At 73.6% G+C, this 57671-nt stretch carries 46 protein-coding genes, 1 tRNA gene and 3 pseudogenes (2 of these 50 running past the window's edge); 23 read left to right on the top strand and 27 right to left on the bottom strand.

The window, feature by feature from the left end; genetic code table 11:
- Nucleotides 1–3243 carry the 5' portion of a S41 family peptidase gene (locus tag DMB38_RS12200; protein ID WP_240662145.1) on the bottom strand. The gene continues 198 nt to the left of window position 1, outside the view, so only the first 3243 of its 3441 coding nucleotides appear in the window; it begins with the start codon at nt 3241–3243; its stop codon lies off the left edge, out of view.
- Nucleotides 3244–3408: 165 nt separating this feature from the next.
- Between DMB38_RS12200 and DMB38_RS12195 the strand changes: the two are divergent.
- The 4 genes and pseudogenes from DMB38_RS12195 to DMB38_RS12180 form a co-directional block, all read left to right on the top strand.
- Nucleotides 3409–4479 (top strand): annotated as a pseudogene (locus tag DMB38_RS12195) (energy-coupling factor ABC transporter permease); the annotation flags it as partial.
- A gap of 258 nt (nt 4480–4737) precedes the next feature.
- Nucleotides 4738–5502, top strand: coding sequence for a cobalt ECF transporter T component CbiQ (cbiQ, locus tag DMB38_RS12190; RefSeq protein ID WP_125935195.1), 765 nt, complete (start codon nt 4738–4740; stop codon nt 5500–5502).
- Nucleotides 5499–6242, top strand: a complete 744-nt coding sequence (locus DMB38_RS12185; protein WP_125935194.1) for an ABC transporter ATP-binding protein — start codon at nt 5499–5501, stop codon at nt 6240–6242. Before cbiQ ends, DMB38_RS12185 begins: the two co-directional genes overlap by 4 nt.
- 10 nt (nt 6243–6252) lie before the next feature.
- Nucleotides 6253–7005, top strand: coding sequence for an MOSC domain-containing protein (locus DMB38_RS12180; RefSeq protein ID WP_125935193.1), 753 nt, complete (start codon nt 6253–6255; stop codon nt 7003–7005).
- Nucleotides 7006–7034: 29 nt separating this feature from the next.
- Here the strand turns inward: DMB38_RS12180 and DMB38_RS12175 are convergent, their stop codons facing one another.
- The 5 genes from DMB38_RS12175 to DMB38_RS12155 all read right to left on the bottom strand — a co-directional run bounded on the left by DMB38_RS12175 (nt 7035) and on the right by DMB38_RS12155 (nt 13387).
- Nucleotides 7035–8252, bottom strand: a complete 1218-nt coding sequence (locus DMB38_RS12175) for a hypothetical protein (protein WP_240662143.1) — start codon at nt 8250–8252, stop codon at nt 7035–7037.
- A 115-nt stretch (nt 8253–8367) separates the two neighbouring features.
- Entirely contained in the window at nt 8368–9219 is an 852-nt protein-coding gene (locus tag DMB38_RS12170) for an EamA family transporter (RefSeq protein ID WP_125935191.1), read from the bottom strand.
- Nucleotides 9216–9710, bottom strand: a complete 495-nt coding sequence (locus DMB38_RS12165) for a YbaK/EbsC family protein (RefSeq protein WP_125935190.1) — start codon at nt 9708–9710, stop codon at nt 9216–9218. The genes DMB38_RS12170 and DMB38_RS12165 overlap by 4 nt, the downstream gene beginning before the upstream one ends.
- A gap of 94 nt (nt 9711–9804) precedes the next feature.
- Complete coding sequence (locus DMB38_RS12160) at nt 9805–11541, bottom strand: penicillin-binding transpeptidase domain-containing protein (protein ID WP_125935189.1); 1737 nt, start codon at nt 11539–11541, stop codon at nt 9805–9807.
- Nucleotides 11542–11638: 97 nt separating this feature from the next.
- Entirely contained in the window at nt 11639–13387 is a 1749-nt protein-coding gene (locus DMB38_RS12155) for a phospholipid carrier-dependent glycosyltransferase (RefSeq protein WP_125935188.1), read from the bottom strand.
- A 139-nt stretch (nt 13388–13526) separates the two neighbouring features.
- Here DMB38_RS12155 and rsmI point away from each other — a divergent pair, with 139 nt between their 5' ends.
- The 7 genes from rsmI to DMB38_RS12120 all read left to right on the top strand — a co-directional run bounded on the left by rsmI (nt 13527) and on the right by DMB38_RS12120 (nt 21482).
- Nucleotides 13527–14381, top strand: a complete 855-nt coding sequence (gene rsmI, locus DMB38_RS12150) for a 16S rRNA (cytidine(1402)-2'-O)-methyltransferase (protein WP_125935187.1) — start codon at nt 13527–13529, stop codon at nt 14379–14381.
- A gap of 121 nt (nt 14382–14502) precedes the next feature.
- Nucleotides 14503–14766, top strand: coding sequence for a hypothetical protein (locus tag DMB38_RS12145; protein WP_047016192.1), 264 nt, complete (start codon nt 14503–14505; stop codon nt 14764–14766).
- A gap of 78 nt (nt 14767–14844) precedes the next feature.
- Complete coding sequence (locus DMB38_RS12140; RefSeq protein ID WP_125935186.1) at nt 14845–15759, top strand: TatD family hydrolase; 915 nt, start codon at nt 14845–14847, stop codon at nt 15757–15759.
- Nucleotides 15756–16652, top strand: coding sequence for a 16S rRNA (adenine(1518)-N(6)/adenine(1519)-N(6))-dimethyltransferase RsmA (gene rsmA / locus DMB38_RS12135; RefSeq protein ID WP_125935185.1), 897 nt, complete (start codon nt 15756–15758; stop codon nt 16650–16652). The genes DMB38_RS12140 and rsmA overlap by 4 nt, the downstream gene beginning before the upstream one ends.
- Entirely contained in the window at nt 16649–17614 is a 966-nt protein-coding gene (locus tag DMB38_RS12130; RefSeq protein ID WP_125935184.1) for a 4-(cytidine 5'-diphospho)-2-C-methyl-D-erythritol kinase, read from the top strand. Before rsmA ends, DMB38_RS12130 begins: the two co-directional genes overlap by 4 nt.
- Nucleotides 17615–17745: 131 nt before the next feature.
- On the top strand, nt 17746–19605 hold the full coding sequence (locus DMB38_RS12125; RefSeq protein ID WP_125935183.1) for an ABC-F family ATP-binding cassette domain-containing protein: 1860 nt from the start codon (nt 17746–17748) through the stop codon (nt 19603–19605).
- Nucleotides 19606–19727: 122 nt separating this feature from the next.
- Nucleotides 19728–21482 carry a PQQ-binding-like beta-propeller repeat protein gene (locus tag DMB38_RS12120; RefSeq protein ID WP_125935182.1) on the top strand — a complete coding sequence of 585 codons (1755 nt, stop codon included), beginning with the start codon at nt 19728–19730 and terminating at the stop codon, nt 21480–21482.
- Between the two features lie 44 nt (nt 21483–21526).
- Here DMB38_RS12120 and galK read toward each other — a convergent pair whose 3' ends face one another.
- The 3 genes from galK to galT are packed head-to-tail and all read right to left on the bottom strand — an operon-like array spanning nt 21527 to nt 24944.
- Entirely contained in the window at nt 21527–22825 is a 1299-nt protein-coding gene (gene galK, locus DMB38_RS12115) for a galactokinase (RefSeq protein ID WP_240662141.1), read from the bottom strand.
- The gene (gene galE / locus DMB38_RS12110; protein WP_125938972.1) at nt 22822–23847 is read right to left on the bottom strand and encodes a UDP-glucose 4-epimerase GalE; all 1026 of its coding nucleotides are present in this window, start codon (nt 23845–23847) and stop codon (nt 22822–22824) included. The genes galK and galE overlap by 4 nt, the downstream gene beginning before the upstream one ends.
- Before the next feature lie 8 nt (nt 23848–23855).
- On the bottom strand, nt 23856–24944 hold the full coding sequence (galT, locus tag DMB38_RS12105; RefSeq protein WP_125935181.1) for a galactose-1-phosphate uridylyltransferase: 1089 nt from the start codon (nt 24942–24944) through the stop codon (nt 23856–23858).
- A gap of 262 nt (nt 24945–25206) precedes the next feature.
- Between galT and DMB38_RS12100 the strand changes: the two are divergent.
- Nucleotides 25207–26876: pseudogene (locus DMB38_RS12100) on the top strand (sodium:solute symporter family protein).
- A 9-nt stretch (nt 26877–26885) separates the two neighbouring features.
- Entirely contained in the window at nt 26886–27269 is a 384-nt protein-coding gene (locus tag DMB38_RS12095; protein WP_125935180.1) for a hypothetical protein, read from the top strand.
- A gap of 87 nt (nt 27270–27356) precedes the next feature.
- Here DMB38_RS12095 and DMB38_RS12090 read toward each other — a convergent pair whose 3' ends face one another.
- Nucleotides 27357–28052, bottom strand: coding sequence for a LuxR C-terminal-related transcriptional regulator (locus DMB38_RS12090; protein WP_101424136.1), 696 nt, complete (start codon nt 28050–28052; stop codon nt 27357–27359).
- A 358-nt stretch (nt 28053–28410) separates the two neighbouring features.
- Here DMB38_RS12090 and DMB38_RS12085 point away from each other — a divergent pair, with 358 nt between their 5' ends.
- Entirely contained in the window at nt 28411–29175 is a 765-nt protein-coding gene (locus tag DMB38_RS12085; RefSeq protein WP_234380420.1) for a response regulator transcription factor, read from the top strand.
- Nucleotides 29176–29236: 61 nt separating this feature from the next.
- Here the strand turns inward: DMB38_RS12085 and DMB38_RS12080 are convergent, their stop codons facing one another.
- The gene (locus DMB38_RS12080) at nt 29237–29731 is read right to left on the bottom strand and encodes a MarR family transcriptional regulator (RefSeq protein WP_047016180.1); all 495 of its coding nucleotides are present in this window, start codon (nt 29729–29731) and stop codon (nt 29237–29239) included.
- 71 nt (nt 29732–29802) lie between these two features.
- Here DMB38_RS12080 and DMB38_RS12075 point away from each other — a divergent pair, with 71 nt between their 5' ends.
- Both DMB38_RS12075 and DMB38_RS12070 read left to right on the top strand, forming a co-directional pair.
- On the top strand, nt 29803–30600 hold the full coding sequence (locus DMB38_RS12075) for a trans-aconitate 2-methyltransferase (RefSeq protein ID WP_125935179.1): 798 nt from the start codon (nt 29803–29805) through the stop codon (nt 30598–30600).
- Nucleotides 30597–30956, top strand: a complete 360-nt coding sequence (locus DMB38_RS12070) for a VOC family protein (protein ID WP_125935178.1) — start codon at nt 30597–30599, stop codon at nt 30954–30956. Before DMB38_RS12075 ends, DMB38_RS12070 begins: the two co-directional genes overlap by 4 nt.
- Before the next feature lie 155 nt (nt 30957–31111).
- Here the strand turns inward: DMB38_RS12070 and DMB38_RS12065 are convergent, their stop codons facing one another.
- On the bottom strand, nt 31112–31714 hold the full coding sequence (locus DMB38_RS12065; protein ID WP_240662692.1) for a TetR/AcrR family transcriptional regulator: 603 nt from the start codon (nt 31712–31714) through the stop codon (nt 31112–31114).
- 88 nt (nt 31715–31802) lie between these two features.
- Nucleotides 31803–32846 carry a fatty acid desaturase gene (locus DMB38_RS12060; protein WP_125935176.1) on the bottom strand — a complete coding sequence of 348 codons (1044 nt, stop codon included), beginning with the start codon at nt 32844–32846 and terminating at the stop codon, nt 31803–31805.
- A gap of 326 nt (nt 32847–33172) precedes the next feature.
- On the opposite strand from DMB38_RS12060, the gene ppc reads away from it, so the two are divergent.
- Nucleotides 33173–35965 carry a phosphoenolpyruvate carboxylase gene (gene ppc, locus DMB38_RS12055; protein WP_125935175.1) on the top strand — a complete coding sequence of 931 codons (2793 nt, stop codon included), beginning with the start codon at nt 33173–33175 and terminating at the stop codon, nt 35963–35965.
- 120 nt (nt 35966–36085) lie between these two features.
- On the opposite strand, the gene DMB38_RS12050 is transcribed toward ppc, so the two are convergent.
- The 7 genes from DMB38_RS12050 to DMB38_RS12020 form a co-directional block, all read right to left on the bottom strand.
- The gene (locus DMB38_RS12050) at nt 36086–36781 is read right to left on the bottom strand and encodes a hypothetical protein (protein WP_125935174.1); all 696 of its coding nucleotides are present in this window, start codon (nt 36779–36781) and stop codon (nt 36086–36088) included.
- A 165-nt stretch (nt 36782–36946) separates the two neighbouring features.
- Nucleotides 36947–37537 carry an aminoacyl-tRNA hydrolase gene (pth, locus tag DMB38_RS12045; protein ID WP_125935173.1) on the bottom strand — a complete coding sequence of 197 codons (591 nt, stop codon included), beginning with the start codon at nt 37535–37537 and terminating at the stop codon, nt 36947–36949.
- Nucleotides 37538–37619: 82 nt separating this feature from the next.
- On the bottom strand, nt 37620–38234 hold the full coding sequence (locus DMB38_RS12040) for a 50S ribosomal protein L25/general stress protein Ctc (RefSeq protein WP_125935172.1): 615 nt from the start codon (nt 38232–38234) through the stop codon (nt 37620–37622).
- 191 nt (nt 38235–38425) lie between these two features.
- A complete protein-coding gene (locus DMB38_RS12035) occupies nt 38426–39403 on the bottom strand; it encodes a ribose-phosphate diphosphokinase (protein ID WP_047016171.1) in 978 nt (325 codons plus the stop codon).
- A 96-nt stretch (nt 39404–39499) separates the two neighbouring features.
- A complete protein-coding gene (glmU, locus tag DMB38_RS12030) occupies nt 39500–40978 on the bottom strand; it encodes a bifunctional UDP-N-acetylglucosamine diphosphorylase/glucosamine-1-phosphate N-acetyltransferase GlmU (RefSeq protein WP_125935171.1) in 1479 nt (492 codons plus the stop codon).
- A 116-nt stretch (nt 40979–41094) separates the two neighbouring features.
- Nucleotides 41095–41165: transfer RNA gene (locus tag DMB38_RS12025), tRNA-Gln, on the bottom strand.
- Nucleotides 41166–41172: 7 nt separating this feature from the next.
- On the bottom strand, nt 41173–42081 hold the full coding sequence (locus tag DMB38_RS12020; RefSeq protein WP_206337683.1) for a hypothetical protein: 909 nt from the start codon (nt 42079–42081) through the stop codon (nt 41173–41175).
- 157 nt (nt 42082–42238) lie between these two features.
- Between DMB38_RS12020 and DMB38_RS12015 the strand changes: the two genes are divergently transcribed.
- Nucleotides 42239–43816, top strand: coding sequence for a sensor histidine kinase (locus DMB38_RS12015; RefSeq protein ID WP_125935170.1), 1578 nt, complete (start codon nt 42239–42241; stop codon nt 43814–43816).
- Nucleotides 43817–43862: 46 nt separating this feature from the next.
- Here the strand turns inward: DMB38_RS12015 and DMB38_RS12010 are convergent, their stop codons facing one another.
- Nucleotides 43863–44393 carry an SUKH-3 domain-containing protein gene (locus DMB38_RS12010; RefSeq protein WP_125935169.1) on the bottom strand — a complete coding sequence of 177 codons (531 nt, stop codon included), beginning with the start codon at nt 44391–44393 and terminating at the stop codon, nt 43863–43865.
- A gap of 3 nt (nt 44394–44396) precedes the next feature.
- Entirely contained in the window at nt 44397–44900 is a 504-nt protein-coding gene (locus DMB38_RS12005; RefSeq protein ID WP_125935168.1) for a YwqJ-related putative deaminase, read from the bottom strand.
- Between the two features lie 366 nt (nt 44901–45266).
- Here DMB38_RS12005 and DMB38_RS12000 point away from each other — a divergent pair, with 366 nt between their 5' ends.
- From DMB38_RS12000 to DMB38_RS11990, 3 genes and pseudogenes are all read left to right on the top strand, one after another.
- On the top strand, nt 45267–46250 hold the full coding sequence (locus DMB38_RS12000) for an SMI1/KNR4 family protein (RefSeq protein ID WP_107086110.1): 984 nt from the start codon (nt 45267–45269) through the stop codon (nt 46248–46250).
- A 7-nt stretch (nt 46251–46257) separates the two neighbouring features.
- Nucleotides 46258–49115, top strand: a pseudogene (locus DMB38_RS11995) (SUKH-4 family immunity protein).
- 172 nt (nt 49116–49287) lie between these two features.
- Complete coding sequence (locus tag DMB38_RS11990; RefSeq protein WP_240662140.1) at nt 49288–50226, top strand: hypothetical protein; 939 nt, start codon at nt 49288–49290, stop codon at nt 50224–50226.
- 36 nt (nt 50227–50262) lie between these two features.
- On the opposite strand, the gene DMB38_RS11985 is transcribed toward DMB38_RS11990, so the two are convergent.
- Complete coding sequence (locus DMB38_RS11985) at nt 50263–50865, bottom strand: class I SAM-dependent methyltransferase (RefSeq protein ID WP_125935167.1); 603 nt, start codon at nt 50863–50865, stop codon at nt 50263–50265.
- 98 nt (nt 50866–50963) lie between these two features.
- Here DMB38_RS11985 and DMB38_RS11980 point away from each other — a divergent pair, with 98 nt between their 5' ends.
- Nucleotides 50964–51602: an XRE family transcriptional regulator gene (locus tag DMB38_RS11980; RefSeq protein WP_125935166.1), complete on the top strand. Its 639-nt coding sequence runs from the start codon at nt 50964–50966 to the stop codon at nt 51600–51602.
- Between the two features lie 17 nt (nt 51603–51619).
- On the opposite strand, the gene DMB38_RS11975 is transcribed toward DMB38_RS11980, so the two are convergent.
- Nucleotides 51620–52465 (bottom strand): methyltransferase domain-containing protein, encoded by an 846-nt coding sequence (locus DMB38_RS11975; protein WP_125935165.1) that lies wholly within the window; start codon nt 52463–52465, stop codon nt 51620–51622.
- Nucleotides 52466–52684: 219 nt separating this feature from the next.
- Nucleotides 52685–53707 carry an AraC family transcriptional regulator gene (locus DMB38_RS11970; RefSeq protein ID WP_125935164.1) on the bottom strand — a complete coding sequence of 341 codons (1023 nt, stop codon included), beginning with the start codon at nt 53705–53707 and terminating at the stop codon, nt 52685–52687.
- Nucleotides 53708–54010: 303 nt separating this feature from the next.
- Between DMB38_RS11970 and DMB38_RS11965 the strand changes: the two genes are divergently transcribed.
- Nucleotides 54011–54640 carry a hypothetical protein gene (locus DMB38_RS11965; RefSeq protein ID WP_125935163.1) on the top strand — a complete coding sequence of 210 codons (630 nt, stop codon included), beginning with the start codon at nt 54011–54013 and terminating at the stop codon, nt 54638–54640.
- Between the two features lie 196 nt (nt 54641–54836).
- Here DMB38_RS11965 and DMB38_RS11960 read toward each other — a convergent pair whose 3' ends face one another.
- Nucleotides 54837–57422, bottom strand: a complete 2586-nt coding sequence (locus DMB38_RS11960; RefSeq protein ID WP_125935162.1) for an FtsX-like permease family protein — start codon at nt 57420–57422, stop codon at nt 54837–54839.
- Between the two features lies 1 nt (nt 57423).
- Nucleotides 57424–57671, bottom strand: partial view of an ABC transporter ATP-binding protein gene (locus tag DMB38_RS11955; RefSeq protein ID WP_125935161.1) — the end only. The gene runs 517 nt beyond the window's last position; 248 of the gene's 765 nt are visible here — the last part of the coding sequence; its start codon lies off the right edge, out of view; it ends in the stop codon at nt 57424–57426.

The following is a 57671-nucleotide window of genomic DNA, read 5'->3' as shown; positions in this document are numbered from 1 at the left end:
CTCCACGCCCCAGCCGTATTCGTCGAACCAGGCCGCGTTCATCGGAACCGTGATCACCGTGCCCTCGCCCAGCCGGTGCCGACCCGTCATCCCGACCACGCCGCCCCACGTCCGCAGCCCCACCACCGGGCCGAGGCCGAGCAGTTTGAACGCCGCCGTGATCATGTCGCCGTCCGACGACGTGGCCTCGTCGGCCAGCGCCACCATGGGCCCGCGGGGTGCGGTCGAGGTGTACGAGACGGGCTGCGCGTTGCGCGTGAGGTCCCAGCCCATGATCGTGCGGGTCAGCTTCTCCAGCACCAGCTCGCTGATGTGCCCGCCCGCGTTGCCCCGTACGTCCACGATCAGCGCCTCGCGGTTCATCTCCATCCGCACATCCCTGTTGAACTGCGCCCAGCCGCTGCCGATCATGTCCGGGATGTGCAGGTAGCCGCAGCGCCCGCCGCTCAGCTCGTGCACCACCGCGCGGCGCGCCGCCACCCAGTCCTGGTAGCGCAGCGGCCGGTCGTCGACCAGCGGCACCACCGCCACCCGGCGCAGCCTCCCGCCGCCGCCCTCGATCGCGAACGTCAGCTCCACCGACGTGCCCCCCGCCCCCTCCAGCAGCGGGTACGGGCCCGTGACCGGGTCGACCGCGCGGCCGTCGACGTGCGTGAGCACCGAGCCCTCCGGGATGCCGGTGCCGGCCAGCGGGGAGCGGGCGCGGGTGTCGGAGGAGTCGCCGGGCAGGATGCGGGCCAGCGCCCAGCCGCGGCCGTCGCGGGTGCGGACGAAGTTCACGCCGAGGAAGCCGATGGGCCGCTGGTAGTGCGGCGGGCCCTCGTTGCGGCGGGCGGGCGTGACGTACGCGTGCGACGTGCCCAGCTCGCCCAGCACCTCGCGCAGCAGGTCGGCGAACTCGTCGGGGGAGGCCACCCGGTCCAGCAGCGGCCGGTACTGCGCCAGCACCGCGTCCCAGTCGACGCCGCACATGCGCGGCTCCCAGAAGTACGCCCGGATGACCCGGCCGGCCTCGTCGTACGCCTGGTGCCACTCGGCCACCGGGTCCGCGGTGTGCAGCACGCGCCGCATGTCGATGTAGACCGTGGTGTCCGCGTCCGCCAGGCCGTTCGCCGGGATCGCGCGCAGCGAGCCGCCGTCGTTGACGACCAGCCGGCTGCCGTCGCCGCTCGCGGCGATCTCCGTCACCAGCGACGTCAGCTCGGTGAGCCGGGCGGTGGAGATGTCGAAGTGCTCCAGCGTCGGCCGGCCCGAGGTGTCCGCCGGGTTGGCGAACGTCTCGCCCAGCGCCCCGGAGATCGGCCAGCGCAGCCAGACCAGCCCGCCGCCCGCGACCGGCACGAGGGAGGAGTACTTCGACGCCGGCACCGGGATGGGCGTCACCCGGCTCTCCAGCCCCTCCGGTTCCACCAGCACCGCGGTGTTCGCGCCCGCCTCCGCCGCCGGCGGGCCGACCGGGTCCATCCCGCCGGCCGCGGGCCGGCCCTCGGCGGAGAGCGCGAACGGCGAGGGCGTCGCGGGATGCAGCGGTACGAGGTACGGGCGGGAGCCCAGCGGGAACGACAGGTCGCCGGTGTGCACGTCGTACACCGGGTCGAAGCCGCGCCAGGACAGGAACGCCAGGTAGCGCCCGTCGCGCGTGAACACCGGCTCCTCGTCCTCGAACCTGCCGTCCGTGACGTCGACGATCGTCCGGTCCGCGACCCGGGCGATCTTGATCTGCCGCAGCGAGCGGCCGATGCCCGGGTGCGCCCAGGCGATCCACTTGGAGTCCGGTGAGAACGCCAGGTCGCGTACCGGCCCGTTCACCGACCGGATGAGCTCGGTGAGCTGGCAGTCGCCCGCGGCCTCCGCCGGGGACAGCTCCTCCGCGGCCCGTACCGCCTCGGCGAACTCCTCCGCCACCTCCGCCGACATCCGCTCGTCCGCGTGCACCCGCTCCGGCACCCGGACCAGCAGCAGGCGGCCGTCGTGCGAGGCGATCGCGATGTGCCGCCCGTCCGGCGACGGCACCAGCGCCAGCACCCGGCCCAGCTTCCCGGCCGCCAGCCGCAGCGGCTCGCCCACGGCGCCGGTGCGGGGCAGGTCGGCGATCTCGATGGCGTCCTCGCCGGCGGCGTCCGTGACGTACGCGACGCGGTTGGTGTCGCCCAGCATCTCCGGCAGCCTGATGCGTACGCCGGGGGTCTCGGTGATCGTGCGCGCCGGGCCGTCGCGGTGGGTCAGCCAGTACAGCGCGCCGCGCACCGCGACGGCGCTGGCCCGGCCCGTGGTGTCGACGGTCAGCCCCTGGACGTTGTTCTGCGCGGCCACCTGGTACGGCCGCCGCCCGGCCCGCGGGCTGCCGAGCCGCACGTCGAGGCGGCGCGGCTGGCCGGCGGGGCCGAAGTCCTCGGCGAGCCACAGTTCGCCGGCGCACTGGTAGATCACCCGGTAGCCGTCGGTGGCGGCGTTCCTGGCGTAGAACTCGGCGTGGTCGCTGTGCCGGCGCAGGTCGGTGCCGTCGGGGAGGCAGGAGTAGAGATTGCCCACGCCCTCGTGGTCGGAGAGGAAGGCGACCCGCGCGGCCGGCGGCGGGCCGACGAACATCACGCACTCCACGTGCCCGCCGAGGTCGGCGAGCAGCCGCCGGCCGTGCAGGTAGATGCGGCCGGTGGCGCCGCCGCGGTAGCGCTTCCAGGCGGCGGGCTCGTGCGGCGGGCGGCCGGTGAGCAGCAGGGTCTTGCGGTGTCCCGCCTGCTCCGCGACGGCGATGTCGTCGACCGGGCCCCAGGGCAGCCGGCGCCCGGGGGAGCCGTCGGTCGGCACCAGATAGGACCAGGTCTGGTACGACAGCGGCTGGCCCTGCGAGGAGACCGCGAGGATCTGCGCCTCGCCGTCCTCGCCGCTGCCCGGCGGCGTCCAGCCGCACACCCGGGTGTCCGGGCTGCCCCAGTAGGTGAGCCGGCGGGCGACGCCGCCCTCCGCGGACACGACGTGGATCTCGGCGTCGAGACTGTGCCAACTGGTGAACGCGATGGACCGCCCGTCCGGCGAGAACCGCGGGTGCCCGACGCGGGTGCGGTCGACGGTCAGCCGCCAGCCCCGCTCGGGCTTGGCGCCGGGGGCGGGCAGCGGGGCGAGCCATAGGTCGTCCTCGGCGGCGAAGCAGAGGAGGTCGCCGTGGAGGTGGGGAAAGCGCAGGTAGGGCAGGCCGGGGCCGGGCGCGGCGGTGCTGTCGGAACCGGCTGTCACAAACTCCATGTTTCGGTGCGTACAGGGACACGGCAAGTCGGGCGGCCTACGGAGGGCGGGTCTCTCGCCAGTCGAACGCTGTTGCAATTTCTTTGCAATTGATTTGTGTGACCGCGTGCCGCTCTGCCGATACATATGGGCGAGCCGGATATCGGTCGACGGAGGGACGCCACCGTGCACGTGCCCGACGGATTCATCGACGCGCCCGTCTCGATCGCCGCCGGCGCGGTCGCCGCGGGTGCGGTGGCCGTCAGCCTGCGCGGCGCGCGGTCCGAACTGGCCGAGCGCACGGCGCCGCTGGCGGGGCTCGTCGCGGCGTTCGTCTTCGCCGTGCAGATGCTCAACTTCCCCGTCGCGGCGGGCACGAGCGGGCACCTGCTCGGCGGCGCTCTTGCGGCGGTGCTCGTGGGGCCCTGGACCGCGGTGCTCTGCATATCCGTGGTCCTGCTGATGCAGGGGCTGCTCTTCGCGGACGGTGGGCTGACGGCACTGGGCGTGAACATCACGTTGATGGGCGTGGTGACGGTGGCCGTGTCATACGCCGTCTTCCGGGCACTGCTCGGAGTGCTGCCGCGGGGGCGGAGCGGGCTCGGGGTGGCGACCTTCGTGGCGGCGGCGCTGTCGGTGCCGGCCTCCGCGCTGGCGTTCACGGGGCTGTACGCGCTGGGTGGCACCGCGGACGTATCGCTGGCGAAGGTCGCCACGGCGATGGTCGGCGTCCACCTCCTCATCGGCCTCGGCGAGGCGGCCATCACCACGGCGACGGTCGCCTCGGTGGCGGCGGTCCGTCCGGACCTGATCCACAGCGCGCAGGGGCTGCGGCGCCGGCTGGAGCTGCGCACGGCCGACGTGGCGAGGCCGGGTGACGGGGCAGCGGCCCCGCCCCCGAAGCACGCCGGCACCGTCCCGGAGTCCGCGGGCCCGGTTCGGGAGCCCGGTGCCGCGGAGCCGGTACACCGCAGCCCCCGGCGGGTCTGGGCCGCCGGCCTGGCCGCGTCTCTCGTCCTCGCCGGGATCGTCAGCTTCTACGCCTCCTCCGACCCCGACGGCCTGGAGAAGGTGGCGGGCGACAAGGGGATCGCCGAGGAGGAGAAGGAGCACGCGCTGTCCGGCTCCCCGCTCGCCGACTACGGCGTCGAGGACGTCCCCGGCACACGGCTTTCCGGCGGTCTGGCGGGCGTCATCGGCGTCACGCTGACCCTGGCGGTGGGCAGCGGGGTATTCGTCGTGGTACGCCGTCGCAGGGGCGGCTCCGCCGGGGGCACGGAGTCCGGCACCACCCGCGGCGAAACCGCGGGGGCGGAGGCCAGCGGGGGCGAGGGCCCCGCGGATACGGCGCCGGCGGCCGTGCCCGCCGGCGGTGCGGCCGCCGGGTCCCCCGCCGCCGGGACCACCGCCTCCGTACCTCCGGAGGCCGGTCCGTCCGGCCACCCGCATGCGGGCACCGCCCCGGACGGCGGCGGGGCGCCCGGCCGGCCCTTCGCCCGGCCGGAAGGCTGACCGGTGGGGGCGGGGCATGCGCACAAGCTGTACCGGCACGGGGACTCACCCGTGCACCGGCTGCCCGCGCACGTGAAGGTCGTCGCCGCCTTCTCCTTCGTCCTGATCACCGTCGCCACGCCCCGCGAAGCCGTCTGGGCATTCGGCGCGTACGCCCTGCTGCTCACCGGCGTCGCCGCCGCCGCGCACGTGCCCGCGGGCTTCGTGCTCAGGCGGCTCGTCGTCGAGGTGCCCTTCGTCGCCTTCGCCGTCCTCCTCCCCTTCGTCGCCGAAGGCCCGCACACGGAAGTCCTCGGACTCTCCCTCAGCGAGTCCGGCCTCTGGGGCGCCTGGAACGTCCTGGTCAAGGGGACCCTCGGCGTCGCCGCCTCCGTGCTGCTCGCGGCCACCACCGAACTGCGCGCACTGCTCCTCGGGCTGCAACGGCTGCGCATGCCGCCGCTGCTGGTGCAGATCGCGTCGTTCATGGTCCGCTACGGCGACCTGATCACCGACGACATGCGCAGGATGCGCATCGCCCGCGAGGCCCGTGGCTTCAGCGCCCGGGGTCCACGCCACTGGGGCGTGCTCGCCCGCACCGCCGGGGCCCTCTTCATCCGCTCCTACGAGCGCGGCGAGCGCGTCCACCTCGCCATGGTCAGCCGCGGCTACGCCGGCACCATGCCCGTCGTCGACGAGGTCCGTGCCACCCGGGGCCAGTGGTCGTATGCCGCCGCGCTGCCCCTCGCCGCCCTCGCCGTGTGCCTGCTGGGATGGACCCTCCTATGACACTGCCCCCTTCGCTGGAAGTCACCGGCCTCGCCTACGCGTACCCCGACGGCCACCAGGCCCTCTTCGGCGTGGACCTCACCGTCGAACGCGGTGAGCGCGTCGCCGTCCTCGGGCCGAACGGCGCCGGAAAGACCACCCTCGTCCTCCACCTCAACGGCATCCTCGGCGGCGGCGCCGGCACCGTCCGCGTCGCCGGACTGCCCGTGGAGAAACGCAACTTCACCGAGGTCCGGCGCCGCGTGGGCATCGTCTTCCAGGATCCCGACGACCAGTTGTTCATGCCCACCGTCCGCGATGACGTCGCCTTCGGGCCGGCGGCCGGAGGCATGCGCGGCCCGGAGCTGGAGGCGTGCGTACGGCGCGCGCTCGAACAGGTCGGCATGGCCGACCACGCGGACCGGCCGCCTCACCACCTCTCCTTCGGCCAGCGCCGACGGGTCGCCGTCGCGACCGTGCTGGCCATGGAGCCGGAGGTGCTCGTACTGGACGAGCCGTCCTCGAACCTCGACCCCGCCGCCCGCCGCGAACTGGCCGACATCGTCCGCTCCCTCGATGTCACCGTGCTCATGGTCACCCACGACCTCCCCTACGCCCTGGAGCTGTGCCCCCGCTCCGTCGTCCTCGGCGGTGGTCTGATCGTCGCGGACGGCGCGACGAAGGAACTCCTCCTCGACGACGAGCTGATGGCCGCGCACCGCCTGGAAATACCCTTCGGCTTCGACCCCGGCCGGGCATAGGGTCCGAAGCATGCCCGAACTCCCGCCCGCCATACCGGCTCCACCGCCCTCCCCGGGACCGTCCGACCCCACCGTCGCCATGCTCCGGCGCTTCCCGGTCAAGTCGATGCTCGGCGAACGGCTGCCGGAGCTCGTCATCGACGAGCGCGGCACGATCGGCGACCGCCTCTGGGCCGTCACCTACGGCGACGGCAAGCTCGGCAGCGGCAAGAACTCGCGCCGCTTCCGGCGCACCGAGGGCCTCCTTCACTTCTCCGCCTCCTACGCCGCCGCCCACGACGCCGCCACCGCCCGACCGCACGTCGTCACCCCCGGGGGGTCCGGCCTGCGCGACGACGCCCACCTCGCCGAACTCCTCGGCGCGGACGTCCGGCTGGCCCGCGAGGACGCCGTCTCGCACTACGACGACTGCGGCGTGACGCTCATCGGCACCGCCTCCCTGCACGCGCTCGGCCGGATCCTCGGGGACACCGAACCCGCCGACGCCCGCCGCTTCCGCAAGAACATCCTTCTGGACACCGGGGAACCCTGGATCGAGGAGGACTGGGTGGGCCGGGAGATCGCCGTGGGCGACGAGGTGCGGCTGCGGGTCGTCAAGCGCATGAAGCGCTGTGTGATGACCACGATGGCGCAGCGCGACCTGCCGGAGGACCGCCGCGTGCTCAAGACGCTGACCGCGGACCGCGGGATGTGCATCGGCATCGGCGCCGACGTCCTCACCCCCGGCACCGTACGCCTCGGCGACACCGTACGCCCGGTCTGACCCGCCCCCGCCCGGCCGGACCCGTCCCGTCAGCCCGCGGGCGGCGGAGCGGCAGGCGGCGGTGGCGCCTGCGGCGGCGCGGCCGGGGGCGGCGGTGCGGCTATCGTCGGCGCCTGCGGCATCGCGTCGTACGGCGACTGGGCCCGCGGCTGCGGCGGCGCCTGCGGCGCGGGCCGGCCCACCGGCTGCGGCGGAACGTAACCGCCCCCCACCGGAGGCGCGTCCGCCACGGCCGCCGCCTCCGGCGCGCGCAGCATCATCGCGATCACCACGACGGCTATCAGCGCGCCGCCGACGTAGGTGGCGATGTTGAGCCAGCCTTCCGTGTCCTCGGTGTATGCGTCCCAGCCGGGGAAGGGGATCCGGTTCCCGTCCGCCACGTCGTCCGGGTAGTCGGTGATCGTCATGCCGATCATCTGGCGCACGTACAGGTAGAGCAGCACGCCGAGAAGGGCGATCGACGCGCCCCGCACCACCGGCCGCCGTATCAGCGCCAGCACGCCCAGCACCAGCAGCGCCACCGGGAACACCGCCGCCCAGAAGTCCCCGGAGCCGGCGAGCACCGGGTAGGGATTCTCGCCGGCGTCCACCAGCCCCTTGAAGTACGAACCCTTGTCGACCCCTTCCCGGGTCAGCATGCGCACGATCCAGCCGACGAGCGCCAGACCGAGGACGACCATCAGGCCCCCGGCGATCACGTAGAGCTGGGACCCCTGCGCCGGCACCCCCGGCCGGCCCGCGGCCGGCCGGTCGGCCGCCCGGAGCATCAGCACGACGACGGTCACCGAGAAGAGCAGGACCATCGACCAGCTCGCGATGATCGCGACCTCCAGGTCGTTGCCCCCGATGTACCACTGGCGGAACTGGTCGCTCGACGCCAGACCGATCAACTCGCGCGTGGCGGTCGCGAACATCACGAACCCGCACAGCAGCGCGGCCCCCCGCCCCGCCCGCCGGTTCAGCGCCGCGACCAGCCCCGTCACCATCAACGCCACCGTGAACGCCCACACATGCGCGCCGAACAACTCGGGCTCCAGAATGATGCGCGGGTCGTACAGCGCCTTGAGGAAGTCTCCGACCTCGGTGTTCACATCGTCGAAGTCGTAGGAGATCCAGACGATGATCATGCGGCCCAGGGCCGTGAGGAGCACCGCCGCCGTCAGATACGCGCCCAGGTGGCGCCGCGGCGCATGCCGGTCCGACGGCTGCCCGGACTGCGGTTTGGTCCCTTCTTCGAGCACTGCCATGATCATCCCCCGTTGCCGGTGTTGCGGAGATTCCATCCTGAAGGCGAACGCCCGCGGAAAAAACCCCTGTGGATAACCCCTGTTGCGTACTCGTCACACCCTCGGGACACCCCGGCTACGCCGGGAGCAGCACCAGCGCGATCCCCGCCACCATCAGGCACGCCGCCACGATCCGCGGTCCGCCGAACCGCTCCTTGAGGAACACCGCCCCGATCGCCGCCCCCACCACGATGCTCGACTCCCGCAGCGCCGCTATCGGCGCCAGCGGGGCGCGCGTCTGCGCCCAGAGCACCAGCCCGTACGCCGTGATGGAGATCGCCCCGCCCAGCAGCCCGCGCGCCGCCACCGGCGCCAGCTCGCGCACCATCCCCGGTCCGCGCAGCACCAGCGCCGCCAGCGGGATCCACGGGCCCATCAGCAGGACCAGCCACGCCGTGTAGCCCATCGCGCTGCCGGAAGCCCGCACGCCGACGCCGTCGACGATCGTGTACGCCGCGATGGACAGGCCCGTCGCGAACGCCGCCGCCAGGGCCGGCCAGTGCGGGCGGGTGTCCTTGCCGCGCAGCCCCCACAGGGCGATGCCGCTCAGACCCGCGCACGCCACCGCGACGCCCGCCGTCTGCCACAGTCCCAGCCGCTCGCCGAGGAAGAGATGCGCCACCGCCGCGACGACCAGCGGGGCCGTGCCGCGCGCTATCGGGTAGACCTGCCCGAAGTCCCCCAGCCGGAACGACTGCATGAGCAGCGTCATGTACACGAGGTGGATCGCGACCGACGCCAGCAGCCACGGCCAGGCGCCCGCGTCCGGGACCGGGACGAAGAACACCGCGGTGCCCGCGATCAGCACGTCGCCCACGCCGATCAGCGCGAAGACGACCAACTGGTCCTTGAAGCCGTGGGCGATGGCGTTCCACGAGGCGTGCATCACGGCGGCCGCGAGGACCGCCGCGGCTATGAGGGGGGTCACACCCCCGGCTCGCGCACCTCGGACACGTCGGCGACCCGCGCGCCCGCGTGCGCGACGAGGTCCTTGGGAGCCATGGGGAAGACGGTGTGCGGGTCGCCCGCGGCGGCCCAGACCTCGCCGTGGTCGAGGAGCCCGCGGTCGGCGAGCACCGTCATCCGCGTCACGTGCCCGAAGGGCGGCACGCCGCCGATGGCGTACCCCGTGGCCTCGCGCACCACCGCCGCGTCCGCCCGGCGCACGCTCGCGGCGCCCAGCTCGGCCCGTACGCGCTCGGTGTCCACCCGTGAGGCGCCGTCCATCAGGACCAGCACCGGCACGCCGTCCGCCGCGAAGATCAGGGACTTGACGATCTGGCTCAGCTCGCAGCCGATGGCCTCCGCCGCCTGCGCCGCGGTGCGGGTGGCGTCCGGAAAGCGGCGTACCGGGACGCTCAGGCCGAGGTCGGCGAGGGCGGCGGCGAAGAGCGGGTGTGCGGTGTCGGCTGTCGTCATGGAGGTGACGTTAACGCCCGGTGCACGGGCCACGCGAACACATTCCGCACGCCGGGACCCGGCGCCCCGCGCCGGGTCCCGGTGAACCTACGCCTCAGCCGCCGTGCGCCGCCAGCACGTCCCGCACCAGCGGGCCCGCGAACTCACCGCCATGCCCGATGTTCGGCACCGTGGCCGCCGCCGCCAGGTCCCCGCGGTACGCGGTGAACCAGGCGTCCGTCTCCTCCTGGCCGCCCATCTCCGCGGAGCCGGTCTTCGCGCCCACCTGCCCGGTCAGCCCGCTCATGGCCCCCGCCGCGGTCCCGGTCCTCGCCGTCTCCTCCATCAGTTCCCGCAGCGACTGCGCCGTCGACGCCTTCATGCTCTTCGGCGCCGTCGCGAACTGCCGCCCGTCGAAGCCCTGCGGCACCAGGTGCGGCTGCTTGAAGACGCCGGTCTTCGCGGTCGCGGAGACCGACGCCATCGTCAGCGGGTTCATCCGGACGCCGCCCTGGCCGATCAGCGACAGCGCCATCTCCACGCCGGACTGCACCGGCACGGAGCCGTCGAACGTGGTCACGCCCGTCTGCCAGTTGAGCCCGATGCCGAAGACGTCCCTGGCCTGCTTCGTCAGGTCGTCGTTCTCCAGCTTCTCCGCCATCGAGATGAACGCGGTGTTGCAGGACGCGGTGAAGGACTGGGTGAACGTGCCGCCCTGGATGGTGAACGAGTTGTCGCCGACGTTCTCGAACTCCCAGCCCCCGTACGCCTTGTACCGCGGGCAGGGGTGCGGCTTGTCGGGCGCGGCCAGGCCCTTGTCCATGAGCATCGAGGCCGTGACGACCTTCATCGTCGAGCCGGGCGGCAGCGTGCCCTGGAGCGCCGTGTTGTGGCCGTCGGGGACCTGGTTGGCGACCGCGAGGATCTGGCCGGTGCTGGGCTGCAGCGCCACCAGCGCCGCGCCGCCCTGCTTGGCGACGGCCTCCTCCGCGGTCTCCTGCACGGCCGCGTCCAGCGTCGTCTGCAGCGTGCCGGGCTTGGCCTTGGAGAGCACCAGAAGGGTCTCGGGCGTGCCCGCCTTGTCGTCGTCCTTCTCGTCCTTCTTCTTGTCGCCCTTGGGCGCGTCGGCCGGCTCGGTCCAGACCTTGACGCCCGCCTTGCCGCCCGCCTTCGCGCCGTAACGTTCGCGCAGATCCGCGATGACGGGCGCGAGCGAGGGGTACTCCTCGGGATCGAGCCTGGCACCGGTGCGGTCCAGCGCCCGGATCGGCGGGGCCTCGGTCGAACCGGTGCGCAGCCGCTCGCCCTCGGTGAGTTTGGGATGTATGAGGGACGGGTCCCAGGCGACCTCGGGCTCGCCGGTCTTCTCGTCCCGTACGACCTCGAGTGCCGAGTTGTACGCCCAGGGCTTGACGTTCTCCCCGAAGGTCACCCGGGCGTCGACGCTGAACGGCACCTCCGTGCCCTGCGCCCGGCCGGGGGTGAGCTTCACCTTCTCGACGCCCGCGTCCTCGCGGTACGAGTCGAGTCCGCGAAGCGCCGCCTTCCTGTCGTCCGTCATCCCGGCCGCGGTCTTCGTGTCGCCGCCCGCCCAGGCGGCCAGGAACTCACCCGCCGCCCTGGCGGTTTCCCGGGGACCCGGCGGCCCGGTCTTCACCGGATCGGATGAGGCCGGCGCCGACAGCGCGTTGCCGCCGCTCTCGGCCTTGTCGTCCTCCAAGAGGCTGTACGCGCCGAACCCGGCCGCACCGACGACCGCGGCACCGACTCCGACGACTACTGCGATCCGGGTGCGCGTCGCTCGCGCCGACGCACCTGATCCGACGCGTCTGCGCCGGTGGCTGCCCGCCATCTGCCGTGCTCCCTCTGCGCGCCCCGAGACCATTTCGACCCTGCGTCAAGCACATTAAGCCACCTGCCGCAGGGACGCCCACCCGTCGCGCCCGCGCTCAGACCCAACTCCCCAGCCACATGCGCGCCTCCCAGGCGTCGCGCGTGAGCGTCTCGCCCGTGTAGATCGGCCAGAAGTAGATGAAGTTCCAGAGCACCAGGAGGACGAGCACCCCCGCCGCGACCACGCCCGCGGCTCTGCGCCATTCGGTGGGCTGGGCCGTGCCCGGGCCGGCCCCGGATGTGCCCGTGCCCGCGAGGGCGGCGGTGCCCGCGCGGGCCATCGCGCCGAGCATCATCGTCACCGCCAGGCAGAGGTACGGGAGGAAGACGACGGCGTAGAAGAGGAAGATCGTGCGCTCCTGGTAGAAGAGCCACGGCACCCAGCCGGCCGCCACCCCGCAGAGGATCGCGCCGGCGCGCCAGTCGCGGCGCAGGCCCCAGCGGTAGAGCGCGTAGACGACGGCGGCGACGCCCAGCCACCACAGCAGCGGGGTGCCCAGGGCCAGGACCTCGCGCGCGCAGTTCTCCGTCGCGTCGGCGGGGCAGCCGTCGTAGCCCGGGCGCGGGTCGTCCCAGAAGTACGACACGGGCCGGCCGACCACCGGCCAGCTCCACGGGTTGGAGTCGTAGGTGTGGCCGGAGTCGAGGTTGACGTGGAACCTGTAGACCACCGCGTGGTAGTGCCACAGGCTGCGCACGGCATCGGGGATGAAGGGGAACGCCGTGTCGCGGTCCTCGGCCCAGCCGCGGAAGTAGCCGTTGTCGGAGGCGAACCAGCCGGTCCAGGAGGCGACGTACACGGCCGCCGCCACCGGCACCGTGGAGACGAAGGCCGGCACCACGTCGAGGCGCAGCGCACGCGCGTACGGGCGGCGGGATCCGGCGGTACGGCGGGCGCCCGCGTCCCACAGCACCGTCAGCAGCCCGAACGCGGCGAGGATGAACAGTGCGTTCCACTTGGTGCCCAGCGCGAGCCCCATGCAGACCCCGGCGGCGAGCCGCCACGGCCGCGCCCCCAGCCGCAGCCCGGAGGCCACCGCGTCGTCCGGCCGCCCCCGGGGCAGCGCGGCCGCCAGCCGTTCCCGTGCGCGGTCCCGGTCGATGAGCAGGCAGCCGAATGCGGCCAGCACCCAGAACATCAGCACCAGGTCGAGCAGCGCGGTGCGGCTCATCACGAAGTGCAGGCCGTCGACCGCCATCAGCAGCCCCGCCAGGCAGCCGAGCAGCGTGGAACGGAACAGCCGGCGGCCGATGCGGCACAGCATGAGCACCGACAGCGTGCCCAGCAGGGCGGTGACGAAGCGCCAGCCGAAGGGATCCAGGCCGAACGCCCACTCGCCGAGCGCGATCATCCACTTCCCGACGGGCGGGTGGACGACGTAGCCGGGATCCTCACTGAGCGGGATGACCTGGGGGTCGTCGAGGAGCTTGTCGTTGGCGTCCTTGGGCCAGCTCCCCTCGTAGCCGAGCTGGAGCAGCGACCAGGCGTCCTTGGCGTAGTACGTCTCGTCGAATATCACCGCCCGCGGGCTGCTCAGGTTCACGAACCGCAGCACGCCGGCGACGAGCGCCACGAGCAGCGGCCCGCCCCACGCGCTCAGCCGCGCCACCCGCATCGCCGTCACCGCGGGCACGCCCATCACCTGGAGCAGCCGTGCCCCGGACCGCCGGTACGGCGGCACCAGCCGCTCCGTGACGCCGGACTCGCGCCGCGGCACGTACCCGAACGCGCGGAGCCGCCGCTGCCAGCCGGGGGCGGGCGCGGACCGGCTCTGTGCGGGCTGCGTCACGGTGTCACTGCTCACGGTGGCCCATCCTAGGCGCGCGGGTCCCGGGCACGGCCGGACTGATCCGAACCGGCCGGGAGCCGCCCGTACGGCCGCCGCGGACCTGCGGCGGGACCCGTCGTCGCGGCCTGCCGGCGCCATCCGACAGGATGGGGGCGTGAGTGGACTCCTCGTACTGGCGGGCACGCCCATCGGCGACCCCGCGGACGCCCCGCCGCGGCTGGCGACCGAGCTGGCCGCCGCGGACATCATCGCCGCGGAGGACACCCGGCGGCTGCGCCGCCTGACGCAGGCGCTCGGGGTGCAGCCGACGGCCCGCGTCGTGTCGTACTTCGAGGGCAACGAGAGCGCCCGTACGCCCGATCTCGTCGAGGAACTGGCCGGCGGCGCGCGCGTGCTGCTCGTCACCGACGCCGGCATGCCCTCCGTCTCCGACCCCGGCTACCGCCTCGTCGACGCCGCGGTGCGGCGCGGCATCACCGTCACCGCCGCGCCGGGTCCTTCCGCGGTGCTCGCGGCGCTGGCGGTCTCCGCGCTGCCGGTGGACCGGTTCTGCTTCGAGGGCTTCCTGCCGCGCAAGCCGGGGGAGCGGCTCTCGCGGCTGCGGGAGGCGGCGGCCGAGCGGCGCACCCTGGTGTACTTCGAGGCCCCGCACCGGCTCGGGGACAGCCTCGCCGCCATGGCGGGCGTCTTCGGCGAGGACCGCAGGGCCGCCGTCTGCCGGGAGCTGACCAAGACGTACGAGGAGGTCAGGCGCGGCCCGCTGCGGGAGCTGGCGGACTGGGCGGCCGAGGGCGTGCGCGGCGAGGTCACGGTGGTCGTGGAGGGGGCGCCCGTGGACCGCGAGCGGCCCGGCGCCACGGAGCTGGCCCGGCGGGTCACCGTCCGTGAGGAGGCCGGGGAGGGGCGCAAGGACGCCATCGCGGCGGTCGCCCGGGACGCCGGGGTACCCAAGCGCGACGTCTTCGATGCGGTGGTGGCCGCGAAAAACTCGGCAAACAACTCAGAGTAGCCGGATCAAAACTCCTTCAATTGATGGTATGGACGGCTGCGGGCCACGCCGAATGGGTGTCCACTGGAATAGGGGATGCGTTCAGGCGACTTGTCCCTCACATGGACAAGAGGAGCAGCCAATGTCCGAACCCGAGCCAGTGATCGAGTCATATGCCTTCGCCTGCATGATGTGCGGGCACGGGTGGGAGCAGAGCTACGAGATACACCACCACGTCGATTCGAAGGGCAGGCCCTTCGTCACGTACCACACCGACGGAGAGCGGGTGCCCTCGCCGCTGACCCGGCCCACGTGCCTGAACTGCGGCGAGCACGTCGTCCGCATCATGCGCGCCGGCCAGGTCCGGTCCGTCGAGTCGGTGCGGCAGCGCTCACGCCGCACCTGACCCCGCGGGGACTCCGCCGGGTCCCGGCGGTCACCGCCCCGCACGGCGTTGCCGTACCGGGCCAGTAGAGTCCCCGGCATGGCTCAGCACACCTCAGGCGGCGCGGACGCGAAGTCCGCGCCGCCGCCGCCCGAGCCGCTCGGCCACCCCGCGGCGGACTCGCACACGCATCTCGACATGCAGGACGGCACGGTCGCCGAGGCGGTGGCCGCGGCCGCCGCGGTCGGCGTCACCACGCTCATCCAGGTGGGCTGCGACGTGGAGCGGTCCCGCTGGTCCGCGGAGACCGCCGCCGCGCACGAGGCGGTGTGGGCGACCGTCGCCCTCCACCCCAACGAGGCCCCGCGGCTGGGCGCGGGACTGGAGGCGGCCCTCGGCGAGATCGACGCGCTCGCCGCGCTGCCGCAGGTCGTCGGCGTCGGCGAGACCGGCCTCGACTATTACAGGACAGGCCCCGAGGGCGTCGCCGCGCAGGAGTACTCGTTCCGCCGCCATATCGAGATGGCAAAACGCCGGCAAAAAGCCCTCGTCATTCACGACAGGGATGCGCACGACGACGTGCTGCGCATTCTCGGGGAAGAGGGGGCGCCGGAGCGGGTGGTATTCCACTGTTATTCCGGGGACGCGGCGATGGCCGAAACCTGCGCGGAAAACGGTTACTTCATGTCCTTCGCCGGAAACGTGACCTTCAAGAACGCGGGGCGGTTGCGCGAGGCGGTCGCCGTCGCGCCCGCGGAGCTGCTGCTCGTCGAGACGGATGCGCCGTTCCTGACGCCGATGCCGTACCGGGGCCGCCCCAACGCGCCGTATCTGATCCCCCTCACGCTGCGCGCCATGGCCGCGGAGCGCGGCGAGGACCCCGACGAGCTGGCGGCGGCGATCGCGGCGAACACCGCGCGCGCGTTCGGCTACGCCCCGGCCGGCGCCCCGCGGTCCGCCGCCGGCGCCTCGCCAGGAGCCCGCCAAGACGCAGGGAATAACCTGGAGCGGTGAGCGCCACCACCGGCGAGCCGGACCCGCTGCTCGGCCCCGCGGACGTCCGCGAGCTGGCGGCGGCCCTCGGCGTACGCCCCACCAAGCAGCGCGGCCAGAACTTCGTCATCGACCCCAACACCGTCCGCCGTATCGTGCGCGCCGCCGGCGTGCGACCGGACGACGTGGTGGTCGAGATCGGCCCCGGCCTCGGCTCGCTCACCCTCGCCCTGCTGCAGGCGGCGGCCCACGTCACGGCCGTCGAGATCGACGACGTGCTCGCCGCCGCCCTCCCCGCGACCGTACGGGCCCGGCTGCCGCGCCGCGCGGAGCACTTCGCGCTCCTGCACGCCGACGCGCTGCGGGTCACCGAGTTGCCCGGCCCGCCGCCGACGGCGCTGGTGGCGAACCTCCCGTACAACGTCGCGGTGCCCGTGCTGCTGCACATGCTGGCCACCTTCCCCACCATCGAGCGCACGCTGGTCATGGTGCAGGCCGAGGTCGCCGACCGGCTCGCCGCCGCCCCCGGCTCGAAGGTCTACGGCGTGCCGTCGCTCAAGGCCGCCTGGTACGCGGACGTCAAGCGGGCCGGCGCCATCGGCCGCACCGTGTTCTGGCCCGCGCCGAACGTCGACTCCGGGCTCGTCTCGCTGATCCGCCGCGAGCCGCCCGCGACCCACGCGACGCGGACCGAGGTCTTCGCGGCCGTCGACGCCGCGTTCGCCCAGCGCCGCAAGACGCTGCGCGCGGCGCTCACCGGCTGGGCAGGATCCGCGCCCGCCGCCGAGGCCGCGCTGCGCGCCGCGGGCGTCTCGCCGCAGGCCCGCGGGGAGTCGCTGACCATCGAGGACTTCGCGCGGATCGCGGAGTCCCGGCAGCACCGGACCGCCACCACGAGGAGCAGCACGCCGTGACATCCGGATCGACCACGCCCGCCCCCGGTCCCGCCCCCGCCGCCGCCGCGCGGAGCGTCACCGTCCGCGTACCCGCGAAGGTCAACGTGCAACTCGCCGTCGGCCCGCCGCGCGCCGACGGCTTCCACGACCTCGCGAACGTCTTCCTCGCCGTGGGCCTCTACGACGAGGTCACCGCCACCGAGGCCGACGCCCTGCGCGTCACGGTCGCGGGCCCCGACGCCGCCGCCGTGCCCACCGACACCTCGAACCTCGCGGCCCGCGCCGCGCAGTTGCTCGCCGCCCGGCACGGCCGGGAGCCGAACGTCCACCTGCACATCGCGAAGGACATCCCCGTCGCCGGCGGCATGGCCGGCGGCAGCGCGGACGGCGCGGGCGCGCTGCTGGCCTGCGACGCGCTGTGGGGGACCCGGAGCGGCACCGACGAGCTGCTGCGGATCTGCGCGGAACTCGGCAGCGACGTGCCGTTCAGCCTGGTCGGCGGCGCGGCGCTGGGGCGCGGCCGGGGCGAGCGGCTGACGCCGCTCTCCGCGAAGGGCCCGCTGTACTGGGTCTTCGCGGTGGCCGACGGCGGGCTGTCGACGCCGGAGGTCTACGGGGAGTTCGACCGCCTGGCCGCGGGCCGCTCCGTACCGGATCCGGACCCGTCCCCCGCGGTGCTGGACGCGCTGGGCTCCGGCGACCCGGCGGACCTCGCCGCGGCGCTGACCGCGATCGCGGGCGGCAACGACCTCCAGCCCGCCGCGCTCTCGCTGCGCCCCTCCCTGGCGGAGACCCTGGAGGCCGGCACCGCGGCGGGTGCCCTGGCGGCCCTCGTCTCGGGCTCGGGCCCGACGTGCGCGTTCCTGGCGGCGGACGAGTCGGCGGCGGCGGAGGTCGCGGCGGCGCTGGAGGCGTCGGGCACCTGCCGCAAGGCCCGCGTCGCCCAGGCCCCGGCCCCGGGCGCCGTGGTGGTGGACTGAGGGGCGCCCCGGGTCCGGCAACGGGCGGGGCTGCGGAAAGGCCGCGGGCGGCTTCCGGCGGTGGGCGAACTACGCTGGGAAGCCGCCCGCCGAGGAAGCCGTCCCGACCCCCCGAGGAGCACCGCACCGCCATGGCCGCCGCCAACCTGGTCAACCTGGAAGCCGTCGACAAGGTCTACGGCACCCGCACCCTCCTCGACGGCATCTCCCTCGGCGTCGCCGAAGGCGACCGCATCGGCGTCGTCGGCCGCAACGGCGACGGCAAGACCACCCTCGTCCGCCTCCTCGCCAAGCTCGAAGAGCCCGACGCCGGCCGCGTCACCCACACCGGCGGCCTCAGCCTCGGCGTCCTCACCCAGGGCGACACCCTCAACCCGGCCGCCACCGTCCGGCACGAGGTCGTCGGCGACATGGCCGACCACGAGTGGGCCGGCGACGCCCGCGTCCGTGACGTGCTCACCGGACTCTTCGGCGGCCTCGACCTGCCCGGCTTCGAGCGGGGCCTCGACACCGTCATCGGCCCGCTCTCCGGCGGCGAACGCCGCCGCATCGCGCTGGCCAAGCTGCTCATCGGCACCCCCGGCCTCATCGTGCTGGACGAGCCGACCAACCACCTCGACGTCGAGGGCATCGCCTGGCTCGCCGAGCACCTGCGCACCCGCCGCGCCGCGCTCGTCGTCGTCACCCACGACCGCTGGTTCCTCGACCAGGTCTGCACCCGCATGTGGGACGTACAGCGCGGCGCGGTCCACGAGTACGACGGCGGCTACTCCGACTACGTCTTCGCCCGCGCCGAGCGCGAACGGATCGCCGCCACCGAGGAGGCCAAGCGGCAGAACCTCGTGCGCAAGGAGCTGGCCTGGCTGCGCCGCGGCGCCCCGGCCCGTACCAGCAAGCCGCGCTTCCGGATCGAGGCCGCCAACGCGCTCATCGCCGACGTGCCGCCGCCCCGGGACTCCGCGGAGCTGATGAAGTTCGCCAACTCCCGCCTCGGCAAGACGGTCTTCGACCTGGAGGACGTCACCGTACGGGCCGGGGGCGGCCCCGAAGGCAGGGTGCTCCTCAAGGGGCTGACCTGGCAGCTCGGTCCCGGCGACCGCGTCGGGCTCCTCGGCGTCAACGGCGCGGGCAAGACCTCCCTGCTGCGTACGCTCGCGGACGCCGCCCGCTCCGGCGGCGAGACGCAGCCGGCCGCCGGGCGGATCGTCGCGGGGAGGACCGTGCGGCTCGCGTACCTCTCGCAGGAGGTCACCGAACTGGACCCGAACTGGCGGCTGCTGGAGTCGGTCGAGCGGGTACGGCAGCGGGTGGACCTCGGCAAGGGGCGGGAGATGACCGCCTCGCAGTTGTGCGAGCAGTTCGGCTTCGGGCGGGAGAAGCAGTGGACGCCGGTGGGCGACCTCTCCGGCGGCGAGCGGCGGCGGCTGCAGTTGCTGCGGCTGCTGATGGACGAGCCGAACGTGCTCTTCCTCGACGAGCCGACCAACGACCTGGACATCGAGACCCTCACCCAGCTCGAAGACCTGCTGGACGGCTGGCCGGGGACGCTCGTGGTCATCAGCCACGACCGGTACTTCATCGAGCGGACGACGGACACGGTGCACGCGCTGCTGGGCGACGGCACGCTGCGGATGCTGCCGGGCGGGATCGAGGAGTACCTGCGCCGCCGGGCCCGTGTCCGCGAGACGCAGCAGGACCGGCAGCCGCAGGCCCAGGCCGCCGCGGGAGCGCAGCCGCAGGCGCAGGCGCGGCCGGCGGCCGGGCTCTCCGCGGCCGACGCGCGGGCGGCGAAGAAGGAGCTCCAGCGCATCGAGCGGCAGTTGGACCGGATCGGCGGCAAGGAGGGCGACCTGCACGCCGCGATCGCCGAGCACGCGACGGACTTCGCGCGGGTGGCGGAGCTGGACGCGCAACTGCGCGAGCTGACCGCCGAGCGCGAGGAACTGGAGCTGCGCTGGCTGGAACTGGCGGAGGCGGCGGAGGCCGGCTGAGCCCGCGGCCCACGGCCGGTCGCGCCCTTCGTACGCGGCCGGCGGCGGCTGTCACCCGCGGGTGGTAGAAATGAGCCACGCGACCGCAGCTCGAACGCACAGCCATCCGGGGGGACAGGGAAATGTCGCAGCCGCCACCGCCGCCGGGCCAGCCGCCGTCCGGCGGCTTCGGGCCGCCGCCGGCCGAGGACCCGCAGCAGCCCGGTTACGGATATCCGCAGACCCCGCCGCCGCCCGCGCCCGGCGGCGGCTTCGGCGCGCCGCAGGAGCCGCAACAGCCCGCGCAGCAGCCGCAGTACGGCTATCCGCCGGCGCAGCCCCAGCCCTCGCAGGTCCAGCCACCGCCGCCGCCGCAGGCCCCGGCCGCGCCCCCGCAGCAGCCGCAGGAGCACTACAGCTTCGCGCAGCCCGCCCCGCAGCACTCCGGCGGTTACCCGCAGGCGCAGGTCCCGGGCATGCCCGCCAAGCAGGAGACGCAGAAGCTCGTCCCCGTCTGGGCGGTCATCGCCGCGGTGGTGGCGATCCTCGTGGTCGCGAGTGGTACGGGCTTCTTCCTCACCCGCGACGACGGCGGCACGCAGGCCGGCGGCGGCGGGGGCGGGGGCGGCGGGGGTGCCAAGAAGGCCGTCAGCGACAGCAAGCCCGCCAGCGCGGACGGCGAGTTGCTCTTCGGCGTCCCGTACCCGCAGGCGGAGGAGGGCGCGACCTGGCCCGCCGAGGGCCAGTGGGCGACCGAGAAGATCTACGCCAAGGGCGAGCTGAACGCCGTCAAGGGGTACGACACCACGACCGGCAAGGAAGTCTGGGAGCTGCCGACCGACGGCCTGGTCTGCGGCGCCTCGCGGGCGGTCACCGACGACGGCAAGGCCGCCATGCTGGTGCAGGACGGCAAGGTCTCCGACCCGGACGACACCTACGCGCCGTGCTCCGAGGTCGTGGTCTTCGACGTCAACAGCGGCGAGGAGCTGTGGAAGCAGCACGTGGCGACCGCCGACGAGAGCCTGAAGTTCGAGTACGTGACCATCGCCGACGGCACGGTCATCGCCTCCGGCCTCTCCGGCTCCGCGGCGTTCCCCCTCGCCGGCGGTGACCCGGTGTGGCAGACCAAGCCCACCACCGAGTGCAAGGACCACGACTACGCCAGCGACGGGACGAACCTGCTCGGCCTCGTCTTCTGCGGCTCGCTCAACGAGGACATGAAGGTCCAGAAGGTCGACCCGGCCACCGGCGGCATCTACTGGTCGTACGACGTGCCGGACGGGGTGCAGAGCGTCCAGGTGCTCAGCGTCGAGCCGCCGGTGATCACGATCGGCGCGGGAAAGACCACCGAGACCGACATCTTCGCCCTCGACGAGGGCGAGCTGCGCTCGAAGATCTCGCTGGGCACGGAGACGGCGGGCCCGCGCTACAAGCCGGGTTGCGACTACTCCGACGGCGCCGAGTCGTGTACGACGGTGGCGGTGGACGGGGACACGATGTATCTCCCGTCGCGCGAGCACCAGGGCAAGAGCGACTACGGCGACACGAACGAGATCGTCGCCTTCGACCTCGACACGGGCAAGCCGACGAAGAAGTACGACGCCGGTGAGAAGCGGACGATGGTGCCGCTGCGGATGGACGGCGGCAAGATCATCGCGTACCGGAAGGGGACGTACGACTCGGGTGGCGAGATCGTCGCGATAGACCCGCGCTCCGCCAAGGAGGAGACCTGGCTGGAGCTGCCGAACGACACGGCCGAGGCCGAGGCGACGCTCACCTACAGCGACAGCGTGCCGTACATATTCGAGCACGGCCGGTTCTACCTGGCGCAGGACATCATCAGCGACCGCGACGACGTGGAGTACTTCGCCCTCGCGTTCGGCAGCAAGAAGCAGTGACGGCCGGCTGCCAGGCGCCCCCGGCCGGGGGCGCCTGACCGTCCTCAGACCAGCCGGCGGGCGCCCGCGCCCGGGACGGCGGTGAAGATCCGGGGCGGGCGGAAGTCCGCCGCGGCGAAGGCCGATGCGACGGCCTTGCCGACCGTGTCCGCCGCGTCCGTCTCGGCCAGCACGATCGCCGAGCCGCCGAAGCCGCCCCCGGTCATGCGCGCGCCGAGCGCGCCCGCGGCGACCGACGACTCGACGACCACGTCGAGTTCGCGGCAGGAGACGCGGAAGTCGTCGCGCAGCGAGGCGTGTCCGGCGAGCAGGACCGGCCCGATGTCGCGGGTGCGGCCGGCGTCGAGCAGCGTGATGCACTCCTCGACGCGCCGGTCCTCGGTGACGACGTGCCGGACGAGCGGGCGCACCGCCGGATCCGTCAGCCGGGCCAGCGCGGCGTCCAGCTCCGCGTACGGCACGTCGCGCAGCGCCGGTACGTCCAGCGCCCGCGCCGCCGCCTCGCAGCCGGCCCGCCGCTCGGCGTACTCGCCGTCGCCCAGGGCGTGTTTGACCTGCGTGTCGACGACGAGCAGCGTGAGCCCCCCGGCGGCCAGGTCGAAGGGCACGGCGCGCTGCGTGAGGTCGCGGGTGTCGAGATGGAGCAGGTGGCCCGCGGTGCAGCAGGCGGAGGCCATCTGGTCCATGATCCCGCTGGGTACGCCGACGAAGTCGTTCTCGGCGTGCTGGGAGACCTTCGCCAGCCGTACGGGGTCGAGGCCCAGGCCGTACAGGTCGCTGAGCGCCAGCGCGGTGGAGACCTCCAGGGCCGCCGACGAGGAGAGCCCGGCGCCCGTGGGGACCGTGCTCTCGTAGTGGATGTCGGCGCCGGCGAAGTCCGCGAAGGCGTCGACAGTGCGCCGCAGCGCCCACACCACGCCCGCCGGGTAGGCGGCCCAGCCGCCGCGGTCGCCGCCGACCGTCAGGGGGTCGATGCGGTCGACGGGCAGCTCGGTGAGGCGGGATTCGCCGTCGCCCGAGTGGAGCCGCAGCACGCCGTCGTCGCGGCGGCGGGCGGCGGCGAGGGTGGTGTGGGGGAGGGCGAGCGGCATGACGAAGCCGTCGTTGTAGTCGGTGTGTTCACCGATGAGGTTGACGCGCCCGGGCGCGGCCCACACCCCGGCGGGCCGCTCCCCGTACAGCTCCGCGAACGCCGCGGCCGCCGCCTCCGCCGCGCCCGCCGCACCCGCCGCGGCCGGTCCTGCCGCGGCCGGTCCTGCCGCGTCCGGTCCGGCGGCGTCCGTCTCCGCGGCCTCGCGGCCCACCGCGTCCCGGCCCGCCGCCGTCGTCTCCCCGGCCGTCATGCGTCCCCTCCGCCTTCCCCCGCGCCCGCACCCCGCCGTGCGAAGTCCCAGGCGTCCGACACGATCCCCGCCAGCTCCGTACGCGACGGCCGCCAGCCCAGTTGCTCCTTCGCCGCCTGCGCCGACGCCACCAGCACCGCCGGGTCGCCCGCCCGCCGCGGTGCGACCACCTCGGGCACGGGGTGCCCGGTCACCTGGCGGACCGTCTCGATGACCTCGCGCACGGAGAACCCCGCGCCGTTGCCGAGGTTGCAGATGCGGTGCTCCCCGGGGCGCACCGCGTCGAGCGCGAGCAGATGCGCCTCGGCGAGGTCCGCGACGTGGATGTAGTCGCGGATGCAGGTGCCGTCGGGGGTGGGGTAGTCGTCGCCGAAGACGGAGATCGACTCGCGCCGCCCCAGGGCGACTTGGAGGACCAGCGGGATGAGGTGCGACTCGGGGTCGTGCCGCTCGCCGTACGGGCCGCCGCCGCCCTGCGCGGGCAGATAGGCGCCGGCGACGTTGAAGTAGCGCAGCGACGCGGCGGCCAGTCCGTGGGCGTGGCACTCCGCGCCGATCATGTGGTCGACGGCGAGCTTGGAGGCCCCGTACGGGTTCGTCGGCGCGGTGACGGCGTCCTCGGTGATCGGCACGGACTCCGGCTCGCCGTAGGTGGCGGCGGTGGAGGAGAACACCAGCCGCCGCACGCCCGCGTCGCGCATGGCGGCGAGCAGCTCCAGGGTGCCACCGACGTTGTTGCGCCAGTACTTCTCGGGGTGCGCGACGGACTCGCCGACCTGCGAGGAGGCGGCGAAGTGCAGCACGCCGTCGTACGAGGAGTCCAGCCACTTCGCGGCGTGCTGGATCCGGTCCTCGACGAACTCGGCGCCCTCCGGCACCCCGTCGCGGAACCCGGTCGACAGGTCGTCGACCACGGTCACCCCGTGCCCGGCGGCGAGCAGGTGCGCCGCGACGACGCTCCCCACGTACCCCGCCCCACCGGTCACCAGATACTTCCGCCCGCCCCCGGCACCCCCGGTCACGTCATGACTCACTTGCCAGCTACCTCTCGCAGTCGCTCCGCCGCCTGTTCGGGCGGCACATCGGTGACAAAGGCGTCCATCGCGGACTCCGAGCCTGCAAGGTACTTCAGTTTGCCCGGGCTTCGCCGGATCGTGAACAGTTCGAGGTGCAGAGCGTAGTCATCCCGCCCCGGCGCCCGCACCGGTGCCTGGTGCCACGCCGAGATGTACGGCGTCGGGGGCTCGCCGGGGCCGAAGATGCGGTCGAATCGGCGCAGGAGTTCGAGGTAGACCTCCGGGAACTCCGCGCGCGCCGCGTCGCCCAGCGCCGGGAGGTCGGGCACCCGCCGGCGCGGGTAGAGGTGGACCTCGTACGGCCAGTGCGCCGCGTACGGCACGAACGCCACCCAGTGCGCCCCCTCCAGCACCACCCGCACCCCCGCCGCCGTCTCCGCGGCGACGACGGTGTCGAAGAGGTTCTCGCCCGTCCGTGCCCGGTGCAGGTCGGCGCAGCGCATCATCTGCGCGGTGCGCGGCGTGACATACGGGTACGCGTAGATCTGCCCATGCGGGTGGCCGAGGGTGACGCCGATCTCCTCGCCGCGGTTCTCGAAGCAGAAGACCTGCTCGACGCCGGGGAGTTCGCCCAGTTCCACGGAGCGGTCGGTCCAGGCGTCCAGCACCAGCGCGGCCTGCCCGGGGGAGAGGCCGGCGAACGAGGCGTCGTGGTCGGAGGTGAAGCAGACGACCTCGCAGCGCCCCGCGCCCGGGGCGCTCACGAACGGCGGTTCGCCGGTCTCGGGGCCGGGACCGCCGGTCAGCGACGGGAAGCGGTTCTCGAAGACGGCGACCTCGTAGTCGTCGGCGGGGATCTCGCTCAGCCGCCCGTTTCGGGAGGGGCACAGGGGGCACTCGTCGGCGGGCGGCCGGTACGTACGGCCCTGACGGTGGGAGGCGATCACCACCCACTCCCCGCGCAGCGGGTCGAAGCGCGCCTCCGACGCGGTGCGCGTCGGCTCCAGGGGGCGGCGGTCGGCCGCGTCCCGGACGGCGTCGTCACGCGCGTCGAAGTAGATCAGCTCGCGCCCGTCCGCGAGCCGCGTGTGCGTCTTCTTCACTGGAGCCTCTTCCTCGGCCCTGGCCTGCCCTGCCCGCCGCTCGTCATGGTCCGGTTCCCCAACACAATCGAACACAATGAACCACAAGCCAACAGGCGAGTCAACGCCGGAGCGTCGCTTACCCCAATTTATCCTTTATCAGACATTCTGGGTGCGAGATCCAACAGATAAGCAAACAGTCCCAACAGAAGCTTTCGGAATCCAACGCCATCCGTCTGGCTTCGTCTTCTGAACGCACCACGCACGGAAGCGGACCTGAAGCATGCACCCACTAGCGACAGAGCTGCGGCTCGACACCAACGCCCTCGACTACGTGATCATGGCCATGTACTTCGCCGTCGTCCTCGGCATCGGCTTCCTGGCCCGGCGATCCATCAAGACCAGCCTCGACTTCTTCCTCTCCGGCCGCTCCATGCCCGCCTGGATCACCGGCCTGGCGTTCATCTCCGCCAATCTCGGCGCCACCGAGATCCTCGGCATGGCCGCCAACAGCGCCCAGTACGGCGTCTACACCACGCACTTCTACTGGATCGGCGCCATCCCGGCGATGGTCTTCCTGGGCCTGGTGATGATGCCCTTCTACTACGGCTCGAAGGTCCGCTCCGTGCCGGAGTTCCTGCTGCACCGCTACGACCGCGGCGCGCACCTGCTCAGCTCGGTGCTCTTCTCCGTCGCCGCCGTGCTCATCGCCGGGGTCAACCTCTACGCCATGTCCATCGTCGTCGAGGCGCTGCTCGGCTGGCCGGAGTGGGTCGCCATCGTCGTCTCCGCCGCCGTCGTGCTCGCGTACATCACCCTCGGCGGGCTGTCGTCCGCGGTCTACAACGAGGTGCTGCAGTTCTTCGTCATCATCGCCGCGCTGCTGCCGCTGACGCTCCTCGCGCTCAAGCGCGTCGGCGGCTGGGACGGCCTCAAGGACACCCTCACCGCCTCCCGCGGCAGCGACTTCACCACCGCCTGGGGCGGCACCGCCATCGGCCACGCCAACCCGCTGGGCGCCAACTGGCTGACGATCGTCCTCGGCCTCGGCTTCCTCCTCAGCTTCGGCTACTGGACGACCAACTTCGCCGAGGTGCAGCGCGCGCTCTCCGCCAAGAACCTCTCCGCCGCCCAGCGCACCCCGCTCATCGGCGCGTACCCGAAGATCTTCATCGTCTTCCTGGTGATGATCCCCGGCCTCGCCGCCGCGGCCCTGGTGCCCAAGATCGGCACGTCCGGCTCGAACCTGACGTACAACGACTCGATCCCGTACCTCATGGAGCAACTGCTGCCCAACGGCGTGCTGGGCGTGGCCATCACCGGGCTGCTGGCGGCGTTCATGGCGGGCATGGCGGCCAACGTCTCGTCGTTCAACACGGTGTTCACCACCGACATCTGGGAGCCGTACGTCAAGCGCGGCCAGACGGACGCGTACTACCTGCGCTTCGGGCGGATCATCACCGTGATCGGCGTCGCGGTGAGCGTCGGCACGGCGTTCATCGCGTCCAGGTTCAGCAACATCATGGCCTACCTGCAGACGCTGTTCTCCTTCTTCAACGTGCCGATGTTCGTGGTCTTCATCATCGGCATGTTCTGGAAGCGCACCTCCGCGAAGGCCGGCTTCTGGGGGCTGCTCGTCGGCACGGTCGCCGCGGTGCTCAACTACTTCTGGATCTACAAGCAGGGCGTCATCAGCATCCCCAGCGACCAGGGCGCCAACTTCGTCTCCGCGATCGTCGGCTTCGTCGCCGGCGCGGTCGCGATGCTCGTCGTCACGCCGTTCACCCGGCCCAAGTCCCCGAGCAGCTCGCCGGCCTCGTCTACGGGACCCGCTCCCCGGGCATGTCCGAGCCCGCCGCGGCCGGCGACGACGCCTGGTACCGCAAACCTGCGCTGCTGGGCTGGGGCGCGCTCGTCCTGGCCGCCCTCTGCTACATCCCCTTCTCCTTCTAGGAGCGCACCATGAGCGACACCCACGAGCGCCCGGACGACCCGGACGGCCGCGGCCACCGCATCCCGGACACCGGGGAGCTGGCGCAGCAGATCGAGGAGCTGGAGCGCAAGTCGGCGACGGCCAGCAGGCTCTTCGACGTACGCCGGCTGATCGGCGGTCTCTTCGTCGCGTACGGGCTGATCCTCGCGATCACCGGCGCCTTCGACTCCGACGCGGAGATCGCCAAGGCGGAGGACGTACGCATCAACCTGTGGACCGGGCTGGGGATGCTGGCGCTCGGGCTCTTCTTCCTCGTCTGGCAGCTCCTGCGGCCCGTGCGGCCGCCGTCGGGGGAGGAGCTGGCGGAGGCCATCGACGGGGACGGCGGCCAGGACCGTCCGGACGCCCGCTGACCCGTGCGCCCGCCGATCCGTACGCCGCGGCCCCTGCCCGTACACGAATGTCCGAAAGCCGCCGCGCCCGCGGGCGCCGAAAAGCCGCTACGCCCCGGCCTCGCCGTCCACCGCGGGCCGGGCGGCGGCGCGGTCGAGGAGCCCCGTGCGGGCCGCCAGCGCCGCCGCTTCAAGGCGTGAACCCACCCCGAGCTTCATGAGCACGCGCTGCACGTGCGTACGGGCCGTGCTCGCGGCTATGCGCATCCCCTGGGCGATCAGCCGCGTGTCCTCGCCCTCCGCCACCCGCACCAGCACCTCGACCTCGCGCGGGGTGAGCAACTGCAGCAGCCGGGCCCCCTCGTCGTCCGGCTCCGCCGCCGGATTCAGCAGCTCCGTGAACGCGCTCTGCAGGAGCTGGGGAGCCACCGCCGCCTCCCCCGCACGCGCCTTGACCAGCGCACGCTCCACACCCTCGATGCGCTCGTCATGCCGTACGTACCCGGAGGCACCCGCGGCGAACGCCGCCGCTATGCCGCGCGGGTTCGGCACCGGGCCGAGCACCACCACCGCTATCTGCGGGCGCTCCCGCTTGATGCGCAGCACAGGGTCGAACGCCCCGGGTGCGGCCGGGGTCGCCGTGCCCAGCAGGCACACCTCAGGTCCTCTGCTCACCACCAGCTCCGCGGCGCCCGCCGTGGGCGCGGCCGCGGCCAGCACCCGGTGCCCGCGCAGCTTCAGCGCGGACGCGAGAGCCTCGGCGAGCAGGCGGTGCTCGTCGACCACGATCAGCCGAACGGCCATCTCGCCCTCCCCCCGGGGGGTCTACTGCCCCGGCAAGGTACAGCCTTACCGCTCCCGGGCCCGCCGGAACTCCGGAATCGATCCGCAACGGGGCCGTATCCGGCCGGTTTCTACTCCGCGTGGCGAACTCGCCACGGAAAGTCGGTCGTTGGGCTTCCCTTGTGGGTCCCGCGCCCTACGCTGTGGGGCAGCACCGGTGGGGGCCGGTGCCGTTCAGGGGGCGAGACCGTGGGTACGGCGCACGGGGTGGGGTAGCTATGGGACGCGGCGGCGGCCGCAGCTCAGGCGGGCGCTCCATGCTCCGAGCGCCGTATTCCGCATTCCGCGAGTTCTGGTAGTCCGCGACATGGGGGTGTCCGTGGTTCGGATCCGGGTCCTGGTGGCCGATGCCCACCGCGTGTTCGCCGAGTCGCTGGCCGCCGCGCTGGCAGCGGAGCCCGACGTCGACGTGCTGCCGGCCGGCAGCGGTCAGGCCGCGCTGCGCTCGCTGGAGCGGGCCGCGGCGGAGGGCCGCAGGTTCGACGTGTTCCTGGTCGACGCCGACCTCGACCGCGATACGCCCGCGGGCGCCCCGGTGCCCGCGCAGGCGGTCGCGGGGAACGGCTCGGCGGCGGGCGGTCCCGGCGGCATATCGCTCACCGCGCGCGTCCGCTCGGCGCACCCGCAGACGCGCACGGTGGTGCTCGCGGCCCGCGACGACCCGGCGCGGGCGGCGGCGGCGCTCCAGGCGGGGGCGTTCGGCTGGGTCGCCAAGGACAGCTCGCTCTCCCGGCTGCTGGCGGTGATCAGGGGCGTGCTGCGCGGCGAGACGCATCTGCCGCCCGCGCTGCTCACGGGCGTGCTGCGGGAGCTGACGGCGGCCCGGGAGCACCGTACGGAGAGCGAGCAGCTCGTCGAGTCGCTCACCCCGCGGGAGCACGAGGTGCTGCGCTGCATGGTCGCGGGCCTGGGCCGCAAGGCGGTCGCGGAACGGCTGTACCTGTCGCCGCACACGGTCCGTACGCACATGCAGAACGTCCTCGGCAAGCTGGGCGTGCACTCGACGCTGGCCGCGGTGGCCCTGGCCCGCCGCGCGGGCGTGGGCCCGGTGGACCTGGGCGAACCGGCCAGAGTGGGCGGATAGGCCCTCGCCTGACCCGGGTGCGGGCGGGGCGTCCGTACGGCGGACGGGGCGCTCCGGTCCGTCAGGGCACGTTGTCGAACGGGGCCGTCAGTTGCCGCAGCAGGTCCGCCAGCTCCCTGCGCCGCTCCGGCGCCAGCTCCGCGAGGATCGCCCGCTCCTGCTTCAGCAGCGCCGCCAGCGCCGCGTCCGCGCGTTCGCGGCCCTCCGCCGTGAGCCGTACGAGCACGCCGCGCCGGTCGCTGGGGTCCGGCAGCCGCTCGACGAGGTCCTTCTTCGCCAGCCGGTCGATCCGGTTCGTCATCGTCCCGGAGGTGACCAGGGTCTGGGTGAGGAGCTGCCCGGGGGAGAGCTGGTACGGCTCGCCGGCCCGCCGCAGCGCGGTCAGCACGTCGAACTCCCAGCCCTCCAGGCCGTGTTCCGCGAACGCCAGCCGCCGCGCGCGGTCCAGGTGGCGGGCCAGCCGGCTCACCCGGCTCAGCACCTCCAGCGGCTCCACGTCGAGGTCGGGGCGCTCCCTGCGCCACGCCGCGACCAGCCGGTCCACCTCGTCCCGCATGCGATCAGTGTAGTCGGTCTGTCGACATGAAGTCTCTTGACATCGAGATACGTCGGCGGAACGCTGGAGGCATGACCTCACCCTCCTGGGACCCGCAGCAGTACCTGCGCCACGAGGGGCCCCGCACCCGCCCCCTCGCGGACCTCCTCGCCCGCGTCGGCGAACTGCCGGGACGCCCGCCGCGGATCGCCGACATCGGCTGCGGCACGGGCAACGGCACCGCGCTGCTGGCCGCCCGCTGGCCCGCCGCCCACGTCACGGGGTACGACAGCTCCGCCGCCATGCTCCGCACCGCCGCCGCCCACGCCGGCCCCACCCCCGGCGGCGGCCGGATCGACTTCGCCCGCGCCGACCTCGCCGACTGGACGCCGGAGCCCGGCGCGTACGACCTGATCCTCGGCAACGCCGTGCTGCAGTGGGTGCCGGACCACTGGGAGCACTTCCCCCGCTGGCTCGCCGGGCTCGCCCCCGGCGGCACGTTCGCCTTCCAGGTCCCCGGCAACTACGACGCCCCCAGCCACGCGCTGATGCGGCAGCTCACCCGCGACCCGCGCTGGCGCGAGCGGCTGCGCGGGGTGCTGCGCGACCAGCCGGTGCTCCAGCCCGTCGCGTACCTGGAGCTGCTCTGCGACCTCGGCTGCGCCGGCGATGCCTGGGAGACCACGTACACCCACCTCCTGCACGGCCCCGACCCGGTGCTGGACTGGGTGAAGGGCACCGGGCTGCGGCCCGTCCTCGACGCCCTCGGCGCCGACGCCGACGCCTTCGTCACCGCCTACGCGGCCCTGCTGCGCACCGCCTATCCGCCGGGCCCGCACGGCACCCCGTTCCCGTTCCGCCGCATCTTCGCGCTGGGAGTCACGCCATGATCACCGGACTCGACCACGTCCAGCTCGCCGTCCCCGCCGGCAGCGAGGAAATCCTGCGCATCTTCTACGGCGACGTCCTCGGCATGACCGAGGTGCCCAAGCCGGCGGCGCTCGCCGCCCGCGGCGGGTGCTGGTTCACGTCGGGACCCGTGATGCTCCACCTCGGCGTCGAGCAGGACTTCCGCCCCGCCCGCAAGGCGCACCCCGCGCTCGTCGTCACCGACCTCGACGCGCTGGCCCGCCGGCTGGCCGTCCGCGGCCACGACGTGACCTGGGCCGACGACGAGATCCCGGGCGTACGGCGCTTCCACACCGCCGACCCGTTCGGCAACCGGCTGGAGTTCCAGGCCGCGTGACGGCTCCGCCGGCACCGGAGCGGGCCCGCCCCGGGGCCGCGGGACCGGCGGCGTACCGGGCGCCCGGAACGGCACCGGACCGCGCCGCCGTCGCGCCGCACAGCCCTGCGCACCGGGGGCCATCCGCGCATCACCGGCCCCTCGCGCGCCGCGTGCTACGCGCGGCGGTGGCCTATGAGCCGCGGCTTCGCCTCCAGGTCGCCCAGGCCGTGCCAGGCGAGGTTCACCAGATGCGCCGCGACCTCCGCCTTCTTCGGCTTGCGCACGTCCAGCCACCACTGCCCGGTGAGCGCCACCATGCCCACCAGCGCCTGCGCGTAGAGCGGCGCCAGCTTCGGATCGAAGCCGCGGGACTTGAACTCCAGCCCCAGGATGTCCTCCACCTGGGTGGCGATGTCGCTGATCAGCGAGGCGAACGAGCCGTGCGACTGCGCCACCGGGGAGTCCCGGACCATGATGCGGAAGCCGTCGGTGTACTCGTCGATGTAGTCCAGCAGCGCGAACGCCGCCTGCTCCAGCAGCTCCCGCGGATGCCCCGCGGTCAGCGCGCCCGCCACCATGTCGAGGAGCTGCCGCATCTCCCGGTCGACGACGACCGCGTAGAGCCCCTCCTTGCCCCCGAAGTGCTCGTACACGACCGGCTTGGACACGCCCGCCTTCGAGGCGATCTCCTCCACCGACGTCGCCTCGAAGCCGCGCGCCGCGAAGAGCGTGCGAGCCACGTCGACGAGCTGCTCGCGGCGCTCCTTGCCCGTCATCCGCCGCCGGGTACGGCGCGGCGGCTTCCCTTCGCCGCCGTCGCCGCTGTTGCCCGTGCTGCTCTTACCGCCGGTAGCCACGGCTCCATCATGCCGCGTCGGCGGCGGCCTCCTCACGCCGGGCCGACGCGGCGGCCGCGCCCTTGCCCGCGCCCTTGCGGGCGTCGCCGTCCTTGTTGCGCTTCGAGTCGATACGGGACTCGCTCGGCCAGCGCACGTCGTACGCCCAGCCGAGCTTCTCGAACCAGCGGATGATCCGGGCGCTGGAGTCGATCTGGCCCTTCATCACGCCGTGCCGGGCGGAGGTCGGGTCCGCGTGGTGCAGGTTGTGCCACGACTCGCCGCCGGACAGGATCGCCAGCCACCACACGTTGCCCGAGCGGTCCCGGGACTTGAACGGGCGCTTGCCGACCGCGTGGCAGATCGAGTTGATCGACCAGGTGACGTGGTGCAGCAGTGCGACCCGGACCAGCGAGGCCCAGAAGAACGCGGAGAGCGCGCCCTGCCACGACCAGGTGACCAGCCCGCCGACCAGCGGCGGGAAGAGCAGCGAGACGGCCGTCCAGAGCACGAACTGACGCGACACCCGGCGGATCGCCGAGTCCTTGATGAGGTCGGGCGCGTACTTGTTCTGCGGTGTCTGCTCCTCGTCGAAGAGCCAGCCGATGTGGGCCCACCACAGGCCCTTCATCAGCGCCGGCACCGTCTCGCCGAAGCGCCAGGGGGAGTGCGGGTCGCCCTCGGCGTCGGAGAACTTGTGGTGCCTGCGGTGGTCCGCGACCCAGCGCACGACCGGGCCCTCCACCGCCATGGAACCGGCGATCGCCAGCGCCACCCGCAGCGGCTTCTTCGCCTTGAACGAGCCGTGCGTGAAGTACCGGTGGAACCCGACCGTCACCCCGTGCAGGCCGAGGAAGTACATGAACGTCATCAGTCCGAGGTCGAGCCAGCTCACCCCCCAGCCCCAGGCCAGCGGGATGGCCGCGACCAGCGCGACGAACGGCAGCACGATGAAGGCGAGCAGCGTGATCTGCTCGATCGATCTCTTGTTCTCACCGCCGAGCGTCGCGGACTCAGCGGTGACCGTGGCCGAGCGGGGCTGCTCGTCGATCACTTCGGACGTGGACGGCATGGGCATCCCTCGGAGGCTGGGGGAACATGGACCAGCGAGGCTACGGTCCCGTAACCTACGTTGGCGTAAGTATGGCATGCCTCAGTTCCGGGCTGAAAGAGGCACGGTCCCAACGGGCGTACATACGCGCCCGTGTGGAAGGAACACCTCTTGAGTGCCCGCAGACGCCGGTTCCCATGCCGCAACCCCGCGGGCTTCGCCCACCCGGGCAGCGAGCAGCGGCGACTAGTCTGGGGGCGTCGGACAGCGCGGTCCGCACCCCGGCCCGCCGCGCGCCGCCGCGCACGGGCGGAAACACCAGCGCCGCACGCCAAGGAGCCGCACCAGTGACCAGTGCCGACACCCACGCGCCCCGCCCCGCCGGAGCCGCAGGCCCGGACCCGGACGCCGCGGCCGCCGGCAACGCCGAGCTGCGCGCCGACATCCGGCGCCTCGGCGACCTGCTCGGCGAGACGCTCGTCCGCCAGGACGGGCCGGAACTGCTGGACCTCGTCGAACGCGTACGCGCCCTGACGCGCACCGACGGCGACGCCGCCGCGGAGCTCCTGCGCAAGGTCGACCTGGAGACCGCCGCCCGGCTCGTGCGCGCCTTCTCCACCTACTTCCACCTCGCCAACGTCACCGAGCAGGTGCACCGCGGCCGCGAGTTCCGCGCCCGCCGCGCCGCGGAGGGCGGCAGCCTGGCCCGTACCGCCGACATGCTGAAGGACGCCGACCCCGCGCACCTGCGCGAGACCATCGCCAGCCTCGGCGTACGCCCCGTCTTCACCGCCCACCCCACCGAGGCCGCACGCCGCTCCGTCCTCACCAAGCTGCGCGACGTGGCCCGCCTCCTGGAGGCCGACGAGGGCGCGTCCACCGCCGACCGCCGCCGCTGCGACCGCCGCCTCGCCGAGGACATCGACCTCATCTGGCAGACCGACGAGCTGCGCGTCGTCCGGCCCGAACCCGCGGACGAGGCCAGGAACGCCATCTACTACCTGGACGAGCTGAACCGTGGCGCCGTCGGCGACGTCCTCGAAGACCTCGCCGCGGAACTGGAGCGCGTCGGCGTCGACCAGTCCGCCGTCCTGCCGCCCGGCACCCGCCCGCTCACCTTCGGCACCTGGATCGGCGGCGACCGTGACGGCAACCCCAACGTGACCCCCCAGGTCACCTGGGACGTGCTCCTCCTCCAGCACGAGCACGGCATCACCGAGGCCATCGGCCACGTGGACGAGCTGCGCTCCGCCCTCTCCAACTCCATCCGCAACGGCGGCGCCACCGAGGAACTCCTCGAATCGGTCCAGCGCGACCTGGAGGTGCTCCCCGAGATCAGCCCCCGCTACAAGCGGCTCAACGCCGAGGAGCCCTACCGGCTCAAGGCCACCTGCATCCGGCAGAAGCTCCTCAACACCCGCCGCCGGCTCGCCGAGGGCAGCGCCCACGTGCCCGGCCGCGACTACCTCGGCACCGCGCAGCTCATCGACGAACTCACCCTCGTCCAGACCTCGCTGCGCGCGCACCGCGGCTCGCTCGTCGCCGACGGCCGGCTGGAGCGCACCATCCGCACCATCGCCGCCTTCGGCCTCCAGCTCGCCACCATGGACGTACGCGAGCACGCCGACGCCCACCACCACGCGCTCGGCCAGCTCTTCGACCGGCTCGGCGAGGAGTCCTGGCGCTACCTGGACATGCCGCGCGACTACCGCCGCGGCCTCCTCGCCAAGGAACTGCGCTCCCGCCGCCCGCTGGCGCCCACCCCCGCGCCGCTCGACGAGGCCGGCACCAAGACCCTCGGCGTCTTCGAGACCGTCAGGAAGGCCATCGACGCCTTCGGGCCCGAGGTCATCGAGTCGTACATCATCTCCATGTGCCAGGGCGCCGACGACGTGTTCGCCGCCGCCGTCCTCGCCCGCGAGGCCGGGCTGCTGGACCTGCACGCCGGCTGGGCGAAGATCGGCATCGTGCCGCTGCTGGAGACCACCGACGAGCTGAAGATCGCCGACGACCTCCTCGACGCGATGCTCTCCGACCCCTCCTACCGGCGCCTGGTCTCCCTCCGCGGGGACGTCCAGGAGGTCATGCTCGGGTACTCCGACTCCTCCAAGTTCGGCGGCATCACCACCTCCCAGTGGGAGATCCACCGCGCCCAGCGCCGACTGCGCGACGTCGCCCACCGGCACGGCGTACGGCTGCGGCTCTTCCACGGCCGCGGCGGCACCGTCGGCCGCGGCGGCGGCCCCACCCACGACGCGATCCTCGCCCAGCCGTGGGGCACCCTCGAAGGCGAGATCAAGGTCACCGAGCAGGGCGAGGTCATCTCCGACAAGTACCTCGTGCCGTCCCTGGCCCGGGAGAACCTGGAGCTGACCGTCGCCGCCACCCTCCAGGCATCCGCCCTGCACACCGCGCCGCGGCAGTCCGTCGAGGCGCTGACCCGCTGGGACGCCGCGATGGACGTCGTCTCCGACGCCGCCCACGCCGCGTACCGGCGGCTCGTCGACGACCCCGACCTGCCCGCGTACTTCTTCGCCTCCACGCCCGTCGACCAGCTCGCCGAGCTGCACCTCGGCTCCCGGCCCTCCCGCCGTCCCGACACCGGCGCGGGCCTCGACGGGCTGCGCGCCATCCCGTGGGTCTTCGGCTGGACGCAGTCCCGGCAGATCGTCCCCGGCTGGTTCGGCGTCGGCTCCGGGCTGCGCGCCGCCCGGGAGGCGGGGCTCGACGCGGTGGTCGACGAGGCGTACGAGCACTGGCACTTCTTCCGCAACTTCCTCGCCAACGTCGAGATGACGCTCGCCAAGACCGACCTGCGGATCGCCCGGCACTACGTCGACACCCTCGTGCCCGACGAGCTGAAGCACATCTTCGCGGTCATCGAGGCCGAGCACGAGCTGACGGTGAGTGAGGTGCTGCGCATCACCGGCGAGTCGGAGCTGCTGGAGGCCAACCCGGTGCTCCAGCAGACGTTCCGCATCCGCGACGCCTACCTCGACCCCATCTCGTACCTCCAGGTCACGCTCCTCGGCCGGCAGCGCGAGGCGGCCGAACGCGGCGAGGCCCCCGACCCGCTCCTGGGCCGGGCGCTGCTGCTGACGGTCAACGGCGTGGCGGCGGGCCTCCGCAACACGGGCTGACCGCGGCCGGCCCGCGGGGCGGACGTACGACGTGCTCACCGGGGCGCGCGGCGCCCGCAACCGCACGCGGCCCCCACCCCCGGGGGTGAGAGCCGCGTGCGGTCTTCCGGCGGGACCCGCTCAGTGCTGGCGGCCCATGCCCCGGCGGCGGAGCACCAGGTAACCGCCCGCGCCCAGGAGGATCGCCGAGGCGATCGAGATGCCCGTCACCGACGCGCCGGTGGCGGCCAGGCCGCCCGACTCCTCGTCGCCCCCGCCCTGCGCGCCCGGTGCGTTGGACGCACTGGGCGCGGCGTCCGCGCCCTGCTCGCCGTCCTCGCCCGGCTTCCCGGGCTTGCCCGGCTCCTCCGCCGCCTGGGAGGAGTCGTCCGACGGGGTGTCGGACGGGGTGTCCGTGTCCGGCGACTCGGAGTCCTCGCACTCGGTCCAGAAGACCTTGTGCTTCGCGGCCCCGTTCTCGCCCTCCCAGTTCCAGAAGAGCTTGTAGTGGCCGTCGGGGAGGGTCATGTCCTCGGTCCGGCCGTGCCCCTCGCCGTCGAGGACGATCTCGCCCTCGTCCGCGACGGTCTTGTTGTCCCCGGTCGGCTTCCAGCCGACGATCTCCCACGTGACCTGCTGGCCGGCGTCGAAGCCGAAGGCGTCGAGATAGAACTCGCAGACCTTCGGCTCGTTCTTGCGAAGCTCCTCGCCGGTGGCGGCGTCGTGGATCTTCACGGTCCCGTTGTCGCCGCTCGCCGCCGGCGCCGGCGCGGCGGCGAACAGCAGGGAGGCGGCAGCGGCAGCGGCGACCGCGCCGATCGAAGCGATGGTTCGCATGCGATACCCAACTTCGTGAGTGAAAGGTGTGCAGAGGGAAGTTGGGGGGCGGCTCAGCTTCCGCCGCCGGCGGGGCGCCGGTCAAGCGCGTCGTGCGCCCTTCATCCCGTTTCAGGAGATGTGCTGGGAAAACCCTTTGTCACAGTCTGGTGACAGGTCGGGGGATCAGCCGTTGTACGTGTTCTGGGCGCGCTCCAGGCCCTCCGTGACGAGTGCCTCCACGGCGTCCGCCGTACGGTCCACGAAGTAGTCGAGCTCCTTGCGCTCGGCGGCGGAGAAGTCCTTCAGCACGTAGTCCGCCACCTCCATCCGACCCGGCGGCCGGCCCACGCCGAAGCGCACCCGCAGATACTCCCGGCCCAGCGACTTCGACAGCGACTTCAGCCCGTTGTGGCCGTTGTCGCCGCCGCCGAGCTTCAGCCGCAGCGTGCCGTAGTCCAGATCCAGCTCGTCGTGGACGACGACCATCCGCTCCAGCGGGACCTTGTAGAAGCCGGCGAGCGCCGAGACCGGGCCGCCGGACAGGTTCATGTACGTCATCGGCTTGGCCAGCACGATCCGCCGCCCCGCCGGACCCGGCGGGCCCAGGCGCGCCTCCACGACCTGCGCCCGCGCCTTGTGCGCCTTGAACCGGCCGCCGACGCGCTCCGCCAGCAGGTCCGCGACCATGAACCCGACGTTGTGCCGGTTGCCCGCGTACCCCGGGCCCGGATTGCCCAGGCCCACGACGAGCCACGGCTGCGCTGCGTCCGACATCTGCCGGCCCTCCCGGGGTGCGTGTGCGTGCCTGCGCGTACGGAGACGGGGGGCGGGCCCGTACGACCCGCCCCCGCGGTGCTCAGTCCTCCGACTTGCCCTCGTCGGCCGCGGCCTCGCCCTCGGCCGCCTCGCCCTCGGCCGCCGGCTCCTCCGCCTGCGGCGCGACCACGTGCAGCACCGGGTCCTCGCCGTCGACGGCGAGCGTCACCCCGGCCGGCAGCTTGACGTCCTTCGCCGCCACCGTGGCACCCGCCTCCAGGCCCTCGACGCTCACCGTCACGGACTCCGGGATGTTCGTCGCCTCGGCCTCGACCGGCAGCGCGTGCAGCGTGTGCTCCAGCAGGTTCTGGCCCGGCGCCAGGTCGCCCTCGACCTGGATCGGTACCTCGACGGTGACCTTCTCGCCGCGCTTCACGACCAGCAGGTCCACGTGCTTGAGCACCCCGGTGCGCAGCACGTCGCGCTGCACGTCCTTCGGGATGACCAGCTCGGACTTGCCTTCGAGGTCGAGGCTGATGAGCACGTTCGAGGTCTTCAGCGCCATCAGCAGGTCGTAGCTCGGCAGCGCCACGTGCCGCGGGTCGGCGCCGTGGCCGTAGATGACGCCGGGAACCTTGTCCTCGCGGCGCAGCCGGCGGGCGGCGCCCTTGCCGGTCTCGGTCCGCGGCTCCGCGGTGATCTTGTACTCGGCCATGGTCGCACTCCTCGCAGTAGGTGAGGCTGTCGGGACGGTCACCCGGCCGCGATCGGCCTGCTACGAAGAGCGCGTCGATAACGGAGCACCGAACCGGAACCGGACGGACCGGGGCGGCCTCCCTCGCCGAGCAACTCCGGGAGTCTACCCGGCGGCGAGCGGCCGCCCCAAGTCGATCTTCCGCGCTACGGCTACGCGTGCTCGTCGAAGAGGCTGGTCACGGAGCCGTCCTCGAACACCTCGCGCACCGCGCGGGCGATCACCGGCGCCATCGACAGCACCGTGATCTTGTCCAGGTCCAACTCGCTCGCCGTCGGCAGCGTGTTCGTGAAGATGAACTCGCTCACCTTCGACCCCTTCAGCCGGTCACCCGCGGGACCCGACAGCACGCCGTGCGTCGCCGCCACGATCACGTCCTCCGCGCCGTTCGCGAAGAGCGCGTCCGCCGCCGCGCAGATCGTGCCCCCGGTGTCCACCATGTCGTCGACCAGCACGCACACCCGGCCGGCCACGTGGCCCACGACCTCGTGCACCGTCACCTGGTTCGCCACGTCCGGGTCCCGGCGCTTGTGCACGATCGCCAGCGGCGCCCCCAGCCGGTCGCCCCACCGGTCCGCCACCCGCACGCGCCCCGCGTCCGGCGAGACCACCGTCAGCTTCGAGCGGTCCGTCTTCGACGCCACGTAGTCCGCCAGCACCGGCAGCGCGAAGAGGTGGTCCACCGGGCCGTCGAAGAAGCCCTGGATCTGGTCCGTGTGCAGGTCCACCGTGAGGATCCGGTCCGCACCCGCCGTCTTCAGCAGGTCGGCGATGAGCCGCGCCGAGATCGGCTCCCGGCCGCGGTGCTTCTTGTCCTGGCGGGCGTAGCCGTAGAAGGGGACGATCGCGGTGACGCTGCGCGCGGAGGCACGTTTCAGCGCGTCCACCATGATCATCTGTTCCATGATCCACTGGTTGATGGGCGTCGTGTGACTCTGCATCACGAAACAGTCGGCCCCCCGCGCCGACTCCTGGAAACGGACGTAGATCTCACCGTTGGCGAAGTCGAACGCCTTCGTCGGTACGAGGCCCACACCGAGCTGGTGCGCGACCTCCTCGGCAAGCTCGGGGTAGCCACGGCCGGTGAAAAGCATCAGCTTCTTCTGGCCGGTCGTCTTGATCCCGGTCACAGCACGTTCTCCTCGGTGTCGGGCAGGCGGCCGGGCGGGCGGCCGGTCGGATGTCCTACTCACCGTACGCCCAGTACGCCCCGGCTTCCCACGCCGTCACCCCGCCTGACCGGCGCCCTCGTCCTCCGCCGCACCCTCCCGGCGGGCCGCCTCGGCCGCCCGCGCCGCCGCGCTCCCGGGGCGCTTACGGGCCACCCAGCCCTCGATGTTGCGCTGCTGACCGCGCGCCACGGCCAGCGAACCCGGCGGCACGTCCTTCGTGATCACCGACCCCGCGGCGGTGTACGCGCCGTCCCCGATTGTGACGGGCGCAACAAGCATGTTGTCCGCGCCCGTACGGCAGTGACTCCCGATCGTCGTGTGGTGCTTGGCCACACCGTCGTAGTTGACGAACACGCTCGCGGCACCGATGTTCGTGTACTCACCGATCGTCGCGTCCCCCACGTACGACAGATGCGGCACCTTCGTCCCCGCGCCCACGTCCGCGTTCTTCATCTCCACATACGTCCCGGCCTTGGCCCCCTCGCCCAGCCGCGTCCCCGCCCGCAGATACGTGTACGGACCCACGCTCGCCCCCGGCCCGATCTCCGCCCCGTCCGCCACGGTGTTGAGCACCCGCGCACCCGCGCCGACCACCGTGTCCGTCAGCGTCGACCCCGGCCCCACCTCGGCACCCGCACCCACGTGCGTCGCCCCCAGGAGCTGCGTCTGCGGGTGCACCACCGCGTCCGGCTCGTACGTCACCGCCACGTCGAACCACGTCGACGCCGGATCCACCACCGTCACCCCGGCCATCATCGCGTCCCGCAGCAGGCTGTCGTTGAGCAGCCGGCGCGCCTCGGCCAACTGCACCCGGTTGTTGATGCCCAGGATCTCGCGGTGGTCGGCGGCCGGCGACGCACCCACCCGGTGCCCCGCGGAGCGCAGGATCCCCAGTACGTCGGTGAGATACTCCTCGCCCTGGCTGTTGTCCCGCCGCACCTGCGTCAGCGCGGACGCCAGCAGCTTCGCGTCGAACGCGAACACCCCGGAGTTGATCTCCCGGATCTCCCGCTGCGCGGCGGAGGCGTCCTTGTGCTCCACGATCCCGGTCACGGCCCCGGTCGCGTCCTCCCGCACGATCCGCCCGTACCCGGTCGCGTCCGGCACCTCGGCGGTGAGCACGGTCACGGCGTTCCCGTCGGCGTCGTGCGCCGAGGCGAGCCGGTCCAGCGTCTCGCCGGCGAGCAGGGGCGTATCGCCGCACACGACCACGACGGTCCCGTCCAGCGCCACGCCGCTCCCGGCCAGCTCCTCCAGCGCGATCCGCACGGCGTGCCCGGTCCCGTTCTGCTCCTGCTGCACCACGGCCCGCGCCTGCGGCGCGATCTCCCCGAGATGCGCGGTGACGGCCTCCCGGCCGTGGCCGACGACGACGACCAGATGCTCGGGGTCCAGCTCTCCGGCGGCGGCGACGACGTGCCCGACGAGCGAGCGACCACAGATGCGGTGCAGGACCTTGGGGGTCGCGGACTTCATTCGGGTGCCTTCGCCCGCGGCGAGTACGACGACGGCTGCGGGGCGGTTCGCGGTCACGTGAGGTCCTTACGCAGGCGGAATCGGGGGTACGGGCAGGATACCGAGGCCATACGCGTCGGTAACGCAAACGGGCCCCGGCGGTTGCCGGGACCCGTGGGCCCTCTGTGCCGAGGCTCCCGGGGAAGGAATCGAACCCTCATTCAATGGACCAAAACCATTTGTCCTGCCATTAGACGACCCGGGATAGTTCATCACCTATGTCCGATTCGGTGATCGGGGTGATGCGCGGCCACCACTATGCCGTACCACCACCCCTCGATGCGACGGTACAGCTCAGCGCCGTCCCGGACCGTTACACGAAGGCATCCGTGGTAGCCCTCGCCGGTGTTCGTGCGGTTGGTCCGGGGGTTGTGCGTCTTGAGCGAGGTTTTGAGCAGAAGGCTGCGGTCCACGCCCACGTGCGCGGCCCAGAACTCCTCGGCGGCTGCGGCGTCCGCCGTCTCGTGGATCTGCACGCTGAACCGCACACGCTCCGGATCGACGTCCAGTAGGCGGAGCCAGGCCAGGAAGACGGTGATCATTCCGGGGTCGCTGTTGACGAAGATCACCCTTTCCTGCCGGCCGGGGGCTTTGGCCTTGGCTCCCTCGGACCAGTAGAGGCCCACGCCGACCAGGAACAGTTCTCTGTCGCTGAGCCGCCCGATCTCGCCGGTCGCCGCGGCCTTGGTCTGCTGTCTTTCCTTCTCCCGCCGCCGCAGCGTGGCCTCCCATCCCCGTTTCGCGATGGCCGACGCTTCCTCCGGGGTCCGGGGCGGCGGCTTGGGCAGGTCGCGTACCCACAGGGAGATCGAGCTTTTCGAGCAGCCCAGTTCCAGTTGGATCTGGTCGTACGTCTTCCCCTGCTTGCGCAACTCGCGGGCCCTCGCCCGCAGGGCGTCCTTCGCCCGCGGGCGCTTGGTCCACTCCGGGGGCGGTTCGCCTTCCAGGAGGCGGTTGAGCAGGTCGTTGTTGCCGACTTTCAGATGGTCGCGGATCTGTCTGCGGCTCAGGCCCTTCCTGCGTAGGGCGACCGCCCGGTCGCGCAGTTCCTCGAAGGTCGCGGTGCCGGTGAGCAGGCCGCCCGTGCCGTCGCCCCGGCGGCGTCGTGCTGCGTGGGTCATGGCGACCAGACTCGCCCCGGGTCCGGGCGGCGGATGCGAATATGCGGTCGATTCACCAGTTCGGGGCCTACCTGGTGGTTTCGTGTGCGTTCGAATCCGTTGCGTGCTGTTGCACCCGAAGCCCGGCACCGTGTGTTCGGCCCTTACGCTGGTTGGTATGACCGCGTCGGGGGAAGCCGTGAGCGAGGTCTCCGGGGGGCGGAGGCCGGTCTGGTGGTGGGCGCGGCGCCGGTCGATGGTGCTGGACGTGGTGCTGGCGGCGGCGTCGGCCGCGGAGTGCGCGGCGCAGGGGGTGCCGTTCGCGCGGGACGCCGGGCTTCCGCTGGGGTTCGGGATCGTGCTGGGGCTCGTCGCGGGCAGCACGCTGGTGCTGCGGCGGCGGTGGCCGATCGTCCCGGTGCTGGTGGGCATGGCCGTCACGCCCGCGGAGATGGGCTTCCTGCTGGCCGTCGTCGGCCTCTACACCCTCGCCGCCTCCGACATCCCCCGGCGCATCACCGCGGCCCTGGCCGGGATGTCCGTCTCCGCCGTGATCATTGTCACGTTCGTGCAGATGTACCAGACCTTCGAGGAGCACGACCGCGACTCGCCCTTCGTGCTGGCCGCGCTCGTCGCGCTGCTGATGTCGGTCGGCCTGACGCTGCCGCCGCTGCTGTTCGGGCTGTACGTGGGCGCGCGGCGGCGGCTGGTGGAGAGCCTGCGGGAGCGGGCCGACGGTCTGGAGCGGGAGTTGTCGCTGCTCGCGGAGCGGGCGGAGGAGCGCGCGGTGTGGGCGCGGCGCGAGGAGCGCACGCGGATCGCGCGGGACATGCACGACGTGGTGGCGCACCGGGTGAGCCTGATGGTGGTGCACGCGGCGGCGCTGGAGCGGGTGGTGCTCAACGATCCGGAGAAGGCGGCGCGGAACGCGGCGCTGGTCGGGGACATGGGGCGGCAGGCGCTGACGGAGCTGCGGGAGATGCTGGGCGTGCTGCGGATGCCGGCGGGGTCGGTGTCGGCGCCGGGGAGCGGGGCGCCGGGCGGTGGCGAGGCCGTCGTCGGCGCCGCGGCGCCGGGTGGTGCGGCGTCCGGCGCTGCCGCGTCGGGCGGTACGGCCGCGGAGGCGGCCGGCGCCGGCTTCGGGGTCGCGGTGGCCGGTGCAGGGGCCGGGGCCGGTTCCAGGGCCGGGGCCGACGGGGCCGGGGTTGCCCGGGGCGGTCCGGAGGCCGCCTCCTCCGCGGGCGGCGGTGCCTCCGCCGCCGTGGCCACCGACGCCGGCCGCCCGGCGCGCGGCGGCCCGGCCGCGGCAGCCCGTGCCGGGCAGCGCCCGCGGGATGCCGCAGACGCCGACGCCGGTGGTCCCGGGCCACGCCTGGACGATCTGGAAGCGCTCATCGGCGAGTCCCGCGCCGCCGGCATGGCCGTGGACTTCGCCGAGGAGGGCGATCCCGGCCCGTATGCCGCCGAGGTGGAGCAGACCGTCTACCGGGTCGTGCAGGAAGCGCTCACCAACGTCCACAAGCACGCCCCCGGTGCCAAGACCCGGGTGCTGCTCGCGCACCGCGTCGCCGAGGTGGCCGTGCTCGTGGTGAACGGCCCGTCCGACGCCGCCTCGCAGAGCGCCGGGCTGCCCAGCGGCGGCAACGGCCTGGTGGGCATGCGCGAGCGCGTGACGGGCCTGGGCGGCGGCTTCGTGTCGGCCGCGACGGACGCGGGCGGCTTCCGCGTCTCAGCCGTGCTGCCCGCCGGGGCGTAGCACCCGGCGCGTCCACACGCGGAAGCCCTGCCCGTACGGACGCCCGTCAGTCCGGCTCGGGCGTCAGGCGCTGCGGTTCGAGGCCGGTCACCAGCGTCACCAGTGCCTCGTCCACGGTCCTGCCCAGGAACCAGTCCCCGGCGTGATCCAGCGCGTACCCCCTGCCCTCGGCGTCGACCGCCAGCACCGCCTGCGCCGTGCTCCCGTCCGGGGCCAGCTCCGCGCCCAGCGGGCACAGCTCCGTCCGGAGCGCGCGGCCCAGGTCCGCGAGGGTGCGCGTGAGGTGCAGCCCGTGCATCGGGTCCACGTGCAGGTCCGCCGGGCCCAACTGGCGGCCGGAGCCCTCGCCGACGACGCGCAGGCCGCCGAACTCGGCCCACGCCTCGACCGCCGCCGGGAAGACCGCGTGCACGTGGCCGGCGGGCGACACATGGGCCCGCAGCGTGTCGGCCCAGGTCTCCGCCTGCCGTATGTCCCACCGGCCCGGCTCCCAGCCGGCCGCGCGCAGCGCGCTGTCGACCTCGACCGGGAAGCGCGTGTGGTGCGCGGCCAGGTCGCGCGGGTCCGGGGGGACCACGGGTCAGTCCTCTGCGTGCGCATCGCCCACGGTGCGCACGCCGAAGTGGGTGAGGAGGGCGGTGCAGGAGCGGCACGGCGGCGCGTACCGCCCGTGCAGCGGGTCGCCGTCCTCGCGGATGTGCCGGGCGGTGATCTTCGCCTGCTTCAGCGCCCGCCGCGCCTCTCCCGCCGACAGCGGCTTGCGCGCGGCGCGCTTGCTGCGGGCCGCCTCGACGGCCGTCAGGTGCCGCGAGAGCAGCACGGCTTCCGGGCAGCGCCCGGTGAACCGCTCGCGGCGGCCGCTGGTGAGCGTGTCGAGGAAGTCCTGCACCAGTGGGTGGAGCAGGGGGCCCTGGTCGGCGCGGCTCGCCGTGCAGGTGAGGGTCTGGCCGCGGACGGAGAGGGCGGCGCCGACGGCCGGCAGGACGCCGTCCCGCCGGCTGGTGAGGCGCGGCACACCGTCGCCGGGCGCCGTGTCGCGCCAGTCTGTGCGGGGGTCGGCCGCCGGGCCCGTCCCCGTCCCCATGTCCGTTTCCATGTATCCGTACGGAGTGTCCGTCAGGCCGAACGGGCGTCCCATACCGCCGTATGGATCGCCGCCGGTGAGCGGATCTGCTGTGTCTGAGCGTGCGTGCATAGCGGTAAGAGCCTCCCCCGTGAAACTCCGCTGTCTCGCGCCGTCCAGCTTGCCACATACGTACGACACGACACCCGAGGTGCCTTCCGTACCGGCGTGTGCACACCCCGCGGCCCGGTCCCGTGCTGGGCAAGTCCGTCATTGCGGAGCAGATCACGCCGCTTGCCGGGGCGCTCTCTGACCAGGGCAAGACCGCCGGCCGCGGCACCCCATAGGCTGTGTTTTGACGGAGACCAACGGCAGGGGGCACACGCGATGACGTCAGGTCGGCGAGGAACGACCGTCGCACCGCCGAACGCGGCATACGCCGGGCAGGTCGTGAACTTCCCGGACCCGGTCCGGGCCGCCAGACACCCCCGCGGCGTGCGTGTGGACGCCGACGGTTACCCGGACTTCTCCCCGTACGCGCGCGCGGCGGCGGAGATCGCCGAGCCCCCCGAGGGCTTCGGCATCGACGAGCTGCGGCTGACGGACTACGTGTCGGCGAACGCGGCGCTGCACGCGCAGGGCCACGAGCTGTGGTCGACGCTGCCGTCGGTGGCGACGCCGCACGGCTGGACCTGGCACCACGTGGCGGGGACCCGCCGCATGGAGCTGGTGCCCGCCGACGTGAAGGCGCTGCTGCGGCACCACGGCGGGCTGGCGACGGCGGCCGTCGACCAGGACAAGCGCGGCACGCGCCCGTTGCAGGAGACGCGGCCGGTGCATTTCACCCTTCCGCGTGACGGCGCGGCGGTCACCGAGGACCAGGTGATGGGTGTCGAGGAGGATCTCGGCTACGGGCTGCCGGGCGCGTACCGCGACTTCCTCAAGGCGGCGGGCGGCTGCGCGCCGGTCGGGGCGGCGCTCGATCCGGAGCTGGGGCTGCTGGTGGACCAGCCGTTCTTCACCGTGCGCGACGAGGCGGCGGTGAACGACGTGGTCTACGTCAACAAGTGCCTGCGCGACCATCTGACGAAGGACTATCTGGGCATCGCGTTCCTGCAGGGCGGGGTGCTCGCGCTGAAGACGAAGGGCCGCAGGCGCGGCAGCGTGTGGTTCTGCCCGTACGACGACGCCCGCGACCAGGGCGACTCGGGCTGGTCGGTCGCGGAGCGGGTGGAGCGGCTGCTGCTGTTCTGCGGGGAGGACTTCGACGCCTTCCTCGACCGGCTGGTGGGCGGCCCGCCGGAGTTGGAGACCGTGGCGAATCTGATGGTGGACGGCGGCTTCGCGCGCGCCGTGCCGGTGGAGGGGTGAAGAGGTAATGGTCACCTTCGCACAGGCGCAGGAGCGCGCCGACTCGTGGATCAACGGCGGGGTGCCGCAGCAGCGGCGCCGCGAGGTCAAGGTGCGGGAGTTCGAACTGGGCTTCGTGGCCTGGGCCGAGATCCCGGCGGGCGACGAGATGCCGGAGGGCTCGGGGGCGCGCATGGTCATCGCGCGTGACTCGGGTGACACGACGCTGTGGCCCGCGCTGCCGGTCGGCGAGGTGATCCGGCGCTTCGAGGAGGAGTACGGCGGCGAGGAGGCGGCGGCTCCGCGGGGCGTGCAGCCGGGGGAGCGCGTGGATTTGGGGGCGACGTCGTTCCTGCTGACGCCGCCGGAGTGGCTGCAGGAGGCGGCGGACCAGATCGGCATTCCGCGGCGCGACTCGGGGTCTTCGGGGTCGTCCGGGTCCGGCAGGTCGGGTGGCCGGCACGCGGGCGCGCCTGCTCCTGCGCCTTCTCCGGCGCCCCCGGCCGCCCCGTCATCGTCTTCCCCGTCGCCCGTCCCGGCGCCGTCTTCGGGCCCGGGTGCGCCTGCGGCGCAGGGGAGTCCGGGCGCGCCATACGGGGCCGGGGGTTCCGGGCCCGCTTCGCCGTACGCGGCCGGGGGCGCCGGTGCGTCGGGGGCCTCCTCCGGGTCGGTGGGCCCGCGGGTGGACCCGACCGCGCCCGCGGCGGCGGCACCGACCCCGTGGAACGACACCAACTCCCGCGGCGACGACGACGCGGCCTCCGTGCCGCTGCCGGAGACGGTCCTCTCCGCTTCGCTTCCCGACACCCCGCCGCCGGGCGGCCCGTACCCGCCCCCGCCCGGTGGCGGCAGCTACCCCGGCGCGCCGGGCCCGCACTCGGGCGCGGGCGCTCCGCCCGCCCCCGGCTCCGGCGGCTACCCCGGCGCTCCGGCGCCGCCCGGCGGGCCCGCGGCCCCCGGCGCCACGCCTCCTCCTGCCCCCGGCGCCCCACCCGCCCCCGGCTCCGGCAGCTACCCCGGTGCGCCGGGCACCCCGCCCCCGGGCGCCCCCGCCCCGGCACCGCCGGGTGGACCGAACGCCGTGGGAGCCCCCGGATCCACGGGCACCCCCGCCCCGCCGGGAGCCCCGAACACCCCCGGCGCCCCGGGCACTCCGCCCGGCGCCCCCGGCGCCCCGCCCGCCCCACCCGCGGCCCCCGGTGCCCCGGCCGCACCGGGCGCTCCCTCCGCACCCGGGGCCCCCGGCGCCCCGGGCGGGCCCAGCACCCCGGCCGCCCCCCAGACCCCCTCCGCCCCGCCCGCCGGCTCCGGCGGCGGTGCCGCCGACATCGCCGAGCAGGCCACCAGCAAGGCCACCCCCATCCCGCCCCCGCTCAAGGGCAAGCGGGCCCCCGGCGGTCAGGGCGTACCGCCGCCGCCCGGCGCCCCCGGCACGCCCGGCGCCGGCCGCGGCTCCGGTTCCTCGGCGCCGCCCCCGCCGTCGGCCCCGGGTGCCCCGGGCGCCGGCAACGCGTACATCCCGACCCAGCTCGTGTCGCAGGTCGACCCGGGTGCCTCCGCGGGCGGCGCACCCCCGGGCCCGCCCTCACCCCCCGGCGCACCCGGCGCCCCGGGCGCACCCGCCGCCCCACCGGCACCCGGCGCACCCGGAGCCCCTGGCGCCCCGGGGGCACCCAGCGCACCCCCGCCCCCCGCGCCCGGCCAGCCCGCCCCGCCCCCCGGCGGCGCCCCCTTCGCGCCCGGCGCTCCGGGCGCCCCCGGCGCGCCCCCCGCCGCCGGTCCCGCCCCCTTCCCCCGGGCGCCCCCGGAGCCGCCCCCGCAGGACCCGTGCCCGGCGCGCCCGGCATGCCGCCCCCCGGCGCCCCGCAGCCCGCGGGCTACGGCTATCCGCCCCCCGGCGTCCCCACCGTCGGCCCCGGCTACCTCGCCGTCCTGCGCTACCGCGCCCAGGACGGCTCCGAGCAGCAGGTCATGCGCCGCTCCGCCCCCGGCACCGCGCACCCCGAGTGGCAGATCCTGCACGAGCTGCGCGGCATGGGCGTACCGCCGCAGCAGGTCCTGGAGCTCCACACCGAGCTGGAGCCCTGCGACCTGCCCGGCGGCTACTGCTCCCGCATGATCCGCGAGACCTGGCCGCAGGTGCGGCTGAGCCACACCGCCTCCTACGGCCGCGACCACGCCTCCCGGCAGCAGGGCATGCAGCAGCTCATCGAGCACCAGGGCGAGCTGCACCAGGTCGCCGACGGCCCGGCCCGGCCGCGGCCGCAGCGCGTGCCGCTGCCGCCGCCGGGGCAGATCCCCGTGCTGCCGCCGCTGCCGCCCGAGGGGCTGGGGCACGAGCTGTACCAGGCGTTCGGGCCGCAGGGCGTGTTCCGGTACGACCAGCGGGCCGTGGCCCGGCAGGGCGTGCCGGACATCGTGGCGCAGACGCTCGTGTGGGCCGGGCTGCCGATGGACTTCGGCCCGTTCTTCTGGGGCCAGGCGCAGCCGGGCCGGCCGGTTCCGACGCTGGCGGAGCTGGCGGCGGAGCGGGGCGTGCAGGCGGCGTCCGACGCCGGTTCGTACCTCGTGATGGGCAACGACTTCGGCCGCCAGATGTGTGTCCAGTACGGGACCGCGCACATCGTCGCCGTGCCGCTGGAGGCGGCGCCCGGCGGGGGCAGCGCGCCGCCGCAGTTCGTGAACACCGGGCTGCCGGAGTTCGTGCGCTGCCTGGCGATGCTCGGCCACATGTGGCGGATGCGCTTCGGGCTCACGCCGGACCAGGCGGGGCGCTGGACGGTCGACTTCCAGTCGCAGTTGGTGGCGATCGACCCGGCGGCCCTCCAGGGCCCCGACCACTGGTGGTCGGTGGTGCTCGAACAGCTCTGGGACGGCCTGTTGTAGCCCTTCGCGGGCAGTAAGGGAACGGCCTCACCGGCTCCGCCGGTGGGGCCGTTTCGTATGTTCTTCGACCGATGACCACCTGAAAGGAGTGGGTGTCAGGTTATGACCGATTAGCGAGAGTCCTGAAGGATGAGCGCCGACAGTCGACCGGGGACGAGAGGAGCTCGATCACATGGGCGCCGTGAAGACGTCGGCTCGGGGCTTCGACACCGTACGCGGTGGGCGCGGCTACCACCCCGACCAAGTGGACGCCGCGGTGACCCGCGTGGGCGAGGAGCGCGACTCCGCCTGGGAGCGGGCCGCCCGCCTCACCGTCCTGGAGCGCGAGCTGAGCCAGGAGCTGGAACGCCTCACCGGCGAGCTGGCACAGGTCAAGGAGCAGACCTACGCGGAACTGGGCCCCCGCGCCCAGGAGATCCTTTACCTCGCCCAGGAGCAGGCCGCGGAGTTGCGCGGCACGGCGGCGGAGGAACTGCAGCGCGCGGAGGCCGAGACGCGCCGGTACGTCGAGGAGACCACCGCCGACACCCGCCGCGCCGCCAACGCCCTGCGCGAGGAGGCCGAGGCCCGGCTGCGCAGCGCGCTCGGCGCGGCCGAGCAGGAGGCGGCCGACCTGCTGGCCTCCGCGCACGCCGCGGTCGAGGACACCGCGGGCGAGGCGGCGGCGGCGCTGGCGGAGATGAAGCACCGCACGGCGGCGATGCTCGACGAGGCCAGCCTCGAACGCACGGCGGCGGCGCGGCGGCTGGACGAGGAGGTACGCGAGCGGCGGCAGGCCATCGACGCCGACCTCGCCACCCGTACCCGGGCCGCGGAGGCGCACCTCGCCGAGCAGCAGGCGGCGCACGCCGAGGCCGAGGCGTACGCGGCCCGCTGCCGCGACGAGGCGGAGGCGCAGGGCGCGGAGCTGGTGGCGGAGGCGGTGGCGCAGGCGGAGCAGATCGAACGCGACACGCAGCGCGCGCTGCGCGAGGCGGAGGGCCGCCGCGAGGAACTGACGGCGCACATGGAACACGTACGCGCCACCCTCACGGCGATGACGGGCCGCGCCCCCGACTCCGACGCAACCACGGGCACGGTCCCGGGCCCCTCCCCCCACGGGGACGACTAGGCCGGAGGGCCGTTGCGCGGTGGGCCCGCGGGGGGCTCACCGCGGGCGGCGGGCTTTCAGGACGGTGTCGTGGGTGTGGTGGGTGCCCGCGGGGGGCGGGGTGGTGCGGGGGCGGGTCTCGTCGAGCAGGATGTCCCAGGCGGGGGCGAGGAGTTCGGCGATCTCCCCGGGCTGGTAGTAACCGGCCGGGTCGAAGCCGGGGTCCCCGTGCCGGTCCGGGTCGGCGGGGGCGTGGGTGGCGAAGAGCAGCGTGCCGCCGGGGGCCACGGCGTCCAGGAGGCCGCGCAGCGCGGCGTGTCCCGGCCGGCGCCTGAGCGGGAAGTAGTGGACGGACACCAGGTCGTAGGCGCCGGCGGGCGGAGGTGCGGCCATCAGATCGGCCCGGGTCCACGTCACCCGGCCGCCGGTGCCGGTGGCCGCGGCGGCGGCCCGCCGCAGGGCGACCCCGGAGACGTCGACCGCGGTGACCCGCCAGCCCCGCCGGGCGAGCCAGCGGGCGTCGGCCCCCTCGCCGCAGCCGGCGTCGAGCGCCCGGCCCGGCGGCAGGCCCGCGGCCTCGGCGACGAGTACGGCGTTGGGATTGCCGCTGAACACCTGATCGCTGCCGCCGTACATCGCATCCCAGTGCGCCGTGTTCATGAGCCCGCTCCTCTCGCTGGGTGACGCCACCGTGCGCCGGGTTCGGCGATCCCGCAAAGTTCTTTGCGGAAAGTGCAAAGCGGCCGCACAGTGGGCCCGTGAGCGAGGACATCGACGCCGTGCTGGCCGCGGTCGGCCCCCGGCTGCGCGAGCTGCGCCGCCGCAGGGGCGTCACCCTGACCGCCCTCTCGGCGGCCACCGGCATTCCGGTCAGCACCCTGTCCCGGCTGGAGTCCGGCCGGCGCAGGCCCGGTCTGGAACTGCTGCTGCCGCTGGCCGGGGCGTACCGGGTGCCGATCGAGGAACTGGTCGGCGCTCCGGAGGAGCTCGATCCCCGGGTGTATCCGCGGCCGTTCACCCGGAACGGCATGACCGTCGTCCCGCTGACGCGCAAGCCCGGCGGGCCGCAGGCGTTCAAGCACCTGCTGCCCGCCGGCCTGACCGAGGGCCGCGAGCCCGACCCCCGGTCGCACGAGGGCTATCACTGGCTGTACGTGCTGAAGGGGCGCCTGCGCGTCGTCCTCGGCGAGAAGGACTTCGTCCTCGGGGAGGGGGAGGCGGCCGAGTTCGACACCCACCTTCCGCACTGGTTCGGCAACGCCGACGAGTACGCCGTGGAGTTCCTCAGCATCCTCGGCCCCCAGGGCGAGCGCGTCCACGTCAGAGCGAGCTTCCGTCCCGACAGCCCCGACAGTCCCGATAGTCCCGACAGTCCCGGCGATCCCGACCGCCTCTGATCGGCCGTGGGCCCCCTTCACCGACGCCGGTACGCGGTGGCCAGCACCGAGACGGTGACCCGGCCCGGCGGAGGTTCCTCCGTACGGGCCGGGTGGCGCGCGCTCGGCGTCATCGCCACCAGGTCCAGGGCCTCCGCCGCGGTCAGGCGGGCGGGGTAGTCGATCCGCTCGGTGGCGGCGGCCTCGAAGAAGGGGCCGAGCGCGCGGTGCAGCCGCTCCTCCTTCGCCGGGTCGACGGTGACCATCGCGGGCCGCCGGGCGCGCAGTTCGGCCAGGTGGCGCCCGGTGGGGCGGAGCACGACCAGCCGGCCGCCCGGCCGCAGCACGCGGTGGAACCCGGCCGCGTTGCGCGGCGCGAAGACGTTCAGGACGACATCGGCCGCGCCGTCGGCCAGCGGCAGGGGGCGGAAGACGTCGGCGGCCACCGCGGCGGCCCGGTCGTGGGCGCGGGCGGCGGCGCGCAGGGCGCGTACGGAGGTGTCGAGGCCGATGCCGCGGGCGCCGGGCAGCCGGTCGAGCACGCCGGCGAGGTAGTGGCCCGTACCGCAGCCCGCGTCCACGACCGTGGCCCCGGCCCTGGAGACCGCCGCGGCGGCCAGCCGGGCGGCGGCCGCGCGCAGCGGTTCGTACGCGCCGGCGGCCAGGAAGCGGCTCCGGGCGCGCACCATGTCCGCGTCGTCGCCGCTGGTGGCGCGGGCGCCGGTGAGCAGGCTGACGTAGCCGTGGCGGGCGAGGTCGAAGGTGTGGCCTGCCGGGCAGCGCAGGGCCCCGACGCCGGGGTGCAGGCGGCGGGCGCGGCGGCACGTGGGGCAGCGCAGCACGTCGAGCGAGAGGGCGAGGGCAGGGGGAAGCGGTACGGGCACGGGGCGCTCCTGGCACGGGGGCGGGCGGGGACCGTGCCTGCGGGCGGGCGCGTCACGCACTGCCCGGGAGGCGGGCGGCGAAGGGGCGCGGGTCACGCGGCAGGCACGCCGGGGAGGGCGACGCCGGCCGGCGTCGCCCTCAGTGCCTTCCGCTCAGAGGAAGCAGTGCGGACCGCTCGTGAATGCCACGCCACGAGTCTACGAGCCGCCCCCGCCGGGTCAGGAGACGCCGTCGGCGGAGGCCGCCGGGTCGCCCTGCCGGAACTCCCGGGGCGTCACCCCGTACGCCGCCCGGAAGTTGCGCGTGAACGCCTCCGCGTGGGTGTAGCCCCAGCGGGCCGCGATCCGGTGCACGGGCACCGCCGCGAGCACCGGGTCGGCCAGGTCGCGGCGGGCGTGTTCGAGGCGCCGGCGGCGGATCCAGCCCGCGACGGTCTCGCGGCCGCCGGTGTGCGCGCGGAAGATCCGGTGCAGGTAGCTGACGGAGACGTGGTGGGCGTCGGCGACGGACTGCGGGGTCAGCTCCGGGTCCTCCAGGTGGTGGCGCATGAAGTCCACGACCCGCACCAGCAGCGCGTGCCGGCGGTGCTCCGGGTCCAGCGACTCCGGTGTCAGCGCCTCCAGTTGGTGTGCCAGGTGCGCGTGCACCAGGTCGAGCACGGCGGTGCCCAGCCGGGCGGTGTCGGTGGGCCGGTAGACGTGCGCGCTGCTCAGCACGTGGCCGACGGTGCCCGCCAGCAGCGCGCCGGGGCCGCGGTCACCCGGGAGTTCCCGCCCGATCAGCCGCCGGAGGCTGCCGGCCGGGAGCGTCAGCCGCTCCTTCGGGATGGTGACGACCAGCGCGTCGAACGTGCCGGAGGCGTCCGCGGCGCGGCAGTCGAAGCCGCCCAGCCGCGTCCCGTCGTGGAAGTACATGCCGCCCGGCCGGCAGACGCCCGTGCGGCCGTCCCAGTCCGTGTGCAGCGATCCCTGCAGGGGCATAAGGAACTGGTACGTGGCGTCGTCGACGCCGGCGTTCGCGGACTCGCGGCGTACGTGCACCGGGGAGAGCCTGCGGGCCGCGACCTGGACCCCGCCCAGAGCGATCTCCAGCTCCTCGGCGAGGAACCCGGTGCCGTCCCTTCGCTCACCGCCCGCCTCCAGCGCGCAGAACCCCTCCATCCGCGAGCACATCCGGTTCGTCCAGTGCGTGAACCGCTCCGGTGCCGGTACCTCGTCGCTGCGGAACTCGTCCCCGATCATGCCTGCCTCCCCGACTGCCCCCCGAGACAAGGCCCCCGAGCCTAGAGCATCCGTTTACCCGCTCTTTACCCGGACCGCGGGGCGTGCGGCGCGCGCCCGGCGTCGACGCATCGTCAAGAAAGTGTCCTCAGAGCGTCAATGACCCGGCCGGTGCCCGGCTGCCACCGTGGGTCGGGACACGAATCTGCGCGTGCGGTGACCGCTCGTGTCCCTGCTTGCATGCCTCTCATGCACGACCAGCACGAGAGACCGCGCGCGCCACCGCGCATTTTCGAAAGGCAACCCTCAGTGAACCGAACTCGCATGACAGTGCTGGCGGCGGTGAGCGCCGCCGCCCTCGCCCTCGCCGGCTGCTCGGACGACGACTCCGACTCCTCCGCCGCGGACCAGGAGTCCTCGCAGGAGGCCGCGCCGGAACCCGAGGAGGAGCCGGCGGCCGCCGAGGAGGAGAGCCCGGCCGCCGCGCCGAAGGAGGTCGAGGTGACGCCGCCGGGAACGAAGCTGAAGATCGGCGAGCAGGCCGTCGTCCCCTACGACAGGGCGGGCGCCACCGGCCACATCGGGATCACCGTCACCGGGGTGTCGGACGTGGACAAGGCGGCCTTCGACGCCGCGCTCGGGGAGAACGGCGACGCGGACATCACGCCGTACTGCGTCGAGTTCACCGTCGAGAACGCGGACGGCAGCGACCTGGGCGGCTCGTACCCGCCGGACCTGGTCGGCACCACCGCCGACGGCGGCGACCCGGGGGCCACGGTCTTCGGCGCGGACGTCGAGGGGTGCGCGGAGGGCCAGGCGCCCGACGAGTTCGCCGAGGCGGGGGCCTCGTACGAGACGAAGCGGCTCCAGGGCGCCGGTCCCGGCGCCAGCGTCGCGGGCGCCTCGTACAAGGAGGACGACTACGAGGACGCGCCGATCGTCTGGACCCCGTAACCGCCGGATCCGCAACAGAGGTTCGGCACCGCAAGCAGGGCCGGCGTCCCACCCCCCGTGGGGTCGCCCGCCCGTCGGGAGCCGCCCGCGGCGGCTCCGACACCGCCCCTCCCGGATACCGCCCGTACCGGGAACGGGCTCGGGGCCCGGCGAACGCCCACCAAGGCTCGCCGGGCCCTTCCACCGCGTACCGCCGCTACTCGGTCGCGATGGCGTTCAGCACGTTCATCCGGCCCGCCCGGAACGCCGGGACCAGCGCCGCGAACAACCCGACGACCGCCGAGCCCGCGAACACCACCCCGATCGTCGGCCAGGGGATGTCGAGCACCTTCAGGCCCTCCAGCGCCAGCAGTTGCTGCGCCGCCGTGCCCCACGCCAGCCCGAGCCCGAGCCCGAGGAGCGCGCCGAAGAGGGCGATCACCACCGACTCCAGCCGGATCATCCGGCGCAGTTGCCTGCGCGACAGCCCGATCGCGCGCACCAGCCCGATCTCCCGGGTCCGCTCGACCACCGACAGGGCCAGGGTGTTGACGACCCCGAGGACCGCCACGATGATCGCCAGCGCCAGCAGCCCGTTGACGAGGTTGAGCATCTGGCCCACCTGGTCCTTGAGGGTCTGCTTGAAGTCGGTCTGGTCGCGCACCTGGTACTGCGGGTACGGGTCCATCAGCTCCTTCAGCGAGGCGTACGCGGCCTCCTCCTGGCCCTCCTTCGCCTTGCCGAACATGATGTCGTCGAACGGCAGGTCGCCCGCCTTGATGTAGTCCCGCGCCGTGGTCAGGTTCAGGTACGCCGCACCCGAGTCGAGCGTGGTCTCGGAGGAGGTGACGGCGCGCAGCGTCAGCTCCGCGGTGCCGCCGTCGGCGAAGTCGACGGTGAGGGTGTCGCCGAGCTTCAGCCCGTGGTCCTTGGCGAAGTCCTCGCCGACGGACATGCTGTCCTTCTTGTAGGCGTCGGCCAGGTCGCCGCGCACGGTCTCGGTCCTGAGGTCCTGCGCGTACGTCGCGGAGGCGGCCGTCAGGCTGTACTCCTCGACCGTCTTGCCGTCCGGCAGCGTCAGGTCCGCGTCGAGCGCCTTGTAGTGCGTGACGTGCTCCATGTGCGGGGCGTCGTCGAGGACCTTCGCCGCCTCCGGGACGATCGGCTGGCCCATGTCGGACTGGATGATGAAGTCCGCGCCCACCGACTTGTCCAGCTCCTCCGTCGCCGAGGCGACCATGGAGGACCCGACCACCGACAGGCAGGCGACCAGGGACAGGCCGATCATCAGCGCCGAGGCGGTCGCCCCGGTGCGCCGCGGGTTGCGCAGCGCGTTCCGCTCGGCCATGCGGCCCACCGGGCCGAAGATCCGCAGCACGCCGGCCGCGAGGGCCCGTACCAGCAGACCGGCCAGCACCGGCGCGAAGACGATGAAGCCCAGCAGGGACAGCAGCACGCCGCCCGCGAGGTACATGGCGCCGTCGGCGGCCTCGTCGACGCGGGTGGTGAGGAAGAGCAGCCCGCCGCCGCCCGCGGTGAGCAGCACGCCCAGCGCGGTCCGTACGGCACCCGCCTTGCGGTCGCCGGGCGTGCCGGCGTCGCGCAGCGCGGCCATCGGCGAGACCTTGCCCGCCCGGCGGGCCGGCAGCCACGCGGCGAGCACGGTGACGACGACGCCGAGGACGATGCCGACGACCGGCGTGGTGGCGTTGATCGTCAGGTCCGCGGTGTTCAGCTCCATGCCGACCGCGCCCATGAGCTTCATCAGCCCCACGGCGATGCCGATGCCCGCGCCGACGCCGAGGACCGAGCCGATCACGCCGAGGAGCAGCGCCTCGACGAGCACCGAGCGGTTGACCTGGCGGCGGCTGGACCCGATGGCCCGCAGCAGCCCCAGCTCGCGGGTGCGCTGGGCGACGAGCATCGAGAAGGTGTTGACGATGAGGAAGATGCCGACGAGGACGGCGATGCCGGCGAAGCCGAGCATGGCGTACTTCATGACGTCCATGAAGCTGCCGAGGTCGTTCTTGTTCTCCTCGACGACCTCGTCCTTCGTCTGCACCTTGAGGGGTTCCGCGGAGTCGGCCACGGCCTTTTGGACCTCGGCCCGCAGCTCTTCGTTCGAGACACCGGCCTCGGCGGTGAGGTTCACCGAGGAGAAGACGCCGGGCTTGCCGAGGAGCTTCTCCTGCGCGGTCGCGGTGTCGAAGTAGACGATCGTCGCACCCGGGTTGGTGATCTTGAAGGTGGCGATGCCGACGACCTCGGAGGTGAACGAGCCGGGGGCGGCGATCGTACGGATCTCGTCGCCGATCTCCACGCCGTGCTTGTCGGCCGCGTCGGCGTCGATGACGACCTCGTCCGGCCCGCGCGGCTCGTGGCCCGAGGTGATCTCCGTGGTCTCCAGCTCCAGCCGGTCCCAGTTGGTGCCGATCGTGGGGGCGCCGGTGGTGGAGCCGAGGTTGTCGTTGTCGGCGTCCGCGACGGTGATGGCGTCGTTGGCCACCTCGCCGTCCGCGGCCTTGACGCCGTCGACCTTCTCGACCCGCTTCAGGTCCGCGGCCGGCATCGTCGGCTGCGGCTTGCGGCCCCACTCGCCGTCGTCGTTGTCGGCGGCCTTGGGGCTGACGCGGACGTCGGAGGCGGACGCCTTGAAGAGCCGGTCGAAGGTGGTGGTCATGGTGTCGGAGAAGACGAGCGTGCCGCAGACGAACGCCACCGACAGCACGACGGCGACGGCCGAGAGCGCCATGCGTCCCTTATGGGAGAAGAAGTTGCGCATGGAGGTCTTGAAGACGGTCATCTCAGGCCACCCGGCCCCGCGCGTCGAAGGACTTCATCCGGTCGAGGACCTGCTCGGAGGTGGGGTTCCACATCTCGTCGACGATGCGGCCGTCGGCGAGGTACAGGACGCGGTCGGCGTAGCCGGCGGCGACCGGGTCGTGGGTGACCATCACGATGGTCTGGCCCAGCTCGTCCACCGAGCGGCGCAGGAAGCCGAGGACCTCGGCGCCGGCGCGGGAGTCGAGGTTGCCGGTCGGCTCGTCGCCGA

The sequence above is a fragment of the Streptomyces sp. WAC 06738 genome, from assembly GCF_003945505.1.
In the GTDB taxonomy this organism is placed as follows: domain Bacteria; phylum Actinomycetota; class Actinomycetes; order Streptomycetales; family Streptomycetaceae; genus Streptomyces.
This window is presented reverse-complemented; position numbering and strand designations above follow the sequence as displayed.

Excerpts from the sequence above, each read along its gene's own strand:
- DMB38_RS12020 (WP_206337683.1), bottom strand. The coding sequence starts at position 42,081 with ATGACCCACGCAGCACGACGCCGCCGGGGCGACGGCACGGGCGGCCTG.
- DMB38_RS11990 (WP_240662140.1), top strand. The coding sequence starts at position 49,288 with ATGGGCGCCGTGAAGACGTCGGCTCGGGGCTTCGACACCGTACGCGGT.
- DMB38_RS12090 (WP_101424136.1), bottom strand. The coding sequence starts at position 28,052 with ATGGCCGTTCGGCTGATCGTGGTCGACGAGCACCGCCTGCTCGCCGAG.
- DMB38_RS12125 (WP_125935183.1), top strand. The coding sequence starts at position 17,746 with ATGGCCGCCGCCAACCTGGTCAACCTGGAAGCCGTCGACAAGGTCTAC.
- DMB38_RS12095 (WP_125935180.1), top strand. The coding sequence starts at position 26,886 with ATGAGCGACACCCACGAGCGCCCGGACGACCCGGACGGCCGCGGCCAC.
- DMB38_RS12175 (WP_240662143.1), bottom strand. The coding sequence starts at position 8,252 with ATGGCAGTGCTCGAAGAAGGGACCAAACCGCAGTCCGGGCAGCCGTCG.
- DMB38_RS12160 (WP_125935189.1), bottom strand. The coding sequence starts at position 11,541 with ATGGCGGGCAGCCACCGGCGCAGACGCGTCGGATCAGGTGCGTCGGCG.
- DMB38_RS12165 (WP_125935190.1), bottom strand. The coding sequence starts at position 9,710 with ATGACGACAGCCGACACCGCACACCCGCTCTTCGCCGCCGCCCTCGCC.
- DMB38_RS12070 (WP_125935178.1), top strand. The coding sequence starts at position 30,597 with ATGATCACCGGACTCGACCACGTCCAGCTCGCCGTCCCCGCCGGCAGC.
- DMB38_RS11960 (WP_125935162.1), bottom strand. The coding sequence starts at position 57,422 with ATGACCGTCTTCAAGACCTCCATGCGCAACTTCTTCTCCCATAAGGGA.
- DMB38_RS12015 (WP_125935170.1), top strand. The coding sequence starts at position 42,239 with ATGACCGCGTCGGGGGAAGCCGTGAGCGAGGTCTCCGGGGGGCGGAGG.
- DMB38_RS12120 (WP_125935182.1), top strand. The coding sequence starts at position 19,728 with ATGTCGCAGCCGCCACCGCCGCCGGGCCAGCCGCCGTCCGGCGGCTTC.
- DMB38_RS12145 (WP_047016192.1), top strand. The coding sequence starts at position 14,503 with ATGTCCGAACCCGAGCCAGTGATCGAGTCATATGCCTTCGCCTGCATG.
- DMB38_RS12065 (WP_240662692.1), bottom strand. The coding sequence starts at position 31,714 with ATGACGGGCAAGGAGCGCCGCGAGCAGCTCGTCGACGTGGCTCGCACG.
- DMB38_RS12180 (WP_125935193.1), top strand. The coding sequence starts at position 6,253 with ATGCCCGAACTCCCGCCCGCCATACCGGCTCCACCGCCCTCCCCGGGA.
- DMB38_RS11985 (WP_125935167.1), bottom strand. The coding sequence starts at position 50,865 with ATGAACACGGCGCACTGGGATGCGATGTACGGCGGCAGCGATCAGGTG.
- DMB38_RS12040 (WP_125935172.1), bottom strand. The coding sequence starts at position 38,234 with ATGGCCGAGTACAAGATCACCGCGGAGCCGCGGACCGAGACCGGCAAG.
- DMB38_RS12185 (WP_125935194.1), top strand. The coding sequence starts at position 5,499 with ATGACACTGCCCCCTTCGCTGGAAGTCACCGGCCTCGCCTACGCGTAC.
- DMB38_RS12000 (WP_107086110.1), top strand. The coding sequence starts at position 45,267 with ATGACGTCAGGTCGGCGAGGAACGACCGTCGCACCGCCGAACGCGGCA.
- DMB38_RS12140 (WP_125935186.1), top strand. The coding sequence starts at position 14,845 with ATGGCTCAGCACACCTCAGGCGGCGCGGACGCGAAGTCCGCGCCGCCG.
- galK (WP_240662141.1), bottom strand. The coding sequence starts at position 22,825 with ATGACGGCCGGGGAGACGACGGCGGCGGGCCGGGACGCGGTGGGCCGC.
- DMB38_RS12075 (WP_125935179.1), top strand. The coding sequence starts at position 29,803 with ATGACCTCACCCTCCTGGGACCCGCAGCAGTACCTGCGCCACGAGGGG.
- DMB38_RS12005 (WP_125935168.1), bottom strand. The coding sequence starts at position 44,900 with ATGGGGACGGGGACGGGCCCGGCGGCCGACCCCCGCACAGACTGGCGC.
- DMB38_RS12080 (WP_047016180.1), bottom strand. The coding sequence starts at position 29,731 with ATGCGGGACGAGGTGGACCGGCTGGTCGCGGCGTGGCGCAGGGAGCGC.
- DMB38_RS11965 (WP_125935163.1), top strand. The coding sequence starts at position 54,011 with ATGACAGTGCTGGCGGCGGTGAGCGCCGCCGCCCTCGCCCTCGCCGGC.
- pth (WP_125935173.1), bottom strand. The coding sequence starts at position 37,537 with ATGTCGGACGCAGCGCAGCCGTGGCTCGTCGTGGGCCTGGGCAATCCG.
- DMB38_RS11970 (WP_125935164.1), bottom strand. The coding sequence starts at position 53,707 with ATGATCGGGGACGAGTTCCGCAGCGACGAGGTACCGGCACCGGAGCGG.
- DMB38_RS12050 (WP_125935174.1), bottom strand. The coding sequence starts at position 36,781 with ATGCGAACCATCGCTTCGATCGGCGCGGTCGCCGCTGCCGCTGCCGCC.
- DMB38_RS12060 (WP_125935176.1), bottom strand. The coding sequence starts at position 32,846 with ATGCCGTCCACGTCCGAAGTGATCGACGAGCAGCCCCGCTCGGCCACG.